The sequence below is a fragment of the Curtobacterium sp. GC_Cur_3 genome (genome assembly GCF_026544205.1).
Taxonomy (GTDB): Bacteria; Actinomycetota; Actinomycetes; order Actinomycetales; family Microbacteriaceae; genus Curtobacterium.
This window is the reverse complement of sequence record NZ_JALNUI010000003.1, coordinates 1-57,671: the sequence shown is the minus strand read 5'-3', so window position 1 is coordinate 57,671 and position 57,671 is coordinate 1. Positions and strand designations below refer to the sequence as shown.

The 57,671-nt window shown below is 72.0% G+C and carries 50 protein-coding genes (1 of these 50 running past the window's edge); 17 read left to right on the top strand and 33 right to left on the bottom strand.

The genetic code is table 11. The annotated features are described in order from the left end of the window. Both OXR63_RS02155 and OXR63_RS02150 read right to left on the bottom strand, forming a co-directional pair. Nucleotides 1-932: the beginning of an alpha/beta fold hydrolase gene (locus OXR63_RS02155; protein WP_267419737.1), read on the bottom strand. The gene continues 1,774 nt to the left of window position 1, outside the view; the window shows 932 of its 2,706 coding nt (coding positions 1-932); the start codon lies at nt 930-932; its stop codon lies beyond the left edge, outside the window. After that, nucleotides 929-2,002, bottom strand: coding sequence for a 3-oxoacyl-ACP synthase III (locus tag OXR63_RS02150; RefSeq protein ID WP_267419881.1), 1,074 nt, complete (start codon nt 2,000-2,002; stop codon nt 929-931). Before OXR63_RS02150 ends, OXR63_RS02155 begins: the two co-directional genes overlap by 4 nt. 142 nt (nt 2,003-2,144) lie before the next feature. Here OXR63_RS02150 and OXR63_RS02145 point away from each other — a divergent pair, with 142 nt between their 5' ends. Further along, nucleotides 2,145-8,393, top strand: a complete 6,249-nt coding sequence (locus tag OXR63_RS02145) for an Ig-like domain-containing protein (RefSeq protein WP_267419736.1) — start codon at nt 2,145-2,147, stop codon at nt 8,391-8,393. Nucleotides 8,394-8,571: 178 nt separating this feature from the next. Beyond that, nucleotides 8,572-9,504 carry a LysM domain-containing protein gene (locus tag OXR63_RS02140; RefSeq protein ID WP_267419735.1) on the top strand — a complete coding sequence of 311 codons (933 nt, stop codon included), beginning with the start codon at nt 8,572-8,574 and terminating at the stop codon, nt 9,502-9,504. 389 nt (nt 9,505-9,893) lie between these two features. Here OXR63_RS02140 and pgi read toward each other — a convergent pair whose 3' ends face one another. Together pgi and OXR63_RS02130 are read right to left on the bottom strand one after the other, a co-directional pair. Then, on the bottom strand, nt 9,894-11,612 hold the full coding sequence (gene pgi / locus OXR63_RS02135) for a glucose-6-phosphate isomerase (protein ID WP_267419734.1): 1,719 nt from the start codon (nt 11,610-11,612) through the stop codon (nt 9,894-9,896). A 187-nt stretch (nt 11,613-11,799) separates the two neighbouring features. After that, nucleotides 11,800-12,792, bottom strand: a complete 993-nt coding sequence (locus OXR63_RS02130) for a nitronate monooxygenase (protein ID WP_267419733.1) — start codon at nt 12,790-12,792, stop codon at nt 11,800-11,802. A 123-nt stretch (nt 12,793-12,915) separates the two neighbouring features. Between OXR63_RS02130 and OXR63_RS02125 the strand changes: the two genes are divergently transcribed. After that, entirely contained in the window at nt 12,916-13,455 is a 540-nt protein-coding gene (locus tag OXR63_RS02125; protein ID WP_267419731.1) for an RNA polymerase sigma factor, read from the top strand. Then, nucleotides 13,445-14,284, top strand: coding sequence for a hypothetical protein (locus OXR63_RS02120; RefSeq protein WP_267419729.1), 840 nt, complete (start codon nt 13,445-13,447; stop codon nt 14,282-14,284). The genes OXR63_RS02125 and OXR63_RS02120 overlap by 11 nt, the downstream gene beginning before the upstream one ends. 10 nt (nt 14,285-14,294) lie before the next feature. Here the strand turns inward: OXR63_RS02120 and rimK are convergent, their stop codons facing one another. After that, nucleotides 14,295-15,485, bottom strand: a complete 1,191-nt coding sequence (gene rimK, locus OXR63_RS02115; RefSeq protein WP_194628379.1) for a 30S ribosomal protein S6--L-glutamate ligase — start codon at nt 15,483-15,485, stop codon at nt 14,295-14,297. Between the two features lie 154 nt (nt 15,486-15,639). Here rimK and OXR63_RS02110 point away from each other — a divergent pair, with 154 nt between their 5' ends. The 3 genes from OXR63_RS02110 to OXR63_RS02100 all read left to right on the top strand — a co-directional run bounded on the left by OXR63_RS02110 (nt 15,640) and on the right by OXR63_RS02100 (nt 17,462). Continuing rightward, nucleotides 15,640-16,122 carry an ATP-dependent zinc protease family protein gene (locus OXR63_RS02110; protein ID WP_267419727.1) on the top strand — a complete coding sequence of 161 codons (483 nt, stop codon included), beginning with the start codon at nt 15,640-15,642 and terminating at the stop codon, nt 16,120-16,122. A 76-nt stretch (nt 16,123-16,198) separates the two neighbouring features. Next, nucleotides 16,199-16,705: an RNA polymerase sigma factor gene (locus tag OXR63_RS02105; protein ID WP_267419726.1), complete on the top strand. Its 507-nt coding sequence runs from the start codon at nt 16,199-16,201 to the stop codon at nt 16,703-16,705. Continuing rightward, nucleotides 16,695-17,462: a hypothetical protein gene (locus tag OXR63_RS02100; protein WP_267419725.1), complete on the top strand. Its 768-nt coding sequence runs from the start codon at nt 16,695-16,697 to the stop codon at nt 17,460-17,462. The genes OXR63_RS02105 and OXR63_RS02100 overlap by 11 nt, the downstream gene beginning before the upstream one ends. A gap of 61 nt (nt 17,463-17,523) precedes the next feature. Here OXR63_RS02100 and OXR63_RS02095 read toward each other — a convergent pair whose 3' ends face one another. From OXR63_RS02095 to OXR63_RS02085, 3 genes are all read right to left on the bottom strand, one after another. After that, nucleotides 17,524-18,591 carry a fatty acid desaturase family protein gene (locus OXR63_RS02095; protein ID WP_267419724.1) on the bottom strand — a complete coding sequence of 356 codons (1,068 nt, stop codon included), beginning with the start codon at nt 18,589-18,591 and terminating at the stop codon, nt 17,524-17,526. An 81-nt stretch (nt 18,592-18,672) separates the two neighbouring features. Then, nucleotides 18,673-19,386, bottom strand: coding sequence for a GAF and ANTAR domain-containing protein (locus tag OXR63_RS02090; RefSeq protein WP_267419722.1), 714 nt, complete (start codon nt 19,384-19,386; stop codon nt 18,673-18,675). A gap of 135 nt (nt 19,387-19,521) precedes the next feature. Continuing rightward, a complete protein-coding gene (locus OXR63_RS02085; protein WP_267419721.1) occupies nt 19,522-20,091 on the bottom strand; it encodes a TetR/AcrR family transcriptional regulator in 570 nt (189 codons plus the stop codon). 109 nt (nt 20,092-20,200) lie between these two features. On the opposite strand from OXR63_RS02085, the gene OXR63_RS02080 reads away from it, so the two are divergent. Next, complete coding sequence (locus OXR63_RS02080) at nt 20,201-21,676, top strand: MFS transporter (RefSeq protein WP_267419720.1); 1,476 nt, start codon at nt 20,201-20,203, stop codon at nt 21,674-21,676. Nucleotides 21,677-22,377: 701 nt separating this feature from the next. On the opposite strand, the gene OXR63_RS02075 is transcribed toward OXR63_RS02080, so the two are convergent. Together OXR63_RS02075 and OXR63_RS02070 are read right to left on the bottom strand one after the other, a co-directional pair. Further along, the gene (locus tag OXR63_RS02075) at nt 22,378-22,728 is read right to left on the bottom strand and encodes a hypothetical protein (protein WP_267419719.1); all 351 of its coding nucleotides are present in this window, start codon (nt 22,726-22,728) and stop codon (nt 22,378-22,380) included. A gap of 171 nt (nt 22,729-22,899) precedes the next feature. After that, nucleotides 22,900-23,616 (bottom strand): hypothetical protein, encoded by a 717-nt coding sequence (locus OXR63_RS02070; protein ID WP_267419718.1) that lies wholly within the window; start codon nt 23,614-23,616, stop codon nt 22,900-22,902. Between the two features lie 224 nt (nt 23,617-23,840). Here OXR63_RS02070 and OXR63_RS02065 point away from each other — a divergent pair, with 224 nt between their 5' ends. Both OXR63_RS02065 and OXR63_RS02060 read left to right on the top strand, forming a co-directional pair. After that, nucleotides 23,841-25,061, top strand: coding sequence for a HupE/UreJ family protein (locus OXR63_RS02065; RefSeq protein ID WP_267419717.1), 1,221 nt, complete (start codon nt 23,841-23,843; stop codon nt 25,059-25,061). Between the two features lie 118 nt (nt 25,062-25,179). Next, on the top strand, nt 25,180-27,312 hold the full coding sequence (locus OXR63_RS02060; protein WP_267419716.1) for an Ig-like domain repeat protein: 2,133 nt from the start codon (nt 25,180-25,182) through the stop codon (nt 27,310-27,312). A 126-nt stretch (nt 27,313-27,438) separates the two neighbouring features. Here the strand turns inward: OXR63_RS02060 and OXR63_RS02055 are convergent, their stop codons facing one another. Then, nucleotides 27,439-28,341, bottom strand: coding sequence for an alpha/beta hydrolase (locus OXR63_RS02055; protein WP_267419715.1), 903 nt, complete (start codon nt 28,339-28,341; stop codon nt 27,439-27,441). A 62-nt stretch (nt 28,342-28,403) separates the two neighbouring features. Between OXR63_RS02055 and OXR63_RS02050 the strand changes: the two genes are divergently transcribed. Continuing rightward, nucleotides 28,404-28,880 (top strand): MarR family winged helix-turn-helix transcriptional regulator, encoded by a 477-nt coding sequence (locus OXR63_RS02050; protein ID WP_267419714.1) that lies wholly within the window; start codon nt 28,404-28,406, stop codon nt 28,878-28,880. Nucleotides 28,881-28,914: 34 nt separating this feature from the next. On the opposite strand, the gene OXR63_RS02045 is transcribed toward OXR63_RS02050, so the two are convergent. Genes OXR63_RS02045 through OXR63_RS02030 form a run of 4 tightly spaced genes read right to left on the bottom strand, consistent with a single transcriptional unit; the run spans nt 28,915 to nt 31,406 of the window. After that, nucleotides 28,915-29,493, bottom strand: coding sequence for a hypothetical protein (locus OXR63_RS02045; protein WP_267419713.1), 579 nt, complete (start codon nt 29,491-29,493; stop codon nt 28,915-28,917). Continuing rightward, on the bottom strand, nt 29,490-30,212 hold the full coding sequence (locus tag OXR63_RS02040; protein WP_267419712.1) for a hypothetical protein: 723 nt from the start codon (nt 30,210-30,212) through the stop codon (nt 29,490-29,492). The genes OXR63_RS02045 and OXR63_RS02040 overlap by 4 nt, the downstream gene beginning before the upstream one ends. Next, nucleotides 30,209-30,559, bottom strand: coding sequence for a PadR family transcriptional regulator (locus OXR63_RS02035; protein WP_267419711.1), 351 nt, complete (start codon nt 30,557-30,559; stop codon nt 30,209-30,211). The genes OXR63_RS02040 and OXR63_RS02035 overlap by 4 nt, the downstream gene beginning before the upstream one ends. A gap of 43 nt (nt 30,560-30,602) precedes the next feature. Further along, entirely contained in the window at nt 30,603-31,406 is an 804-nt protein-coding gene (locus OXR63_RS02030; RefSeq protein WP_267419710.1) for an N-acyl homoserine lactonase family protein, read from the bottom strand. Between the two features lie 66 nt (nt 31,407-31,472). On the opposite strand from OXR63_RS02030, the gene OXR63_RS02025 reads away from it, so the two are divergent. Both OXR63_RS02025 and OXR63_RS02020 read left to right on the top strand, forming a co-directional pair. Further along, the gene (locus OXR63_RS02025) at nt 31,473-32,111 is read left to right on the top strand and encodes a cyclase family protein (RefSeq protein WP_267419709.1); all 639 of its coding nucleotides are present in this window, start codon (nt 31,473-31,475) and stop codon (nt 32,109-32,111) included. Further along, a complete protein-coding gene (locus tag OXR63_RS02020; protein ID WP_267419708.1) occupies nt 32,108-32,821 on the top strand; it encodes an alpha/beta fold hydrolase in 714 nt (237 codons plus the stop codon). Before OXR63_RS02025 ends, OXR63_RS02020 begins: the two co-directional genes overlap by 4 nt. An 18-nt stretch (nt 32,822-32,839) precedes the next feature. Here the strand turns inward: OXR63_RS02020 and OXR63_RS02015 are convergent, their stop codons facing one another. The 11 genes from OXR63_RS02015 to OXR63_RS01965 form a co-directional block, all read right to left on the bottom strand. Next, nucleotides 32,840-34,117 (bottom strand): metal-dependent hydrolase family protein, encoded by a 1,278-nt coding sequence (locus tag OXR63_RS02015; RefSeq protein ID WP_267419707.1) that lies wholly within the window; start codon nt 34,115-34,117, stop codon nt 32,840-32,842. 11 nt (nt 34,118-34,128) lie between these two features. Then, the gene (locus tag OXR63_RS02010; RefSeq protein WP_267419706.1) at nt 34,129-34,938 is read right to left on the bottom strand and encodes an ABC transporter ATP-binding protein; all 810 of its coding nucleotides are present in this window, start codon (nt 34,936-34,938) and stop codon (nt 34,129-34,131) included. After that, a complete protein-coding gene (locus OXR63_RS02005; protein ID WP_267419705.1) occupies nt 34,935-35,711 on the bottom strand; it encodes an ABC transporter ATP-binding protein in 777 nt (258 codons plus the stop codon). The genes OXR63_RS02010 and OXR63_RS02005 overlap by 4 nt, the downstream gene beginning before the upstream one ends. Then, nucleotides 35,603-36,664, bottom strand: a complete 1,062-nt coding sequence (locus OXR63_RS18300) for an ABC transporter permease (protein ID WP_267419704.1) — start codon at nt 36,662-36,664, stop codon at nt 35,603-35,605. The genes OXR63_RS02005 and OXR63_RS18300 overlap by 109 nt, the downstream gene beginning before the upstream one ends. Further along, nucleotides 36,657-37,694, bottom strand: a complete 1,038-nt coding sequence (locus OXR63_RS01995; RefSeq protein ID WP_267419703.1) for an ABC transporter permease — start codon at nt 37,692-37,694, stop codon at nt 36,657-36,659. Before OXR63_RS01995 ends, OXR63_RS18300 begins: the two co-directional genes overlap by 8 nt. 82 nt (nt 37,695-37,776) lie before the next feature. Further along, the gene (locus OXR63_RS01990) at nt 37,777-39,357 is read right to left on the bottom strand and encodes an ABC transporter substrate-binding protein (protein WP_267419702.1); all 1,581 of its coding nucleotides are present in this window, start codon (nt 39,355-39,357) and stop codon (nt 37,777-37,779) included. A 111-nt stretch (nt 39,358-39,468) separates the two neighbouring features. After that, nucleotides 39,469-40,785 carry an amidohydrolase gene (locus tag OXR63_RS01985; RefSeq protein ID WP_267419700.1) on the bottom strand — a complete coding sequence of 439 codons (1,317 nt, stop codon included), beginning with the start codon at nt 40,783-40,785 and terminating at the stop codon, nt 39,469-39,471. Nucleotides 40,786-40,825: 40 nt separating this feature from the next. Then, nucleotides 40,826-41,431 carry a cysteine hydrolase family protein gene (locus OXR63_RS01980; RefSeq protein WP_267419698.1) on the bottom strand — a complete coding sequence of 202 codons (606 nt, stop codon included), beginning with the start codon at nt 41,429-41,431 and terminating at the stop codon, nt 40,826-40,828. 114 nt (nt 41,432-41,545) lie between these two features. Further along, entirely contained in the window at nt 41,546-42,004 is a 459-nt protein-coding gene (locus OXR63_RS01975; protein WP_267419696.1) for a hypothetical protein, read from the bottom strand. Beyond that, nucleotides 42,001-42,762, bottom strand: a complete 762-nt coding sequence (locus tag OXR63_RS01970) for an amidohydrolase family protein (protein WP_267419694.1) — start codon at nt 42,760-42,762, stop codon at nt 42,001-42,003. Before OXR63_RS01970 ends, OXR63_RS01975 begins: the two co-directional genes overlap by 4 nt. 135 nt (nt 42,763-42,897) lie before the next feature. After that, a complete protein-coding gene (locus OXR63_RS01965) occupies nt 42,898-43,401 on the bottom strand; it encodes a hypothetical protein (protein WP_267419693.1) in 504 nt (167 codons plus the stop codon). Between the two features lie 104 nt (nt 43,402-43,505). On the opposite strand from OXR63_RS01965, the gene OXR63_RS01960 reads away from it, so the two are divergent. Continuing rightward, nucleotides 43,506-44,201 carry a GntR family transcriptional regulator gene (locus OXR63_RS01960; RefSeq protein WP_267419692.1) on the top strand — a complete coding sequence of 232 codons (696 nt, stop codon included), beginning with the start codon at nt 43,506-43,508 and terminating at the stop codon, nt 44,199-44,201. On the opposite strand, the gene OXR63_RS01955 is transcribed toward OXR63_RS01960, so the two are convergent. The 5 genes from OXR63_RS01955 to OXR63_RS01935 are packed head-to-tail and all read right to left on the bottom strand — an operon-like array spanning nt 44,191 to nt 51,549. Next, on the bottom strand, nt 44,191-45,609 hold the full coding sequence (locus tag OXR63_RS01955) for an amidase (RefSeq protein WP_267419690.1): 1,419 nt from the start codon (nt 45,607-45,609) through the stop codon (nt 44,191-44,193). The two genes, OXR63_RS01960 and OXR63_RS01955, sit on opposite strands and share 11 nt — an antisense overlap. Further along, nucleotides 45,609-47,636, bottom strand: coding sequence for a primary-amine oxidase (locus tag OXR63_RS01950; protein ID WP_267419688.1), 2,028 nt, complete (start codon nt 47,634-47,636; stop codon nt 45,609-45,611). Before OXR63_RS01950 ends, OXR63_RS01955 begins: the two co-directional genes overlap by 1 nt. Before the next feature lie 54 nt (nt 47,637-47,690). Further along, on the bottom strand, nt 47,691-49,220 hold the full coding sequence (locus tag OXR63_RS01945) for a gamma-glutamyltransferase (protein ID WP_267419686.1): 1,530 nt from the start codon (nt 49,218-49,220) through the stop codon (nt 47,691-47,693). Continuing rightward, on the bottom strand, nt 49,217-50,311 hold the full coding sequence (locus OXR63_RS01940) for an FAD-dependent oxidoreductase (RefSeq protein ID WP_267419684.1): 1,095 nt from the start codon (nt 50,309-50,311) through the stop codon (nt 49,217-49,219). The genes OXR63_RS01945 and OXR63_RS01940 overlap by 4 nt, the downstream gene beginning before the upstream one ends. Then, nucleotides 50,308-51,549 carry an aminotransferase class V-fold PLP-dependent enzyme gene (locus tag OXR63_RS01935; protein WP_267419682.1) on the bottom strand — a complete coding sequence of 414 codons (1,242 nt, stop codon included), beginning with the start codon at nt 51,547-51,549 and terminating at the stop codon, nt 50,308-50,310. The genes OXR63_RS01940 and OXR63_RS01935 overlap by 4 nt, the downstream gene beginning before the upstream one ends. 100 nt (nt 51,550-51,649) lie before the next feature. Between OXR63_RS01935 and OXR63_RS01930 the strand changes: the two genes are divergently transcribed. Further along, entirely contained in the window at nt 51,650-52,156 is a 507-nt protein-coding gene (locus OXR63_RS01930) for a RidA family protein (RefSeq protein WP_267419680.1), read from the top strand. Further along, a complete protein-coding gene (locus OXR63_RS01925; protein WP_267419678.1) occupies nt 52,153-53,352 on the top strand; it encodes an MFS transporter in 1,200 nt (399 codons plus the stop codon). Before OXR63_RS01930 ends, OXR63_RS01925 begins: the two co-directional genes overlap by 4 nt. Here OXR63_RS01925 and OXR63_RS01920 read toward each other — a convergent pair. Beyond that, entirely contained in the window at nt 53,339-54,793 is a 1,455-nt protein-coding gene (locus tag OXR63_RS01920; protein ID WP_267419676.1) for an aldehyde dehydrogenase family protein, read from the bottom strand. The genes OXR63_RS01925 and OXR63_RS01920 overlap by 14 nt on opposite strands. A gap of 27 nt (nt 54,794-54,820) precedes the next feature. After that, the gene (locus tag OXR63_RS01915; protein ID WP_267419675.1) at nt 54,821-55,840 is read right to left on the bottom strand and encodes a hypothetical protein; all 1,020 of its coding nucleotides are present in this window, start codon (nt 55,838-55,840) and stop codon (nt 54,821-54,823) included. 222 nt (nt 55,841-56,062) lie between these two features. On the opposite strand from OXR63_RS01915, the gene OXR63_RS01910 reads away from it, so the two are divergent. Next, nucleotides 56,063-57,671: APC family permease (locus OXR63_RS01910; RefSeq protein ID WP_267419674.1), on the top strand; the 1,609-nt coding region annotated here is incomplete at its 3' end.

The window sequence follows — 57,671 nt, the reverse complement described above, 5'->3', positions numbered from 1 at the left end:
GGCAGCAGGTGCCCGGCGCCCTCGAAGCGGTGCACGTCGGCGTGCGGGAGCCGGTCGGCCAGGTCGTCGAGGTAGCGCTCCAGGAACACCGGGTCGCGCGGCCCCCAGAGCAGCAGCGCGGGGGCGTCGAGCGCGGCCACGCCGGACGCGATCCGGTCGAGCTCGCGGGCGCTCGGGTGTGCGGCGTCGAGGGGGATGTCCGCGACGAAGCCGCCGATGCCGCCGCGACGGGCTGCGCCGCGGTACGGGGCACGGAACCCGTCGGCCACGGCCCGGTCGAGCTTCGGGTGCGCGATCGCCAGCGTCGTCTCGAGGAAGGCCGGCGTGAGCACCGTGCCGCGCCCGAGCACCTGCGGGCGGAGCGCCAGGCGCAGGGGTGCCGGCACCGGCGAGTCGTCGGGCTGGTGCACGGCGGTGTTGCACGTGGTCACACCGACCACGAGGTCCGGGTGGTCCACGGCCCAGCCGAGGGAGACGACCCCGCCCCAGTCGTGGCCGAGGGTGACCACGGGTCCGGTCAGCCCGAGCTCGTCCGTCAGCGCGCCGAGGTCCGCGACGCGCTGCGGCAGCCCCCGCAGGACCCCGGTGCGCTCCGAGAAGCCCATGTCGAGCTGGTCGACGGCGACCACGCGCCAGGCTGGACCGCCCGAGGATGCGACGTCGAGCGAGGTGCGGAGCACCGACCGCCACAGGTACGACCACGTCGGGTTGCCGTGCACGCACAGCAGCGTGCCGACCGGTTCCACGCCCAGCGCGGCCAGGGACCCGGCCGTGTCGAGGACGTGCCAGGTGCGCTCGGCGTGATCCGAGCCTCCCGAGCGGTCAGCGGGCACCGTGACCAGGCGCGACCATGCGGGGTCGAGGCCGGGGAGCGAGGGCGGCTGCGTCGCCGGAGCAGTGCTCGCGGCGACGCGGGGCAGCCCCGAAGTCACCAGCGGAGTTCCATCATCGCCGTGTTGATGCCGGAGCCGACCCCGCCGAGGAAGACGCGGTCGCCGGGGCGGATGCGTCCGCTCGCGACCTCGTCCGCCAGGGTGATCGGGATGGACGCCGGGCCGACGTTGCCGAAGCGCTCGTACGTGGTGGGGACCTTGGCGCGCGGGACCCCGATGGCCTCGACGAAGGCGTTGGTGTGGACGTCGGAGACCTGGTGCAGGACGTAGCGGTCCATGTCGGCCCAGTCGAAGTGGGCCCGGGCCTCGTTCCAGGCGGCGACGACGAGCTCCATGCCGCCCTTGAGCAGCATCTTGGCGTCCGTGAACATGCCGTCGACGCTGCCGACGCACAGGTCGTACCACTGGGTCGCCGCACGGGTGACCCCGCCGACGATCCGGTGCCCGCCCGGGTGCATGTCCGCCGGGCCGAGCACGGCGGCGGCAGCGCCGGAGCCGAGCGTCAGGCTGGCGAACTCGCTCATGAAGTCCTTGCGGTTCCGACCGCCCTGGTTCAGGCGCTCGATCGTGTTGAGCTGGACCTGGTCGGCGTCCTCACCGTCGACCACCAGCGCGTACTTGATCTGACCGGAGTCGATCATGCCCGCGGCGACGCTCATCGCGTTGACGAACCCGAGGCAGGCGTTCGCGATGTCGAAGTTGATCGCCGACGACGGCAGCCCGAGCCCGTGGTGCAGGCGCACGGCGACGGACGGCTCGAGATGGGGACGGGTCACCGACGTGTTGATGAGCAGGCCGACGTCCTCGGGCTTGATGCCCGCCTCGGCCATGGCACGGCGTCCGGCGTCGATGGCGGCGTCCTGGAAGGACTGCCCCTCACCCCAGTTGCGACGCTCCTTGACACCGGCCACGCGCTCGAGGAGACCCATCGGCAGACGCAGGCGCCGGAGCACCCCGCGGAGCTTCTCCTCGATGTCCGCCGAGGTCGTCACACGCTCGGCCACCGTGGTCGCCACCGAGAGCAGCGCGACGTTGTCGTGCCTCGCCGTCGCGTTGCCGGGCCGCTCGGTTTCAGTGGTCGTCGACTCGTCGACCGGCCGTTCCGTCATGATCGTCACCGATACATACTTCCGCATCCGGGCTGGATGTGCGATCTGGATGCGTGGAGCGATCCGCTCGTCGCGGTCATACATTGCGGATGTTATTGATATTTCGTATCCTGGTACTCGTCACCCGAGGATCGGAGATCGAATGCCCCCGCTCAACACGACCACCACCGCCGCCGCGCTCCTGCTCGCCTTCGCGCCGCTGGCCGTGCCCGACATGGCCGCTGCGACCGAGGCTGCGGCCCAGGCCAGCTCGATGGACGACGGCTCGCCGCCAGGGTCGTCGGACGACTCGTCGGAGGCATCGGACGAGCAGGTGGCGCCGCTCCCTCGACCCGTCGAGGAGTCGGCACCGGAACCGGAACCTGCGACACCGGGGGCTGAGCAGCTGCCCGAGCCCGAGGAGACCACAGCGCCCACCGTGCCCGATCGTGCCGCGGCACCGGCTGCTGCGTCCTCTCCTGCGCCTGCTCCTGCACCCGCCGCTTCGACCACTGCTTCACCCACTGCTTCACCCACTGCTTCACCCACTGCTTCGCCCACGCCGAGCGCCACGGCCGTCAACCTGGTCGCGGAAGGCGGGGGCACCGCGACCGCCCTGCCGGGACAACAGGTCGACGACAACTCGTCGCTGAACGTCAAGAACCGCGGAAGCATCGCCGTGCCGAGCCGGAAGCTCGACTTCACGTGGACGCTCACCGGCCCCGCCACCTTCCCAGCGAAGGTCCCGTGGGCGGTCTCCCTCGTCGGGACGGCCGACGTCGTCGGCTGCACCTCCAGCCCGGACCGCAAGACGAACACCTGCACCGACGCGAACCCGCACGCGCTCAACCTGGGAGGAGCGAACTTCGCCCACATCCGCGTGCCCTTCAAGGTCGACGCCGACGCGATGCCCGGCGACCAGATCACGCTCGTCGGGTCGTTCACGCCCAGCGCTGGCTCGGGCTTCGAGAACACCAGCCCGCAGACGTCGACGACGCTCGTCATCACGGTCGCCCTCACCCCCGCGGTCATCGACGAGCCGGCCACGAAAGTCGGCCCGAGACCGGTCATCCGTGGACGCGGCGTTCCCGGCGGGACCGTCGACCTGACCGTGGGTGACCAGCCGCTCGTCACTGTGCCGGTCGGGGACGACGGCACATGGAGGCACCCGGTCACCGAGGCCCTCCCTGAAGGACCGGTGACCGTGACCGCCCTCCAGCACCGCAACGGCATGACGGCGACGCCGACCGTCGCGACCCTGGACGTCGACGCGACCGCCCCCGACGCCCCGGTCGTCGACGACCCCGGCACCCTCACCGATCCCACCGGTCCCGTCACCGGGACCGCCGAACCGCACTCCACGGTGATCGTCCGCGACCGTGACGGCAACGAACTCGGCAGGGCCACGGCACAGGCCGACGGGTCCTTCTCCGTCGAGCTCGACGAGCCGCTCCCCGTCGGGACGACCGAGTTCGACGTCGTCGCCGTGGATGCCGCCGGCAACGTCTCCCCCGCCACCGCCGCGGCGGCGACCGTCCTCGACACGACCGCGCCCGACGCACCCTTCGTCGACCGTCAGGAGCTCGCGTCGCCGACCGGGCCGGTCGTCGGCACCGCCGAACCCGGCGCCCTCGTGGTCATCCGGGACCAGGACGGCAACCCGCTCGGGCAGGACCACGCCGACAGTGACGGCGCGTTCGCGGTCCGTCTCGACGCACCACTCGACGAAGGCGCCCACGACCTCGTCGTCCTCGCGCGGGACGAGGCCGGCAACGAGTCAGGACCGTCGCCGGTCACCGTCATCGCACCGGACGTCACCGCCCCCGACGCCCCCATCAGCACCACGCCCGAGTCCCTGACCGACGGCACCGGTCCCTTCACCGGCTCGGCCGAGCCCGGCGCGACCGTGATCGTCCGGAACGAGGACGGCGACGAGATCGGCAGTGGCGAGGCTGGACCCGACGGGCTGTTCGAGATCGTGCTCGACGAGCCGCTCGTCGATGGTGCGCACGGCCTCGAGCTCGTCGCACGGGACGCAGCGGGCAACGTGTCGGACCCGACGCCGATCACGGTCGACGTCGACGACGACGCTCCCGACGCGCCCGTGGTGACGAGCCCCTCCGACCTGGCCGACGGCGCCGGTCCGATCACCGGAACCGCTGAGCCCGGCGCCGTCGTAGTGATCCGCGACGAGAACGGGGACGTCATCGGACAGGACGAAGCCGACGAGAACGGCGACTGGTCGATCGAACTGAACGAGCCCCTGGAGGACGGGTCCCACGACCTCGAGGTCGTCGCCTCCGACAAGGCAGGCAACACCTCGGACGCAACAGACACCACGGTCGAAGTCGACACCAAGGCACCCGATGCGCCCGTCGTGACGAGCCCGTCCGACCTGGCCGACGGGAAGGGTCCGATCACCGGGACCGCTGAGCCGGGTGCGACCGTCATCATCCGCGACGAAGACGGCAACGAGATCGGCCGCGACACCGCGAACGAGAACGGCGACTGGTCCGTCACGCTCGACGAGCCCCTCAAGGACGGGTCCCACGACTTGGAGGTCGTCGCACGGGATGCCGCGGGCAACGTGTCGGACCCGACGGACAGCACCGTCGACGTCGACACCAAGGCACCCGACGCGCCCGTCGTGACGAGCCCGGCGGACCTCTCGGACGGAAAGGGTCCGATCACCGGAACCGCCGAGCCCGGCTCCGTCGTGGTGATCCGCGATGAGAACGGGGACGTCATCGGCCAGGACGAAGCCGACGAAAACGGCAACTGGACCGTCGAACTCGACGAGCCTCTCAAGGACGGCGAGCACGACCTCGAGATCGTCGCTTCGGACAAGGCCGGGAACATCTCCGACCCGACGGACACCACCGTCGACGTCGACACGAAGGCACCCGACGCGCCGAAGGTCACCAGCCCCGCCGACCTCTCGGACGGCAAGGGCCCCATCACCGGGACCGCCGAACCCGGCGCGACCGTCATGATCCGGGACGAGGACGGCAACGTCATCGGGCAGGACGAAGCCGACGAAAACGGCAACTGGACCGTCGAACTCGACGAGCCGCTGAAGGACGGGTCCCACGACCTTGAAGTCGTCGCCTCCGACAAGGCCGGCAACACCTCCGGCCCGACGGACACCACCGTCGACGTCGACACCAAGGCACCAACCGCGCCCGTCGTGACGAGTCCGGCGGACCTCTCGGACGGAAAGGGTCCGATCACCGGAACCGCCGAGCCCGGCGCGACCATCATCATCCGGGACGAGAACGGCAACGAGATCGGCCGCGACACCGCGAACGAGAACGGCGACTGGTCCGTCGAGCTCGACGAGCCGCTGAAGGACGGATCCCACGACCTCGAGATCATCGCGCAGGACGACGCCGGCAACGTCTCCGACCCGACCAACACCACCGTCGACATCGACACCAAGGCACCCGACGCGCCCATCGTGACGAGCCCGTCCGACCTCTCGGACGCCAAGGGCCCGATCACGGGTACCGCTGAGCCCGGCGCGACCATCATCATCCGGGACGAGAACGGCAACGAGATCGGCCGCGACACCGCGAACGAGAACGGCGACTGGTCCGTCGAGCTCGACGAGCCGCTGAAGGACGGATCCCACGACCTCGAGATCATCGCGCAGGACGACGCCGGCAACGTGTCGGACCCGACGGACAGCACCGTCGACGTCGACACCAAGGCACCCGACGCGCCGAAGGTCACCAGCCCCGCTGACCTGGCTGACGGGAAGGGCCCGATCACCGGCACCGCCGAACCGGGCGCGACCGTCATCATCCGGGACGAAGACGGCAACGAGATCGGCCGCGACACCGCGAACGAGAACGGTGACTGGTCCGTCACGCTCGACGAGCCCCTCGAAGACGGAAAACACGACCTCGAGGTCATCGCGCAGGACGACGCCGGGAACACCTCCGACCCGACCAACACCACCGTCGACGTCGACACCAAGGCACCCGACGCGCCGAAGGTCACCAGCCCCGCCGACCTCTCGGACGGCAAGGGCCCCATCACCGGGACCGCCGAACCCGGCGCGACCATCATCATCCGCGACGAGAACGGCAACGTCATCGGACACGACGAAGCCGACGCGGACGGCAACTGGTCGATCGAACTCGACGAGCCTCTCAAGGACGGCGAGCACGACCTCGAGATCGTCGCTTCGGACAAGGCCGGGAACATCTCCGACCCGACGAACACCACCGTCGACGTCGACACCAAGGCACCCACCGCGCCCATCGTGACGAGCCCGTCCGACCTCTCGGACGGCAAGGGCCCGATCACGGGTACCGCCGAGCCCGGCGCGACCGTCATCATCCGCGACGACACGGGAAAGGAGCTCGGCCGCGACACCGCGAACGAGAACGGCGACTGGTCGATCGAACTGGACGAGCCGCTGAAGGACGGGTCCCACGACCTCGACATCGTCGCGCAGGACGACGCCGGCAACGTCTCTGACCCGACCAACACCACCGTCGACGTCGACACGAAGGCACCCGATGCGCCCATCGTGACGAGCCCGTCCGACCTCACCGACGGGAAGGGCCCCATCACCGGAACCGCCGAACCCGGCGCGACCGTCGTCATCCGCGACGACATGGGAAAGGAGCTCGGCCGCGACACCGCGAACGAGAACGGCGGCTGGTCTGTCGAGTTCGACGAGCCGCTGGAGGACGGGTCCCACGACCTCGACATCGTCGCGCAGGACGACGCCGGCAACGTCTCTGACCCGACCAACACCACCGTCGACATCGACACCAAGGCTCCTGACGCGCCCATCGTGACGAGCCCGTCCGACCTCGCGGACGGCAAGGGCCCCATCACCGGGACCGCCGAACCGGGCGCGACCATCATCATCCGCGACGAGGACGGCAACGTCATCGGGCAGGGCGAAGCCGACGAAAACGGCGACTGGTCCGTCGAACTCGACGAACCCCTCGAAGACGGAAAACACGACCTCGAGGTCATCGCGCAGGACGACGCCGGGAACACCTCCGACCCGACCAACACCACCGTCGACGTCGACACCAAGGCGCCGGACGCGCCGAAGGTCACCAGCCCCGCCGACCTCTCGGACGGCAAGGGCCCGATCACGGGTACCGCTGAGCCCGGCGCGACCGTGATCATTCGCGACGAGGACGGCAACGAGATCGGCCGCGACACCGCGAACGAGAACGGCGACTGGTCCGTCGAGCTCGACGAGCCGCTGAGGGACGGGTCCCACGACCTGGAGATCATCGCGCAGGACGACGCCGGCAACACCTCCGGCCCGACGGACACCACCGTCGACATCGACACCAAGGCGCCCGACGCGCCCATCGTGACGAGCCCGTCCGACCTCTCGGACGCCAAGGGCCCGATCACGGGTACCGCTGAGCCCGGCGCGACCGTGATCATCCGCGACGAGGACGGCAACGAGATCGGCCGCGACACCGCGAACGAGAACGGCGACTGGTCCGTCGAGTTCGACGAGCCGCTGAAGGACGGATCCCACGACCTGGAGGTCGTCGCGCAGGACGACGCCGGCAACGCCTCCGACCCGACCAACACCACCGTCGACGTCGACACCAAGGCGCCGGACGCGCCGAAGGTCACGAGCCCGTCCGACCTCTCGGACGGCAAGGGCCCCATCACCGGGACCGCCGAACCCGGCGCGACCGTCATCATCCGCGACGACACGGGAAAGGAGCTCGGCCGCGACACCGCCGATGACAATGGCGACTGGTCGATCGAACTCGACGAGCCTCTCGGGGACGGATCCCACGACCTCGGGATCATCGCCCAGGACACGGCAGGGAACACCTCCGGCCCGACGGACACCACCGTCGACGTCGACACCACTGCCCCCGCAGCCCCGAAGCTGGAGCACTTCGACGACATCGTCGACGGCACGGGCATCGTCCGAGGCACCGCCGAGCCGGGCTCGACCGTCATCGTCAGCGACGAGGACGGGCGTGAGATCGGCCGCGGCGTGGCCGACCAGGACGGTGAGTTCGCGTTCCGCACGACGCTCCCGCTCGACCCCGGGGCACACCTGCTCACCGTGGTCGCCGTCGACGAGACGGGCAACACCTCGGATGGCAGCAGCATGCTCGTGACCCTGGTCCCCGAGAGCGCCGCCGAGGACGGAGACCACTCGGGCGGGACGGGTGTTGGCTCGCAGACGCTCCCGGGTTCTACCCCGTCAACCGGCCCGCTTCACGGGGCCGCCACGGACGACTCCCCCGCGACGGACGCACCCCGGATCGGCAGCGAGACCCGTGAGCTCGCGTTCACGGGCGCTGAGCTCGGTGGGTGGCTGTCCGCCGCACTCGCTGCGCTCGGGCTCGGCTTCGTCCTGCGGCTGCTCGGCCGCCGTCGAGGCGACCGCGTCAGCGAGCGCTGAGGCGAACACCCGACCGGGAGGCCCGGCTCGCGTTCCCCACGTCGGGTCGCGAGCCGGGCCTCCCGTCCTTCCCGCGTTCCGGCGTTCCGGAACGACCCGATGTGTCCTCCGATGCAGTGTCCGGATCGCCCGCCGGCGCCACCTCGAGGTCCGCTACGATCCCGGACGAGGGGGGAACGTGCACACCAGGACCACCAGGATCGCGGCCGTCGCGGCGGCACTCGCACTCACCACGATCGTGGGTGGGTGCTCGCTGCTGCGGGGCGGTCAGGACGCGCTGCCGGCTCCGTCGCGGTCATCCAGCGCAACGCCGACACCCTCACCGACACCGAGTGCGACCGCCGACACCGACGCGGCCGGACAGACCGAAGCCGACCTGCTCCGGGAGTCCGCATCGCCTCGACCACCGACGGCTGCCCCGACCGAGGCACCGCGCCCAGCACCGACCATGTCGTCGATCCCGCCCGGCACCGTCGTCAGCGAGGGGGACGTCGCGTCGCCGAAGGGCAGCGTGCACTTCCACTTCCGGGTGGTGGCCGACCAGGACGACCGGTTCGCCGTGCAGTACTCGGGCTTCACCTCGACGCTGCCTGTCCCGGTGTCGGCGTCCTTCCTCCGCGTCACACCGGCGGTCGGCGACGGCATGAGCCACACCGGTGACGGCGACCACCTGCTCGGCGGGGGGACGACCACCCCCGGTCCGACCGTCTCCGTGCCGATGGCGCAGGCGGGACACGACCCGTCGTTCCTCGGCGCGCTGGTGACGTACTCGTCCGCGACCTCCGACGCCGCGGTGCCGATCGAGATCGGGCCGGGCAAGGTGCTCGCCGTGACGCCGCTGTCCTGGTCGGTCCCGGCCAGGACGACCAACGTCCACCCGTCGGACCACGGCGCCGCGGCCAACGCCACGGGCACGGTGCCGTCGACGACCGCCAGCGGGGCACCGGCGTCCTACGTCGTCGCTCCGGACGACCTCGTCGGTGACGTGGCCGCGCGGTTCGGGCTGTCCGTGGAGGACCTCGTCTGGCTGAACCCGTCGCTGACGGTGTTCGGCGACCAGCAGTACCTGTACGAAGGCACGACGATGAACCTCGACCCGCTCCGCCGCTGACCTCGGGCGCTCCCGTCCCGGACCCGCACCCGGTGAGATCGCACTTCGTGTCGCCTCCGCGCCTCGGGACGCGACACGAAGTGCGATCTCAGCGCGTTCGGTCGGGCGCCGCGCGCACGACGGGGCGCGACCACTCGACGCACCGCAGGCGGTGTGTCGTGACCACTCGCGGACGGGAGGCTCGGTGCCGGACCCGCCCCGAGCCTCCCGTCCGGCCGGAGCCGGCCACGGGACCCCGTGAGATCGCAGTTCGTGTCGCCTCCGCGCGCCGGGACCCGACACGGAGTGCGATCTCAGCCCCGACCGCACGCGCCCGCGGCCGCCGCGCACCCCTGGACACGACGACACCCCGCCGCCCGAGGGCGACGGGGTGTCGGGTGCACCGGGTGCTACTTGCGGAGCTCCAGGTACTTGGCGATGAGCGCCTTGGTCGAGGAGTCCTGGGTCTCGAGGACCGACTGGTCGCCGTCGACCGCGGGGGCGATCTGGAGCGCCAGCTGCTTGCCGAGCTCCACACCCCACTGGTCGAAGGAGTCGATGCCCCAGATGGTGCCCTCGGTGAAGACGATGTGCTCGTACAGGGCGATGAGCTGACCGACGACGCTCGGGGTGAGGGCCGGCGCCAGGATCGACGTCGACGGCTTGTTCCCGGTGAAGGTGCGGGCGGCGATGATCGACTCGTCGGTGGTGCCCTCGGCACGGACCTCGTCGGCCGTCTTGCCGAACGCCAGCGCCTTGGTCTGCGCGAAGAAGTTCGCGAGGAACAGGTTGTGGACGTCCTGGCCGGGCTCGACCGCCTTGCCGTCGCCGGTCTCGTCCTTGAGCGGACGGGCCGGGTTGGCGACGGCGATGAAGTCGGCCGGGATCAGGCGCGTGCCCTGGTGGATGAGCTGGTAGAACGCGTGCTGGCCGTTCGTGCCGGGCTCGCCCCAGAAGACCTCTCCGGTGTCCGTCGTGACGGGGGTGCCGTCCCAGCGGACGCGCTTGCCGTTCGACTCCATCGTGAGCTGCTGCAGGTACGCGGCGAAGCGGTGCAGGTACTGCGTGTACGGCAGGACCGCGTGGCTCTGGGCGCCGAGGAAGTTCGAGTACCAGACGTTGAGCAGGCCCATGAGGACGGGGACGTTCGACGCGAGCGGGGTGGTGCGCATGTGCTCGTCGATGGTGTGGAACCCGGCGAGGAAGTCCTGCCAGTTCTCCTTGCCGATGGCGACGATCACCGAGGTGCCGATGGCCGAGTCGACGGAGTAGCGGCCGCCCACCCAGTCCCAGAAGCCGAACGCGTTCTCGGGGTCGATGCCGAACGCGGCGACCTTGTCGAGCGCGGTGGAGACGGCGACGAAGTGCTTGGCCACCGCGGCGGTCTTGTCGTCGTCCGACGCGTCCGTCAGCTCGAGCCGCTCCCACAGCCACTGGCGTGCCAGGCGGGCGTTCGTCAGGGTCTCGAGGGTGCCGAAGGTCTTCGACGCGACGATGAACAGCGTGGTCTCGGGGTCGAGGTCCGCCGTCTTCTCGTAGATGTCGGTCGGGTCGATGTTCGACACGAAACGGGCTTCGATGCCGGCCTGCACGTAGGGCTTGAGGGCTTCGTACACCATGACCGGGCCGAGGTCCGAGCCACCGATGCCGATGTTCACGACGGTCTCGATGCGCTTGCCGGTGACGCCCTTCCACGCGCCCGAGCGGACCTGCTCGGCGAACGCGTAGACCTTGTCGAGCGTGGCGTGGACGTCGGCGTCGACGTCCTGGCCGTCGACGACGAACGGCTTCGCGGGGACGAGCTCACCCGTCGCGGGACGGCGCAGCGCGGTGTGCAGGACGGCGCGGTCCTCGGTCACGTTGATGTGCTCGCCGGAGATCATCGCCTGGTAGCGCTCGGCGACGCCGGTGTCCTCGGCGAGCTGCAGGAGCGCGTCGAGGATCTCCTTCGTCACGAGGCCCTTCGACAGGTCGACGGTGAGGTCACCGGCCTGGAAGGTGTACGACTCGGCACGGCCGGGGTCGGTGTCGAACCACCCTCGCAGGTCCGGGGAGAAGCCGTCGGCGATGCCGGCGAGCGTCTTCCAGCCTTCGGTCGTCGTGGGGTCCACGGGTGTGGATTCGGTCACGGGGTCCTCCTGAACGCCAGAACTGAGTGGTCCGCGGACCACCGCAACGCTGCGACGCGGGCCGCATCCGAGCGTAGTGCGCCGGGCACGGGCGCGCGCACAGCCCGGCTGCCCTGTGGACAACGGCTCGCCGGTCCACAGGGACGGGGCGACGGACGGGAGGCTCGGAGCAGGTGACCGGCGCGGGTCACGTGAGCAGGGCCTCCAGGGTGTCCGCCAACGGACCGTCCGACGCGGCCCGCCAGGACCGGCCGGCCCACAGGTGCAGCGCGTGCGCGTCGCCCTCGGCGGCGGCGGCCGTGCGGATGGGCCGGGTCAGGTGGTGCAGCGCCGGGTAGCCGAGCGGTGCGTCCTCGTGCTCGCGGACGAAGCGGTTGACGAGTGCGCGTGCCGGTCGTCCGGTGAAGGCGCGGGTGAGCGCGGTGCGGTCGAAGACGGGGTCGACGAGGGCCTCGCGGTGGGTGGCTCCGGTGCCCGCCTCGTCGGTGCGGAGGACGAGCGTGCCGACCATCGCGGCGGACGCACCAGCGAGGCGGACGGCCTCGACGTCGTCAGCGCCGCCGATGCCACCGGCGGCGACCACGGGCAGGTCGACCCGTGCCAGGACGGCGCGCACCAGGTCGGGCAGGGGTTCCCACACGGGCGACTGCTCGGGGTCGAGGACCGCGGAGTGTCCGCCGGCTGCCTCGCCCTGCACGACCAGCACGTCGATCCCCCGCTCGGCTGCGGCAGCGGCGTCGACCGGGTTGGTGACCGACTGGACCGTCACCGTGCCCCGCCTGCGGAGGTCCGCGACGGTCTGGGCCGACGGCAGCCCGAACGTGAAGGAGACGACGGGCACCGGGTCGTCGAGGAGCAGCGCGAGCTTGTCCGCCCAGGCGTCGTCGTCCTCGCGCTTGTCGGGCAAATCGGGGGCGCCGAGGGACGCGCGGTACCGGTCGTAGTCGGCGTCGCTGATCGGGACCGGGTTCGGCGCGAACACGTTGACGCCGAAGCGGTCGGTGCGCGTGCGGACCTCGGCGATCTCGGCCGCGAGCTCCTCAACGGTGCGGTACCCGCCGGCCAGGGAGGCGAACTGGCCGGACCGGGCCGCGGCGATCACGAGCGCCGGCGTCGACGGCCCGCCCGCCATCGGTGCGACGTGCAGGGGTGACCGGAGGACCTCGGGGAGTTGGTTCACCCCTTGATCCTGCACTGGGGCACCGTGCTCCTGCACTGGCGCACCCGTGCGACACGCCGAGGGGTGTGACGGCTCGTCAGGATCGGGCCGTGTCCGACACTTCTTGAGTGAGAGGGGGCAACCGTGGATGACGACACCCAAGCCGACGCAACACTGACGCGTCGACTCGCGGACGGGGACCGCACAGCACTCGCCGACGCGTTCGACCGCTTCGCACCCACCCTGACCCGCTACGCATGGGCACAGGCAGAACGCCGACAAGACGTCGAAGAACTCGTGCAGGACACCTTCCTCACGCTCTGGCAGAAAGCCGCCACCATCGACCTCGCCACCAGCGCACTCCTGCCCTGGCTCCTCGTCGTCTGCCGCAACCACGCCCGCAACCAGACCCGACGCCTCGCCAAGAACACCGGCGACGAACTGCCGTCCGAGCTGCCAGCCCGTGCAGACGCCGACGAGGCCCGCGAACGCCTCCGCTGGGTCCGCGACGAGATCGCAGCCCTGGCACCCATCGACCGACGCATCTGCGAACTCTGCCTCCTCGAAGGCCACTCCTACGCCGAAGCCGCACAGATCCTCGGCCTCAGCATCGGCGCCGTCACCCAACGCGTCTCCCGATCCCGAGCCCGACTGAAGAAGGCGGTGATGCACGATGAACACTGAGCCCCCCACCGGAGACGACCTGCACCGCATGCTCGTCACGATGAAACAGTCCGTGCTCGACCGCGCCGAGGACCGAACGCCGGCACCCCGGCGCCGTGGCCGGCGCACCGGGATCGTCATCGGCGTCATCGCACTCCTCGGCCTCGGCGCCACCAGCGGCGGCGTTGCCCTCGGCATGATCCCGCAGCCCTTCACCGCAGCACCCGCACCCGCCACCTCCCCCAGCCCCACCGAGCCGGCAGCACCCAGCACCCCCGCGGCCGCACCCGTCGAGGAGACACCCGACCCGACGCCATCGGCCTCGGCGACCCCGACGAAGGGCGCCTTCACGCTCGACGACCCGTCGACGTGGACCATCTCCGGCACCGAGATGGGTCCGGTGGCGATCGGCGGGCCGACGGCAGGCGAGACGGACGACCTCGAGACGGCCTGGCGCCGTGACGCTGATGCTGACGTCTGCTCCGACGAGTTCGGGAGTGGCTGGGCACGAGACGGCGCCCCGGGCCTGCTCGTCTGGTCGCAGGGCGGCAAGGTCATCGGCGTGGACCTGAGCGTCCCGCGCGCGGACCCGGCCCTGGAGCGGATCGGTCCGACCACCAGCAAGGGGATCGGCGTCGGATCGACGCTCGACGAACTGCGTGCCGCCTACCCTGGCGCCACCGAGGACACAGCCCGTAGCAACTACTACGAGACCCCCCAGGCGCAGAACGCGGGGACGTCGTGGCAGATCGACACCGGATCCGGTCCGGCGTGGTTGAAGCTGAGTGCCGACGGAGTGCACGTGGAGTCCGTCGAGATCGGGGCGAACGCGCAGGTGTCGTGCGACTGAGACCCTCGGGTCAGCTCTCCGGCAGGTGCTCCTTCGGGAGCTTGCGGAGCTTCGCGCGGCGCTTGCGGCGCTCGGGGATCATCGAGCGCATCTCCTCGAGCTTGCCGAAGCAGAGCAGCCGGTCGCCCGGTTCGAGGGTGACCGTGCCACGGGGGTTCGGGATAACCGTCGAGCCACGGTGGAGCGTGAGCACGGTGATGTCGCGGTCACCGAGGCCCGACTCGTGGATCGTCTTGCCGACCAGGTCCGCGTTCGTGTGCACGAGGAGCTCTGCGACGCCGTAGCCGGTCGAGACCGACAGGCGCTGACGGACGTCGATCTCCGGGAACGCGACCTGGTTCGCGATGAAGTCGATGACGGCCCCGGCGATGTCGAGGCCGGTGGCGCGCTCGATGCCCTCCAGCCCCGGTGACGAGTTGACCTCCATCACCAGGGGGCCGTCGTTGCCCTCGAGCATGTCCACGCCGGCGACGCGGAGCCCCATGATCTGCGCGGAGCGGACCGCTGCCTCTTCGTACTCCGGCGTCAGGGTGACCTGCTCCACGGTGCCGCCGCGGTGCACGTTCGAGCGGAACTCGTCGCCGCTCGCGCTCCGGCGCATGGCGGCCACGACCCGGTCGCCGACGACGAGTGCGCGGATGTCCTTCCCGCGGCTCTCCGCGATGAAGCGCTGGATCAGCACGTTCTGCTTCGTCGAGTGCAGCGTCTCGACGATCGACTCGGCGACCTTCGCCTCGGGCGCCAGGATCACGCCGATGCCCTGGGTGCCCTCGAGGAGCTTGATGACGACGGGTGCTCCCCCGACCCGCTCGATCGCCCCGCGGACGTCGGCCCGACCGGCGACGAACGTCGTCGCGGGCATGCCGATGTCGTGCCGCGACAGGATCTGGTTCGCCCGGAGCTTGTCCCGCGAGTTCGTGATGCCGTTGGCGGTGTTCGGCGTGTAGACGTCCATCTGCTCGAACTGTCGGACCACCGCCGTGCCGTAGTACGTGATCGAGTTGCCGATGCGCGGCAGGACGGCGTCGTAGTCGGACAGCAGCTTGCCGCGGTACTGCAGGTCGGGCGCGTCCCCGGTCAGGTCGATCGCGAAGCGCAGGGTGTTCAGCACCTTGACCTCGTGGCCGCGGTCCAGTGCCGCCGCGCGGAGTCGCTGCGTCGAGTACGCCTGCGGGGCGCGCGAGAGGATGGCGAGTTTCATCGGGAGGCTCCGCGGGTTCGGGGGTGGCGACGGCGACGCTCCATGCTGGCAGACGAACCGCCTCGCGCGCGTGCCGTCGGCCACGATCGAGGCGGCGGGCGTGCCGTCGGCCACGAGAGCCGCACAGCGGGTGCCGCCCTGACAGGATGGGCGCATGGCCGACGACCCGAAGCCCACGCGGCGCACGCCGATCGTGTCGGGCTGGCGCGAGTGGGCCGCCCTGCCGGACCTCGACATCCCGTGGATCAAGGTGAAGCTCGACACGGGCGCACGGACATCGGCGCTGCACGCGTTCGACCTCGAGGAGCTGCCGGGCGACCGCGTGCGGTTCTCGGTGCACCCGTGGCAGGACTCCGACGCGGACCAGGCGACCGTCGAGTGCGACGTCCACGACCGCCGCGTCGTCCGGAGCTCGTCCGGTCACGCACAGGAGCGCATCGTCGTCCTGACCGCGATCGAGCTCGCCGGCCGCACGGTGGAGGCCGAGGTCACGCTGAGCAACCGCGACCAGATGGGCTTCCGGATGCTCATCGGCCGCGAGGCACTGCGGCAGGGCTTCGTCGTCGACCCCGCGCGGTCGTTCCAGGCCGGCCGGGCTCCGAAGGAGATCCGCCGCCGCAACCGCGGACGCGTCTGACCCTCCGCGCACGAATCTGACAGGTGGTGTCAGGATCGCATCGCTCTCGACACTTCTGTAGTGAGAGGGGGCAACCGTGGATGACGACACCAGCACCGACGCAGCACTGATGCGTCGGCTCGCGAGCGGGGACCGCGCGGCACTGGCCGACGCGTTCGACCGCTTCGCGCCGACCCTGACCCGCTCCGCATGGGCACAGGCCGACAGCCCAGACCACGTCGAAGCCCTGGTGCAGGACACGTTCCTCACCCTGTGGCAGCAAGCCCCCACGACCGGCCTGGTCACCAGCGCACTGCTGCCGTGGCTGCTGGCCGTGTGCCGAGACCATGCCAGGAGCCAGGCACCCCGGTCCGCCGAACACGAGGGCCAGCCGTCGTCACCGTCGGACGCCGACGGCCTGCGCTGGGTGCGCGACGAGATCGCGGCCCTGGCACCGATCGACCAGCGGCTCGTGGAACTGTGCCTGGTCGACGGGCACTCCTACGCCGAAGCCGCCCGGCTGCTCGGCCTGCGCGCACAGCCGGTCACCAAACGGACGTCCCGACCCCGACAGGAGAAGGCGGTGATGCACGATGAACACTGAGCCCCCCACCGGAGACGACCTGCAGCGCATGCTCGTCACGATGAAGCAGAGCGTGCTCGACCGCGCGGAGGAACGCCGCCCGGCGCCCCGCCGACGTGGCCGTCGTGCCGGGATCGTCATCGGCGTGATCGCGCTCCTCGGCCTCGGTGCGACCGGTGGTGGTGTCGCCCTCGGGATGATCCCGCAGCCGTTCGCCGCCGCACCAGCACCGGCCTCCACGCCCAGCCCGACGGAACCGGCAGCGCCGAGCACCCCCGCCGCGGCACCGGTCGAGGACACACCCGACCCCACCCCGACACGGACACCCACCGCGACGCCGACTCCGGTCGTGGCCACGATCCCGTCGGACTGCACGGGGCTCGTCGCCCCGTCGGAGGCGGCACGGCTCTTCGGAGGGACCCCGCTCCAGGACCCCTCCGGCACGGCACACCTGCGCGCCGGCCCTGCTCCGCTCACGACGAGCCTGTCGTGCGTGTGGCGCGATCCCCGGGCCGACGTGTCCGGCCTGTCGATCGACGTCGGCACGGGGACGGCGGAGCAGGTCAGCGCCTACGAGGCCACCCTCGTCGGACAGGGCTACGCGTGCACCGACCGCGGTGCAGCGCGTGTCTGCACGCAGACGCGGCCAGCGGACCCGTACCCGGTCGACACCACGGCCACGTGGTACCTCCGCGGCACGACGTGGTTCGAGATCGGCCAGACGAACTTCCCCACGACCAACCTGCTCGGCGCCGTCGAGCAGCAGATCTGGGGATAGCGGGCGACGGGCGGGAAGCGGCCATTGGGGGGCGCTTCCCGCCCGTCGACGATGCGAGCGCTCAGCGCAGCCGCTCGACCATCGGGCACGCGAACGGGTCCGCCGCCGCCAGCCCGACCTCGTTGAGGTAGCGCACGACGATCGCGTACGACTGCACGAGCGTCGTCTCGGTGAACGGCACGCCCTGCGTCCCGCAGTAGTCGCGCACGATGACCCGCGCGGCCCGCAGGTTCGGTCGGGCCATGTTCGGGAACAGGTGGTGCTCGACCTGGTGGTTGAGGCCGCCCATGAAGTACTCGACCCAGCGCCCGCCGGTGATGTCGCGGGAGGTCAGCACCTGGCGCGAGAAGAAGTCCACGCGGCGACCGGGCTCGATGATCGGCATGCCCTTGTGGTTCGGCGCGAAGGCGATGCCCATGCAGAAGCCGAACACGGCGAGCTGCACGCCGAGGAACGCGAACGCCATGCCGAGCGGCAGGAACCAGAAGACGACGCCGAGGTAGAGCGCGAAGCGGACCGCGAACACCGAGGCCTCGGACCATCGGCCCTTGACCGGACCGCGGCTCGTGTAGGTGCGGATCGACTGCCAGTGCAGGTTGACGCCCTCGATGAGCAACATCGGGAAGAACGCCCAGCCCTGCACCCGGACGAGCACGCGCAGGAAGCCGGTGCGGCTGGCGGCGTCCTCGGGGCGGAAGGAGATCGCGTCGAAGGAGATGTCCGGGTCCTTGCCGACCGTGTTCGGGTTGGCGTGGTGCCGGGTGTGCTTGCCGGTCCACCAGGCGTAGCTGATCCCGGTCAGGAGCGTGCCGCCGTAGCGGGCGGCGCGGTCGTTCCAGGTGTGCGAGGCGAACACCTGGCGGTGCGCGGCCTCGTGGGCCAGGAAGGCGAACTGGGTGAACAGCAGACCGAGCACGCCGGCGATGACGAGCTGCCACCACGAGTCGCCGAGCACGGCGAACGCGGCTCCGGCGAGCGCGAGCAGGGCGACGAGGACGACGATGAGTCCCCAGTACCAGCCGGTGCGGCGACCGAGCAGGCCCTCGTCCTTGATCCTGGCGAGCAACGCCGTGTAGCTGGACGTGCCGCTGGTGCCGGGACGTGGTCCGGTCGTGATGATCTCGCTCATGAGGGTCCTCCGGTCGGGCGGTACCGCAGCCGGGGTCCGGGGCCACTGCTCCAGATCGTAGTGGAGCGGGAGCCCCGTCCGTCAGGACAGCGTCAAGCGGCGTTCCGTGACCGCGCGGGCGACGTCGACGAGCGGTTCGCGGTTGGCCCGCGCGTACTGCCGGAGCATCGCGAACGCCGTCTGCATGTCGACGTGGTGGGTGTGGGCGACGAAGCCCTTGGCCTGCTCGATGACGACGCGGCTGTCGAGGGCGCGCTGCAGCTGCGCCTGGGCGATGCTCGCGTGCTCGAGTGTCCGCTGCTGCAGGATGCTGATCGTCGCGACGTCGGTGAGGGCCTGGGCGGCGAGGGCGTCGTCGGGGCTGAGCGCTCCCTCGTCCTCGCGGAACAGGTTGAGGGACCCGAGCACGGTGTCACGCAGCCGCATCGGGATCGCGTGCACGGAGGAGAAGCCGGCCTCGGCAGACGCTGCGGCGAACACCGGCCAGCGGCGGCGCATCTCGACCGGGTCCTCGGCAGACACGGGTTCGCCGGTCGTGAAGCACTCGATGCAGGGGCCGTCGCCGGCGTTGAGCTGGAGCAGGCCGACGAAGCTCGACCGTTCGCTGGTCGAGGCGAGCACCTCGAGTTCGCGGTCCTGGTTCAACAGCAGGATCCCCGCGGCCGAGGCGTCGAAGATCTCGACGGCGCGGTCGACGAGGGTCTGCAGCAGGTCGACGACGTCGTAGTCGTCGACGAGGGTGTCCGTCAGGGCGACGAACGTGTCGACGAGGCGGTGCTCGCGGGTGGTTGCCACGATGCGTGCTCCCTGGCGGTCGGCGTCGGACGGTCCATGCTGGACGGTACTCGGTCCCGGTGGGCCGGACCGACAGCGAGTGCGGTGCTGACCACCGGACGGGAGGCTCGTGTGGGCCCCGCCACGGGCCTCCCGTCAGGCAGTGGGTCCGGTCAGGAGCGCGCGCAGCGCGTCGTCCAGCGGTCCGGCGACGGCGTCCTCCGAGGCGGAGGCGAGCGGCTCGACCCGCGTCGCGGCCCGCAGCATCGTCATGCCGAGCACGACCGAGAGCGCGATCTCGGCGCGGATGAGCAGGTCCTCGGTGACCTGGTCCCCGACCGCTCCGGCCAGGCGCTCGGCGTAGCGACGGAGGGTCTCGCGGCGGATCGTGTCGACGCCCTCGTCGCCCGAGGTCCGCAGGAGCAGCATGAGCTGCATCGAGTCCTCGTTGGTGGGCGAGCGGAGCACGTGTCCGATGAGCCCGCGGAGGGCTCGGTCCAGGTGCCCGGTGGCGTCCTCCCCCGGGTCGAGGTCCCGCACGGCACGGTCGAGGCAGGCGCGGAACAGCCCCTCCTTCGACATGAAGTAGCGGTTGATCAGCGCGACGTTGACCCCGGCGTCCGCGGCGATGTCGCGCACGGTCGTGGCGCGGTAGCCGTCGAACGCGAACCGGCGCCGGGCGGCCTGCACGAGGAGCAGCCGGGTGGCCGTGGCGTCCTTGCTCATGGTCGAAGCGTAGCGGTCGGAGCGAGGATGTAAGCAGTTGTTGACATCGGCGTGGATCCGCGTACCCTCATCGAGTCAGCAACTGTTTACATCGACCAGACGGAGCACGATGACCGAGACCATGGCGAGCCCCCGAACCGGCTCGCACCCGACCACGGACGGCCGTCGTCCGAACAGCACGGCGATCATCGTCTACCTGTCGCTCGGCGGCCTGTCGTTCGCGGTCCTGCAGTCCCTCGTCGCTCCGGCGCTGTCGACGATCGGCAAGGACCTCGGCGCCTCCACGAGCGCCACGAGCTGGGTGCTCACGGCGTACCTGCTGTCGGCGTCGGTGCTCACGCCGATCCTCGGTCGTCTCGGGGACATGATCGGCAAGCGCAAGGTGCTCATCGTGGTGCTGACGATCCTGCTCGTCGGGGCCGTGCTCGCCGCACTCGCACCGAACCTCGGCACCCTCATCGTCGGCCGTGCCCTGCAGGGTGCAGCCGGAGCCGTGATGCCGCTCTCGATCGGCATCGTCCGCGACGAGCTCCCGAAGGAGAAGGTCAGCGTCACCATCGGCCTGCTCTCCGCGATCTTCGGCATCGGCGCCGGCGTCGGCATCGTCGCCGCGGGCCCGATCGTCGAGCACCTGTCGTGGCACTGGCTGTTCTGGCTGCCCGCCGTGCTCGTCGTGATCGCGCTGCTCGGCGCCGTGTTCGGCATGCCGGAGTCCCCGGTCCGCAAGCCCGGCCGCCTGGACATGCTCGGCACGGGCGTGCTCGCGGTGTCCCTGGTGTCGATCCTGCTCGCCGTCAGCGAGGGCGAGACCTGGGGCTGGGGCGACGCCAAGACCGTCGGGCTGCTGGCCCTCGGTGCCGTGGCACTCGTCGCGTTCGTGCTCGTCGAGCTCCGCGTCGCCGAGCCGCTCATCGACGTCCGGCTCTTCGCCGTGCGCGGTGTGTGGACCGCACACCTCGTCGCCCTGGTGTTCGGCTTCGCGATGTTCGGCACGTTCGTGCTCGTCCCGACCCTGCTGCAGCTGCCGAGCGCGCTGGGCTACGGCTTCGGCAAGGACGTCACCCAGGCCGGGCTGTTCCTGCTGCCGACCGTCGTCATGATGGTCATCGCCGGACCGATCGCCGGCATCCTGGTGCGTCGCATCGGGCCGAAGCCGCCGATGCTGCTCGGCGGGATCTCGATCGTCATCGCGTTCCTGCTGCCCGCGATCGCGCACGGTGAGCTCTGGCAGGTCGTCGTCTCCGGCGTCTTCACCGGCATCGGCATCGGCCTGGCCCTGGCCGCGTGCTCGAACGCCATCATCGAGAGCGTCCCCGCGAACCAGACCGGCGAGGCCATCAGCGCCAACACCGTCGTCCGGACGATCGGCTCGAGCGTCGGCACCGCCGTCATCGCCGCGCTGATCACCTCGCACAGCACCGCGCAGGGGCTCCCCACCGACGACGCCTTCACGATCGGCTTCTGGGCGTGCACCGGGGTGGCCGTGCTGGCGGTCCTCGCGGCCGTCGCGGCGCCGTCGATGCGCGCGCGCCGCGCCGCGGCGCTTGCCGCCGGGGTCGACGACCTCGACGGCGTCACGCGGTAGGCGCAGGCGCGGGCGCGCGTCGCGCTGGCGCGCTGGCGCGGTCGCGGTCGCGCGTCGCGCGTCGCGCTGGCGCGGTCGCGCGTCCCGGTGCGAAGTTGGCCACTCGGTGCGAGGTTGATCCGGCGCACGGGGTGGTCAACCTCGCACCAGCCGCGGGACCGCGCACGGTGCGAGGCGCGCGAGGCGCACGCGACAGCCAGTGACCGCTCGGCGGACGCGAGCGGGGCGTTGTGACCGCTCGGCGCACGAGGACGGGAGGCTCGTGGCGGGGCCGGCCCGAGCCTCCCGTCCGGCGCTGCGAACGGGGACGCAGTCGCGCGTCATGGTGCGAGGTTGGCCACTCGGTGCGAGGTTGATCCGGCGCACCGGGTGGTCAACCTCGCACCGGCCGCGGGACCGCGCCCGGTACGGGGGGCGGGGCGCTCAGGAGCACGCGCGACAGGCGGCGGGCGTCCGCTCGGGGCGATGACGGATCCGGTCGGGGGGAACGCGGGGCGAGCCGACCAGATCCGTCAGCGCGCGGATCGGGAACCGGTCTGCCGAGCGGAGCCGAGACGAGGCGGGGCAACCGGGACGGCGCGATGACGGATCCGGTCGGGGGAACGCGGGGCGAGCCGACCAGATCCGTCACGGCGCGGATCGGGAACCGGTCTGCCGAGCGGAGCCGAGACGGGCTGCCGCGGGCGACCGGACCGGGGCGGTCAGGCGCTGCGGCGGTCCCGGCCGAACACGATCGCGAGCGCCGTCGTCAGCGCGGCGACGAACCCGCCGGACCCCTGGGCACGAGCCGGACGGGTCGGCGCCTGGAACGCGACGTCGTGCAGGTTGTTGCGCTTGGAGCCGTCCCAGTTCGCGAAGAGGTAGGCACCGCCCAGCACGGAGAGGCTGCGGACGGGGGCACGGCGCCACTCGCCCGCGCGGACGACGTAGCCGGAGTGCCCTGAACTGATGTTGTGGATCACGGTGTCCACGTCGATGACGCCGGTCGTGGTGATGACGGCGGTGATGCCCGTTCGGTCACGGGCGACGTACTCGATGATGTGTTCTGTCATGTCGCTCGGGTCAGGAGGTTGCGTCTCGCGCCCGGACACGTCGGTTCGGACCGTGCGAGGCTCGGCCGGAATCGTCGTTGCTTCCGTCGTCAGGATACGTCCGGTGCACCGCAGCCCGTCCGCGAGTGTCCGCAGAACGGTGGTCGCTGTCCACGGAACGGTGGTGGGGGCTCACGCGACCCAGACGACGGTGCCGTTGAAGCCGTGCAGCACGGCGGCGACTCCCGCGCGGAGTGCCCGTCCGGCGCGCTCCTCGGTGAAGGTCGCGGGGTCGTGGTGGCTCGCGGTGCCGAGTCCCTCACCGCGGTAGCCGGCGCCGGTCCAGTCGGCAGCGGTGACGTTCGACGTGGGCTCGGCGATCTCGGCCCCGAGCACCAGGAACTGCTGGTGCAGCGCACTCGGGGACATCGCGGCGATCGGGTCGACCATGTCGTTCCCGACGCTGATGACCAGGTCCGGGTGCTTCCCGACCGCGGTGGCGACGGCGTCGAGCACGTTCTGGCTCCCCCGGGGCTGGACCCGGGTGAGGGTGACGCCCTCGGTGTCGGCCCAGGCGTCGACGGCTCCGATCAGCGCCTGCGTCGGGACGGACGAGGCGGTCTCGCCGTCGCCGTCGGCGTCGACGTCCCCCGCGGACAGGAGGACGACGCGGTACCCCGCGGGCGGGTGCACGCCGTTCCACGAACCGGGCGACGGGCTGACGGTGGACTCGGGCGCCGGCGGGTGGCTCGCGTCCCAGAACCCGGCGTCGAGCGTGCCCGCGGTGGCGGTCGCGTGGGGCTCCGTGCCCTCGGACGCGGACGAGCACCCGGCGAGGAGCAGGGCCCCGGCACCGAGCACCGCGACGGCCGCCAGCAGGGACGTCGTGCGGGAGACGAGGCTGGTCACGGAGGGCTCCAAGGGCGTTCGGCGGGCGGATCGCGACCATGGAACCACGGCCCGGGCGCCGCATCGTCCGTCATGGGCACCTGTCCGAACGCTGTCCAGCTGCTGGTCACCTGCTGTTTCCCTGCCGGTCGCCAGGGGTGGAGATCGTCTGGCCGGTGATCCCCGGAACCCCCCGTACGGCGTCCCCTCGCCGCTCCCCCCACACCACCGCAGTCCTGGGCCGCGTGGCCGCCACGGTGCTCGCCGCGCTCGTCCTGCTCAGCACCGTCCTGGTCGCGCTGGTCGGCGGTGCCGCACCCGCGTCCGCGCACGGCTTCAGCTCGGTCGTGTACGCCCACGTGACCTCGAAGGGCTCCGGGGTCGTGCAGGCACGGCTGGGGCTGGAGTACGACCTGATGCTCGTCTCCGTCGGCACGAGTGAGCACGCGGACGCGTTCTACCGGCAGGGCCAGGCAGCGTGGGACGACGGTGACTTCCCCGCCATGACCCGGGTCGCCGAGCAGCACCGGGACACCATGGCCGACTACGTCCTCGACCGGTTCTCCGTGACCTCCGGGGGCCGCGAGTGCCGGGGCACCCTGCAGCAGCCGATGCACGTCGACATGCAGGACGAGGTGCCGTACGCCGAGGTCGTCGCCGACTTCCGCTGCCCCACGTCCGCCGCGCACACGGTCGCCGGGCACGTCGTCACCTCGAAGCTGTTCCCGGACTCCGAGACGTTCGTCAAGGACACCAAGACGATCGTCACCTACGCCGTGGACTCACAGGAGGGCTCCGCGACGCTCGACGCCGACCGGCCCTCGTTCTCGACCGAGCAGTCCGCCGGCGCCCGGTTCTGGGAGTTCTTCCAGCTCGGCGCCGAGCACCTGCTGACCGGGATCGACCACATCCTGTTCCTCGTCGCGCTCATCGCGGGGTCACGCCGCCTGCGCGAGGTCGTGTTCACCGCGTCGGCGTTCACGATCGCCCACTCGATCACGTTCATCCTGGCGGCGCTCGGGGTCGTCAGCCCGCCGTCGATCGTGGTGGAGCCGCTCATCGCCCTGTCGATCGCGGCCGTCGCCGGCTGGTACCTCTGGCGGCTGTTCCGGCGGCGGTCCCACGCGGACGAGCTGATCGTGCCCGACGGTGGCCGGTTCGCCCTGGACCGCGCCGGGTGGACGCGGCTGGCGGTCGTGTTCGCGTTCGGGCTCATCCACGGGCTCGGGTTCGCCGGGGCACTCGGCATCCACGAGGCGTTCTCCTGGCAGCTGCTCGTGTCGTTGCTCATCTTCAACGTCGGCATCGAGGCCGTGCAGCTCGCGATCATCGTCATCGTGTTCCCGCCGCTGTCGCTGCTGCGCCGGAAGGCCCACCGGGCGTCGCTCTGGGTCACCGGGATCGTGACCGCCGGGGTGTTCGTGATGGGGATGATCTGGTTCGTGGAGCGCCTCGCAGCGGGCTGACCTGCTGAACACCTTCCAACCCGGAACGGATGGACACACAGCGTTCACCAAGGCGTTGCCAGGCGAATGCAGAGTCTTCCGTGCACGTCACACCCCTGTCCACGAGAACGGACCCTCCATGAGTCTCCTGTCTGGCGCCAGCACCCGGCGCAGATCCACCACCCTCCGCGTCGGCGGCGCAGTCCTCGGGGCCGCGCTCCTCGCGGGTGCCTCCTTCATGGGCACCAGCTCGGCCACCGCAGCCGCGATCACGCCGACCACGAACATCTCCACCGGCACCCCGATCCACATCCTGCTCGGCGTCGGCGCGACCGAGAGCCAGCGCATCGCGTCCTGGTACTTCCCGACCAACGTCGCCCAGTCGGTCGAGATCCAGAAGACCGACTCGATGACCGGCGGCGTCTTCACCGACGCGAAGACGACCATCCCTGCCTCGGCGACCGCGAACACGGCGGCCGACAGCAGCACCGTCGACAGCAGCACGAAGACGATCCCGGGCATCGCCAACGAGGCCGGCTACGTCAACGCGCACGCGGTCATCGACGGCCTCGAGCCGGACACGACGTACACGTACCACGTCGGTGCCGCGGACGGTTCCGCCTGGTCCACCCCGTACACGTTCTCCACGAAGAGCTTCAGCGGCGACTTCGACTTCCTGTTCTTCGGTGACCCGCAGATCGGGTCGTCGGGCTTCGTCGACGACGACGGTGCCGGCTGGGCCGACACCCTGAAGTACGCCACGACCAAGGAGAAGAACGCCGAGCTCCTCGTCTCCGGCGGCGACCAGGTCGAGAACGCCAACAACGAGTACCAGTGGGGCGCGTTCGCCGACAGCAGCGACGTGCTGAAGCGCTACCCGTGGGCCTCCACCATCGGCAACCACGACGTCGGCGGCAAGTCGTACGAGCAGCACAACCAGCTGCCGAACTCGCTCAAGGTGCCGGACTTCTACCCGGCCGGCAACACCACCACGAACTCGGGCGGCGACTACTGGTACATGTACAAGGGCGTCCTGTTCATCGACATCAACTCGAACGCCTACGCGGGCGGCTCGGACGCAGCGCACGTGAACTACGTCCGCGACGTGATCACCCGCCACGGTGACGACGCCAAGTGGACCGCGCTGGTCTACCACCACTCGATCTACTCGCCGGCCGACCACGCGAACGACAAGGACAACCAGCAGCGCCGGTTCGACTTCACGCGTGCGTTCTCCGACATGGGCGTCGACATCGTCCTGCAGGGCCACGACCACTCGTACTCGCGCAGCTACGCGATCAAGAACGGCAAGAAGGCCAACCCGGCCGAGCAGCCGGGCGCTGACGAGGTCTTCGCCGGCCCCGGTGGCGTCATCTACCTGACCGCGAACTCGGCGTCGGGCTCGAAGTACTACGACCTGACCACCCCGGACTCCACCCAGGGCGGCTACGGAGCGGACCCGCTCGACCCGACCGGCAAGCGCCACTTCGCCAACTCGGTCGAGAACCAGGAGCACGTCCGCACCTACGTCAAGGTCGGCGTCACGGACGACAACCTCGCCGTCACCACGGTCCGCGCCAGCGACTGCACCACGCTCAACTCGGCCGTCCAGCACGGCAAGGTCGACGACTGCGGCGTCACGCTGAAGCCGACCGCCTCGGCTGACCCGGCACCCATCGGCTCGAACGTGGACCAGTTCACGCTCAAGGCGACCCTGCCGGCGACCACCACCACGCTCGCGCTCTCCGCCCCGAAGCAGGCGTACGGCACGACCAAGCCGGTCACCGTCACCGCGACGATCGGCGGCGGCGTCGGCGACAAGAGCGGCACCGTCACCTTCTCGGAGGCCGGCAAGGCGCTCGGCACCGCTCCGGTGGCCAAGAGCACGGCGACGTTCGCGCTGCCGAAGACGCTCAAGGTCGGCACGCACAGCATCACGGCGTCGTTCACGAGCGACTCGACCTACTCGGGCGGGAACTCGGCGACGACCCGTCCGGCCACCGTCACGGTCGACAAGGCCGCGTCGGCGACGGCGCTCACCTACTCCGGCACCCGGGCGGACGTGCGGGTCACCTCGCGCGGCATCGTGGTGAACGGTGAGGTGCGGATCTACGACGGCACCAAGCACATCAAGACCGTGCAGGTCAGCCGCAACGTGGCCGCGACCCGGTTCACGCTGAAGAAGGGCTCGCACGACCTGCGCGCCGTCTTCAGCGGGAACACGATCATCGCCGGCAGCACCAGCCCGACCCTCACCACGACGGTCAAGTGAGCTGACTCGCTGACAAGAAGGCCCCGCGACCTCGGTCGCGGGGCCTTCCGCCGTTCCGGGACGCGACCACGTGACGGACGGGAGGCTCGGTGCCCGCCCGCACCGCGCCTCCCGTCCGCTCCGTGCTCACCGTCTCCTGAGGCGTTGCGTGATGAACAACGCAGCCCGCTCGATCGCCTCGTCGGCCTCGTCGAGCAGCCCGACGAACGCGGGGAACACGTGCGGCACGTCGGCGACGACGTCGAGGACGACGTCCACGCCGGCCTCGCGTGCACGGTCGGCCAACCGCACGGAGTCGTCGAGCAGGAGTTCGTTCGTCCCGACCTGCAGCAGCATCGGAGGGAACCCGGTCAGGTCGGCCAGCACGGCAGGGGCCAGCAGCGGCTGCTCCGGGTCCTGTCCTGCGAGGTAGAAGTCGCCGGTGCGGCGCAGTCCCGACGGCGAGAACAACGGGTCGATGCCGTCCTTGGTGTGGATCGACGCTCCGGAGCGGGTGTGGTCGAGGCCCGCGGAGAACGCGACGATCGCGGCGGGCATCGGCAGGCCGGCGTCCCGAGCAGCGAGCGTGGTCGTGACCGTGAGCCCGCCCCCTGCCGAGTCCCCGGCGAACACGACCTGGTCGGCAGGGAGACCGCCGTCGAGCAGCTCCCGGTACGCGGCGACGCAGTCCTCGATCGCCGCGGGGAACGGGTGCTCTGGCGCCAGCCGGTAGTCCAGCGAGACGGCTCGGACCCCGGTGCGTTCGACGAGGTGTGCCGTCAACGCCATCGCGGTCTCCGGTGAACCGAGGGAAAAGGACCCACCGTGGAAGTACAGGATGGTGCCGGGTCGGGGGTCGGCATCCGGGTCGACCTCGACCGCCGGACGTCCTCCGAGTCGTGCCGTGGACCGTGTCACACCGTCGGGCACGGCGAAGGTGCCCATGAAGTGCGCGAACCCGGCTCGCATCTGCTCGACCGGGACCGGCCCGTCGGGCTGCGGTGCGTGACCCAGCTGTGCGTCGAGCGCTCGACGCTGTTCCTTGCTCATGTGGTCTCCCTGGCGATCGTCGCAACTCGATGCCGCGGCATGTAGTGGGTAGACTACATGCCGTGGCAACCAACGGGGCACCCAGCGACAGCGACCTGAGCCAGTTCTTCGACGACCTGGTGCGGGTCGAGACCCGCCTCTACAACGCGGTGAACGAACGCCTCCGCGACCGACACGGCGTCGTCACCACCCAGTTCGAGTTCCTCCGGTACTTCCGCAGGAACCCGGGCTCCCGCGTCGCGGACACGGCGAACTACTTCGCAGCCGGGGTCGGTGCGATCAGCAAGGGGATCGACCGGCTCGAGCGCAACGGCTGGGTCCGTCGCCACCCGAACCCGGCAGACGGGCGTTCGTCGCTCGTGAGTCTCACGCCGTCCGGCCTGCGACTCGTCGAGGAAGCGGAGGCCACGTTCGCGGACTCCCTCGACGACCTCGTCCGCGCAGCGGTGCCGTCGGGCGAGTTCGACGTGGCACGCGCAGCACTGGCAGCCCTGCGCTCCTCGTTGGAACGTGACCGCATCGGTCTGCCCGTCGGCTGAGGCCGCGGCCCGACTGCCAGCCTCGCGTCTGGCGCTACCCGGCAGACGGCCGCACGTCGTCGACGGCAGCCGTCGAGACGCGGTGCTCCGCTCCGTCCCGGGTCGCGTACCGGATGGTCGCCTCCGTCGGCAGCTCGTCGACCCGGCGGACGGTCCAGACCGCCGCCCACTGGCCGTCCCGGAGCACAGCTGCGGTCCGGTGCCCGTCCGCGACGACGGACACCGCCGTGACGTCGGTCCCGGCCTGCCCGACGAGCACCCCGTAGGCGTGGTGCGTGTCCTCGGCCTCGCCGCCCGACACCCCTCCCGACGTGAGCACCCGGTCCGCGCGGAGCCCGGCGTGCCGACGATCACCTCCGACGGTCTGCAGCTCGCCGTCGTCGTGGACCTGCGTGAGGACCCGCGGGCCGTCGACCGTCAGCTCGACGTCGATCGGCCCGGCGGACGCGGTGAGCAGCGCCGGACCCGTGGGGAGCGCGAACGACGACGGCCGGGCAGGCATCTCGGTGGCGTCGACCGCGCCGCCGAGGAAGCCCCCGACCACGCAGACGGCGGCGGTCAGGACGATCGCGCCCGTGCCGATCGCGGTGATGTACACGGTGCGGTTCTTCATGCGACGGCGGCTTCCTGACGAGGCGAGCTGAGGACGAGGAGGGTGCCGACGACGAGCGCCAGCAGCGCGGGGAGGTGGTCCACGAACGGCAGCCACGTGACGGTGATCCGGCCGGCGAACTGGTGCGTCACCACTGACAGCAGCGTCGGCAGGGCGAGCGCTGCCCAGCGGACACCGGGACCGGCGGTGCAGAGCAGGAAACCGGCGAGGCCGGCGGTCGGCAGGATCCAGTCCCCGGGGACGAGCGTCGGACCGAGCCACACCGGTGCCGTGCCGACGACGACCGCTGTGAGCACCAAGAGCGCTGTGACCGGGGTCGTGACGGCCGGTCGACGGGTGCCACGGACGACCAGCACCGCCGCGACGGCGAGCGCCGGCAGGACGGAGCCGAGCAGGGCGTCGACCGTCATGAACCCGTACCAGCCCCACTCGCCGGACCCGAAGTGCCCGCCGAGGCGCATGTCGAACGCGACGGCGACCAGGACGGAGACGACGGCCGCGGCCACGACGAGGACCGGTGCGACCGGTCCGTCACCCGGGCGGCGCGCGGTGCGGCGCACGATGGTGGTGCGCAGGGCACCACGGGCGACCTGCCCGGGGCGGAGGCCGAGCTCGTGGGCGTCCCGCACGTCAGCGGCCCACTGCTCGCGGCGGGTGGTGCGCTGGTCGGCCGGTGACCAGGCCACGGCGAGCGCGATGACGTGCTCGTGGAGGCTCACGGCGTCACCACCGTGCCGATGCGGGTGGCACGGGCGGTGCCGGTGGCCCCGGCGGCACGGGACGGCCGCTCGGTGCGGACCCACGACCGGCGGAGGTCCTGCGCTGCGGCGCGGCCGTCCGGGGTGAAGGCGTAGAGACGGCGTCGGGGGCCGCGGTGGTCGGGGTCGTCGTCCCACGAGGACTCGACCCACCCGCGTTCCTCGAGTCGTTCCAGGATCGGGTAGACGGTGCCGGTCGGGCGTTCCGTCTGCTTGACGACGAGCAGGCCCCACACGGGGCCGTCGTTGTCGAGCAGGGCCGTGAGGACGTCGACCGTCGGGGCGGTGATGCGGTTCAGGGGTTCCACGCCGCTGACTCTACGTATGTAGGACAGGCAGGTCAAGTCGCGGTCAGGTGCGCGGACGGACCCACGGACCCCAGGCCGGGTCGTGTCCCGGCCAGACCTCGACGCCGGGCTCGAGGTCGAGGTCGGCGAGCCGGTCGATCGCCCGCTCCGCAACCACGGCGTCCTCGGGCCGGGCGACCCAGCCGCACGGGCGACGCTCGGTGACGTTCCGCCGCAGGTCAGCGGCGTCGCACGCCAACACGACGGAGCGGTCGGGCAGGTCCACGCGGAAGGACTGGTGCCCCGGGGTGTGCCCGCGGGTGTCGAGCGCGGTCAGGCCCGGCGCCAGCTCGGTGTCGCCGTCCAGCAGCAGCACGCGCACGTCGGCGTCGAGGACGTCGGCCGGCACGACCGTCTCGCGGCGGCCGACCCCGCTCCCGAGCCAGTCCCACTCCCGGCGCTGCAGCGCCACGGGTGTGCCGGGCGGTGCCAGACGCAGTCCCCCGGTGTGGTCGAGGTGGACGTGCGAGATCGCACACAGCGCCAGGTCCGACCAGCGGAGCCCGGCGGCCGCGATGCCCTCGGCGAGCGCGTCCCCCGGGGGCACGACGGCGGTGTAGCTCTGGTGGTCGTAGTGGGCTGCACGGGCGACGGGGTCGCGCACGCGGTCGAGGTGGAACCCACCGTCGAGGAGCACCCACCCGTCCGCGAACACGACCGCCGCGCCCGTCACGGGTTCGAGCAGGAAGTGCGCCGGGTCGCCGCCGCGCAGCGACAGGGACTCCGGGATCGGCTCCCACCCGAGGACGAGCGGCACGAGCGCCGTGGGCGGCCCGGTCAGGTCCGGACGCTCGGAGGTCTCCGTCATCGCTTGCACCTCTCCTCGGGATGGATACAATCTAGCTCACATCGAATCCACTCTGCCGGAGGGTCCATGACCGACGCGATCGACCTCACCATCCCGATCCACACGGAGATGCTGCACTGGGGCAGGCGGCCCACCTTCGAGATGGTCGAGGAGATCGCCGACGGCTTCCCGTCCGACGTGTCCCGGTGGCTGATCGGCGCCCACACGGGCACCCACGTCGACGCCCCGGCGCACTTCGTCCCCGGTGGTGCGACGGTCGACGAGATCCCCCTGGCAAGCGTCGTCGGTCGGGTCCGCGTCCTCGACCTCCGGCACGTCGTCGAGGAGATCACGGCCGACGACTTGGTCGCCGCGGGTGCCGACGGCGCCGAGCGCGTGCTGTTCCGCACCCGCAACTCGACCGACGCCCTGACCAGGAACGTCCGCTCGGACACCTGGGTGGGACTCGGCCCGAGCGGCGCCGCGTGGCTCGTCGACCACGGCGTGCGCTTCGCCGGGATCGACTACATGACGATGGAGGCGCCGGCACACACCGAGACCTGGCCGACCCACGTCGCGCTCTGCACCGCTGGCGTCGTCATCCTCGAGAACGCCGACCTGGCCGGGGTCACCCCGGGGGACCACCTCATGGTGTGCCGCCCCGTGCCCTTCGCCGGCCGCGAGGCCGCCCCCGCCCCGACCGTGCTCCTCCCGCTCGACGCATGACCGGCTCGGACGCTCCGGTGCACGTCGTCCTGGTCCACGGCGCCGGCGGCTCCTCCGTCACGTGGTCCCTCGTCGCGCCCGTCCTGCGCGAGCACGGGCACCCCGTCACCGCGGTCGACAACGACATGCGGTCGCTCCGCGCCGACGCCGCCGCCGTGCGCGAGGTCGTCGAGGGCATCGTGGGACCCGTCCTGCTCGTCGGTCACTCCTACGGCGGAGCCGTCATCACCGACGCCGGCCTGCACGAGCGCGTCGTCGGACTCGTGTACGTCGCGGCCTTCGCACCCGACGCCGGCGAGTCCGTGTCGGGCATCGTGAGCGCGTACGAGCCCGCCCTCGTCGCCGAGTACATGACCCGCGGCCCGGACGGCGAGTGGATCTCGCGGGACGACGCGGACGACGAGGCCTGGCGCGCACTCGCCTGGGACGTCCCAGCCGAGGTCCGTGCGGCATCCGAGGCTGCGGGGCGGGACACCGCCGACGCGGCGTTCCAGCAGACGATCACCGACCCGGCGTGGCGGACGCGGCCGAGCTGGTACCTGGTCGCGACGAGCGACCGGCACCTCCTCCCCGAGATCCAGCGGGCGTTCGTCGCGCGGATGGGCGCCACGGCGGACGAGGTCGACACCAGCCACGCGATCCCGCACGCGGCACCGTCCCGCGTCGTCGCGCTGATCGAGCGCGCGGTCGCCGCGGTGACGGCGGGCTGACACCCCTGGTGGCCCCGGTCAGGAGGCCGTGGTCACCAGGCCGTCCAGGTCCTTCACCACGCGACCCGCCTGCAGGACCGCGCGCACGGTCCGCGCGTCGGCCAGCGAGCCGACGTCGACGAGCGGATCACGGCTCGCGACGACCAGGTCGCCCAGCTTGCCCTGCTCGACGGAGCCGAGCCGGTCCTCCAGTCCGAGCAGGCGGGCACCACCCAGGGTGCCGGCCGAGACGGCGGCCAGCGGGGTGAGGCCGGCCTGGACGAGCCGGCCGAGCTCCGCGAGGTTCCGCCCGTGCGGGTGCACGCCGGCGTCGGTGCCGAGCGCGACCGCGACACCCGCTGCGACCGCGCGACGGACACTGTCGACGCCCCGATCCTGGAGCGCCGTGCGCTCGCGGAGCCGCTCGGGCGTGGTGGTGCTCGGGTCGAGCGTGCGGAGCAGCGTGCTGAGCGTCGGGACCAGGACGGTACCGCGGTCGACCATGAGCGCGATGGTGTCGTCGCGCAGGTCGTAGCCGTGCTCGATGCTCGCGGCACCGCCCAGGACGGCCGCCCGGACGGCCGCGTCGGTCAGGGCGTGTGCGGTGATCGGTCGTCCACCACGCTCGGCCACGAGCCGACCGATCAGGCGGACCTGGTCCTCGGTGACGCCGACGTCGTCCGGGTCGTCCGTCGGCGACCCGACGCCCCCGGACGTGGAGACCTTGACGACGTCGGCGCCGGTCCGCAGCAGGCGTCGCACCGTGCGGACGACGTCCTCGTCCGTGTCCACGACGCCGCTCTCGGGCATCCCGGGACGGACGGCCCAGGCGGGCAGGGAGCCGTTCGGTCGCACCGGGTCGGCGTGTCCGCCGGTCGGGGACAGCATCGCGACGGCGAGGTGCAGCCGTGGTCCGCTCACGGTGCCGCGCGCGATCGCCTGCCGGTACCCGGGCGTCAGCCCGTCGAGGTCCCTGGCCGTCGTCACGCCGGCGTGGAGGGTGGTGCGGAGGACCTCGGCGACCTCGAGCACGTGCTCCTCGGGGAACCGGCCACGCTGTTCCTCCGGGGGTGCCGGCACCATGCTCAGGTGCACGTGCGCGTCGACGAACCCGGGCAGGAGGAACGTGCCGGACAGGTCGGCGGTGGGTGCCGGGGTCCCCTCGGGACGACGCGGTCCGACGTACGCGACGACCCCGTCCCGGAGCTCGACCTCGGCGTCCGGGAGCGGCGGCGCGCCGGTGCCGTCCACCAGCGTCGCGCCGACCAGCCGGAGCACACCCTCGGCGTGCGGGGTGAGCGGGAGCCGTGCCACCATCGGCGTGCCCGTCAGCCGGCCAGGCTGAACCCGGCGGAACCGGGGTCGGCGTCGAGCAACCGTCGGGTGTACCAGTGCTGCGGGTCGGCGTAGATCTGCTCGACCGGGCCGGACTCGACGACCTCGCCCTGGTACAGCACGACGACCTCGTCGCTGACGCGCTGCACGACCGCGAGGTTGTGCGAGATGAACATCATCGTGAGTCCGAGCGACTCCTTGACGTCCGCGAGCAGGTCGAGGACCTGCGCCTGCACCGAGACGTCGAGCGCCGACGTGATCTCGTCCGCGATGACGAGGTGCGGGTCGACGACCAGGCCCCTGGCGATCGCGATGCGCTGCCGCTGCCCACCGGAGAACTCGTGGGGGTACCGGTGCATCATGTCGGGCTGGAGACCGACCCGTTCGAGCCAGGCGCCGATCCGGTCCTGGTGGGCCGCGACCCTGGGCCGGACCGGGTCGATCGCCTCGGCCAGGGTCTGCGCGACGGTGCGCCGCGGTGACAGCGACGAGTACGGGTCCTGCGGGATCATCTGGATGCGACGTCGGTACGTGCGCAACGTCCGGCGGTCCGCATCGGTGAGGTCCACGCCGTCGACCACCGCGGTGCCCGACGCCGGCTTGACCGTGCCGACGAGCACCTTGGCGAGCGTCGACTTGCCGGAGCCGGACTCCCCCACGACACCCACGGTGCGACCCCGCCCGAGGCGGAGGTCGACGCCGTGCAGGACCGTGGTCTGTCCGAAGGTGACGTCGAGGCCACGCACGTCGATCATGGCGTCGGTCGCCGTGCCGGTCGTGGTCTCGGTCATGGTGTCGGTCATGCGCGTGCCTCCGGGGTCCGTGCCGGGACGGTCACCACGGGGGTGGCCGCGAGGAGCTGCTTCGTGTACGGGTGCTCGACGGTGTCCGGGGACAGGCCGGCGACGTCGTCGATGCGCTCGACGATCGCGCCGTCGCGCATCACGAGCACGCGGTCGCACAGCGCTCGGACCACACCCAGGTCGTGCGAGATGAAGAGCACGGCGGTGCCGGAGTCCTCGTTCATGCGCTTGAGCACCGTGAGCACCTCGCGCTGGACGGTCACGTCGAGCGCGGTCGTCGGTTCGTCCGCGATGAGCAGGTCGGGCTTGGCGCTCATCGCGGAGGCGATCATCGCGCGCTGCTTCATGCCGCCGGAGAGCTGGTGCGGGTACTGGCGCAGCCGCCCCTCGGGGTCCGTCAGCATCACGGCGCGGAAGCCGCGGGCGAGCAGCTGCATCGCGTCACGGCGGCTGTGGCGCAGGCGCATCCGCAGCACGTCGGTGAGCTGGCTCCCGAGCACCATCGCCGGGTTCAGCGCTGTCCCCGGGTCCTGGTAGACCAGGCCGATGCGGGACGCGAGCACCCGGTCCGGCACCCGACCGAGCAGGTCGACCCCGCCGAGCTCGAGCTTCCTGGCCGACGCCTCGAGGCCCTCCCCGAGCAGCTTCCCGACGACCGAGGCCGTCAGCGACTTGCCCGAGCCGGACTCGCCGACGATGCCGAGCACCTCGCCCCGGCGGACCGTGAACGAGACGTCGGAGACGAGTGCCCGGCCGGTGGCAGCGTGGCGCACGGAGATGCCGTCGGCCACGAGCACCGCGTCCTCCTCCACGTCCAGCGTCGGGGCGCCGGACGCGCGCGGGTCATGCGGGCTCGCGTCGAGTTCGACCGCGGGTTGGCGGCGGCGGCCAGCCCGTCCCCGACGAGCAGGGCGGCGAGCGAGGCGAAGGTCAGCGCCACGGCGGGCCCGACGATGACGACGGGGTTGACGACGATCCGGTCGAGGCCGTCGTTGAGCAGCGTCCCCCAGTCGAACGCGGGGGTCTGCGCGCCGAGGCCGATGAACGACAGACCGGAGATCTCGACGAGGGCGCCGGAGAACGCACCGGCGATCAGGATCAACGTCGGTTCTGCCATGTTCGGCAACACGTGCCGCACGGCCACGCGGTGCGCGGGCACACCCATGAGCCGCGCCGTGGTGACGTACTCGCTGGTCGAGATCTTCGCGGCGAGGTTGGCCGTGAGCCGGGCGAACCCGGCGATGTTCGCGACGGCGATGGCCACGACGACCTGCACCATCCCCTGCCCGAGGATCGCGGCGACGATGATGGCGACCAGCATCGTCGGGTAGCTGACGGCGAACTCGATCGCGCGCAGACCGAGCTCGCGGACCCGTCGCGGCGCGAGCCAGACGCCGATGCCGAGCGCGATGCCCAGCACGGCGGAGATGGCCGTCGCGGCGAGCGCCATCAGCACGGTGGCGCGGGTGGCGACCAGGGTCCTGGCGAGCATGTCGCGGCCGAGGGTGTCGGTGCCGAGCGGGTGCGCCGACGTCGAGCCGAGGCCGGCGGTGCCACCGATTCCCGTGGCCTGCCCGCTGAGCACGAACGGGGCGACGACCGCGACGACGAGGATGAGCCCGAACATCACGAGCCCGACGACGAGTCCGGCGTTCCAGGCGAAGGAGCGAGGCCGGGAGGGGCCGTCAGCGGTGGCGGTGCGGACCGCGGTGATGGTGTCAGCCACGTTTCTCTCCGAGGGTGCGCGGGTCGATGAGACCCAGGATGACGTCGATGACGAGGGTGATCACGAGGGAGATGAGACCGATGACGAAGACCGCGGCCCGGATCACCGGGTAGTCCTTGTCGACGGCGATCGCCTGCACGATGACCCCGCCGAGTCCCGGCCAGGCGAAGACCGCCTCGGTGATCAGGGCGGACCCGAGCAGCGCGGTCATGATGATGCCGGAGAGCGTCAACGCCGTCGTGAGCAGGTTCGGCAGCATGTGCTTGGCGTAGATCGAGAGCGTCGGCAACCGCCAGCCGCGGGCGGTGCGCATGTAGTCCTGCTCGAGGATCACCGCCGTCTCCCGCCGGACGATGCGGGCGACCGAGCAGGTCCCACCGACGGTGAGGGCAGCGATGGGCAGGACCGCCGCGGACCCGAACGAGTACGCGGGTGAGTAGGCGGGCGGCAGCACCCGGAGGAGCACCGCGAACACGACGACGAACCCGGTGGCGAGCACGTAGGTGGGGATCGAGGAGACGAGTCCGGTGACGGCGGTGAAGGTCACGTCGAGCCAGCGGTGACGGTCGCCCCGGGTCAGGACGCCGACGGTCATGCCGAGGGCGAGTCCGAGGACGAGCAGCAGCAGCACCGCCGCGATGGTGATCGTCAGCGTGTACGGCACGGCGGTCATCACGATGTCCATCGCGGGGGCGCGGTACTTGTAGGAGTCCCCGAAGTCCCCCCGCACGACGCCGGCGACGTAGTCCCACAGCTGCACCGGGAGCGGCTGGTCGAGTCCGAGCTGGTGGCGGACGAGCTCGACCTGGGCGAGCGTCGCGGTGTCGCCGGCGATGGCCGTGGCCGGGTCCCCGGGGATGAGCTGCACGATCAGGAAGGTCACGAGGACCAGGACGGCCAGGTTCACGACGAGGCCGATGACGCGTCGGAGCAGGAAGCGCCGCCAGGCACCGCCGAGCGTGGCGGCCCGTGGTGCCGGTGCAGGGCCCGGACCGGGCACGGGGGGATGGTCGATGGTGGTGGTGCTCATCGTGGATGCTCCTGCCGTGCTCGGGTCCGGGCGCTGCTGTGCGGTGGTGCGGTGGTGCGGTGGTGCGGTGGTGCGGTGGTGGTTACTTGACGATCCGCATCGCCGAGACGTCCCAGTAGCCGGAGAAGACGTGCGTCTCGAATCCCTTGCGGGCGACGTACCGGTGGGTGTCGGTGATGAGCGGGGACATGTCGACGCGCTCGAGGATCGTCTTCTGCGCGGTCTCGAAGTCGGTGCACTGCTTCGCCGGGTCCGACGTGGCCATCGCGGCCTGGTAGGCGGCCAGCCCCTCGGGGTTGTCGCTCGACGTCACGTTCGTGCCGCCGTCGGCGTAGGTCGGGCCGAGGTACCGCGCGATCGAGGTGTTGATGAGGCCCGTCTGTGCGTCCTCGGCGGCGAGCGCGAGGTCCCAGGTCTCGGGCTTCGTCCGCATCTGCGTCGTCCAGTCCGCCGGGTCCGGTGCCGTCACCTTCACCGTGGCACCGGCGTTCCGCAGCGACTCCGCGAGGAAGTCGGCGGCGGGGTCCCAGTTGGACACGATGAGGAGCCGGATCGTCTTGCCCTTGAGCTCCTTCGCGGCCGCGGCGGCGTCGTGTCCCTGGACGAGCGCGCTGTCGTCGACGGCGCAGCGGTAGCTCGCCGCGTTGACCGTGTGCTGGGCGACGCCGAGGCCGTCGAGCCCGGCGTTGTTGAACCCCTTCGTGTCGACGGCGGCCGCGGTCGCGGCACGGAGCGCCTGGTCCCCGGCGAACACGGACCCCGAGCCCTCGGCCTCGTTGAACACGAGGTTGTAGGCGGAGCTGGCGAACTTCACGGTCGAGTAGTCGCCGCCGGTGAAGCGCTCGGCGTTCGAGTCGTAGAAGCGAGCGACGTCGACGCCACCCGACTGCAGCAGGTTGGCGCTCGTGTTCGAGTCGCCCTGCACGGTCATGTTGATCGTCTTCGCCGGCTTGCCCGTGACGGTCTTCCAGGCGGGCCATGCGTCGTAGTCATCGCGGAGCGAGTACGCGACGCTCTTGCCGGCCGCGGACTTCGTCAGGGTGTACGGGCCGGACCATGCGCCCTTGACCGTGCCGGCCGCGAGGCCCTTCGGGTCCTTGATCCCGGCCGGGCAGATGATCCCGGTGCCGGGACGGGTCATCCCGCCGAGGAGCTGCGAGTACGGCGCACTGAGGTCGACGGTGAGCGTCTTCGCGGAGTCGTCGGCCGTGAAGGTCGGGACTCCCGAGCCGAACGCCTGGTTCTTCCAGGTCTGCGCGCCGGAGTCGTCGAGCCCGACGAGGTACTTGAACGAGTCCGCCACCACGGTCGGCGTGATGGCGGTCCCGTCGGAGCAGGTGGCGCCGTCCCGGATGGTGAAGACGTACTTCGACGCGGACTCGGCGTCCCACTTCGACGCGAGGCCGCCGATGTACTGGCCGCTCTCGCCCTCGCCCTGCCGGAGCAGGGTGTCGAAGCCGAGGCGGGCGACCTCGACGTCCGAGCTGCCCGTGGCCTTCGCCGGGTCGAACGTCGCCGGGGCGTACCAGAGCTCTGCGTTGATCGTGTCGGTGGTCGACGTGTCGCCGCCACCGGTGGCGGAACCGGACGCGGTGCAGGCGCTCAGCGAGAGGCCGAGTGCGGCTGCCAGCGCGGCGCCGACGAGGATGCGCTTCCTCACCATGGTGCTGTCCTCCAATGGGATTCGGGATGATGCCAGGGGGTCAGTCCCAGGGGTCGGGTCTAACTTGGATACAATCTAGGACAATCCGCATCCAACTGTGTTTCGTGTGGATTACATCTCCGCGCGGAAGACCGTGCAGCCGCCGACCTCCGTGCGGAGGACCAGCGCTCGAGCGAATTCCTCCGCCGAGCACCGGTCCGGGTCCACGTCGAGGAGCACCCAGTCCGCCAGCGCCCCTGGACGGAGGACGCCCCGGCGCCCGTCCGCGTAGGACGCGTGTGCGGCACCGCGGGTGTAGGCGTCGACGGCTTCGAGGACCGAGATCCCCTGCGCCGGGCCCTCCGGTTCCTCCACGTCCCGCATCCGTCTGGTCACCGCGACCGGGACGACCTCACGCGGGTCGAACGGGAAGTACGGGGCGTCCGAGCCCATGGCCACGACGACGCCGGCGTCCAGCCACGACCGCATCGGGTTCACCTCGGTGACACGGTCGCCGAGTCGAGCGCGCAGGCCAGCGGCGTTCTTCCACGCGATCGACGGCTGCAGCGAGGCGACGACCCCGAGGCGGGCAGCCCGCTCCATGCTCGCGGCACTCGGCTCCAGGTAGGCGTGGACGAGCTGGCACCGCAGCGCCGCGACGACCTCGGCCGGGGCAGCCGCCTCGAGACCGTCGAGCACCTCGGCGACCGCACGGCTGCCGACGGCGTGGACGCCGAGGCCCCACCCCCGCTCGACACAGCCGGCGGCCAACCGCGCGAACTCCCCCGCCGAGATGCGTCGCACACCGTGGTCGTCCCCCGACCACGGACGCTCGAGCAGCGCCTCCCCCTTCATGCCCTCGCCGTCGTGGTAGACCTTCACCGGCCCGAGGCGCAACCAGTCGTCGCCGGCGCCGGTCGACCCGCTGATGCCGTCGAGGACGGCGAGCGCCGCGTCGACGTCGGGGACAGCGGGGGTGCCGAGCTCCGGCCAGGGCATGGCGACCACCCGGAGCGTCAGTGCTCCGCGTCGGTGGGCCTCGCGCCAGCCCTCGAGTTCGGGCAGCGACACGGCCGGGTCGACCACACCGGTGAAGCCCATCGCGTGCAGGAGCGGCTGGACACGACGGATCGCGGCGACCCGGTCCTCGAGCGCGGGCGGTTCGTCACCGAGCCAGTCCGGGGCGTCGGGGTCGGCGTCCCCGTCGGCGAGCATGGCGGCGGAGAAGGCCCGGGCGTCGGCGTCGGGGCCGACCAGCTGCAGCGCCTTGAGCCCGGCGCGCTGCGCGTGCGCGTGGGCGTCGATGAAGCCGGGCAGCACGGTCCCGTCGACGTGGTCCTCGGGCGTCCCAGGAGCAGCGACGGCACGGACCTCGGCGACCGACCCGACGACCGCGACGGTGTCGCCCACGACGAGCATCGCCTCAGCGTGGGGCCGGTCGGGGTCCATGGTCCGGATCCGTCCGACGACCACCAGGGCGGGAGCCGGCTCAGACACCGACCGGCTCCCGCTCGTCCAGCCAGTCGTGCACGTCGGCCGCGGTCACGAGCGCGTCACGCTGCAGGTACCCGATCGCCTCGAGTGCCGCGTCGTGCGCGCGCTCGCTCGACCCGGCGACGCAGTCGGTGAGGACCCGGACCGCGTAGTCGTGCTGGTGCGCGTCCGCCGCCGTGTAGTGGATGCAGACGTCGGTGAGCCCACCGACCAGGAGCACGGTCTCCGCGCGGTAGGCCTTCAGCACGATCTCGAGCTCCGTGCCGAAGAAGGCCGAGTAGCGGCGCTTCCGGATCACGAACTCCGACGGCCTGGGCTCGAGCCACGCCGCGAGCTCGGTCTGGTCCTCCCCCTCGATGCAGTGCGGCCCCTCGGCACCGTCGAGCTCCCGGCCGATGTCGACGAGGTCGGGCTTGTGGACCTCCTGGATGAACACGACCGGCACGCCGGACGTCCGGCAGTGCTCGATGAGCTCGCGCACCCGCGGGGCGCGTTCGGCCCGACCCGGCATCACCGGGATGCCGGGTGTCGGCAGGGTCGAGGTCGCACCACCCTGGATGTCGACGACGATCAGGACGGGGTTGCCGGTGACGGCGAGCATGCGGTGGTTCCTTCCACGACGGTTCGTGCACGGGTCCGGACGCGGGCCGTCGCCGTCATTCTGGGACGGCCGCGCACCACGGAGGGGTCGACGGTGTTTCGCGGGCGTTAAACCTCAGCTGTCGCCCATCGGGCGCGCGGACCGCCGCCGCCGGAACGGCAGGAGGTCGGCGACCGGCACCGCGCCGGACCCGTCACCGACCGCCACCCAGACCCGCGCGTCCGGGGCGTGGTCGACGAGGAGTTCGGCGCAGACACCGCACGGCTCGACGAGGTGCAGGGTGCCGCCGGGTCGACGGAGCACGCCGACGACGGCGACGACCGGCGACCCGGCGACGACGGCGGCGCTCAGTGCAGCCGACTCGGCGCACACCGACGCCCGCCCCGCGGACGCCTCGACGTGCAGACCGGTGACGACCATGCCGTCGGCGAGCCGGAGGGCGGCGGCGACCTCGTGCACGCCGGTGCGGTAGCGGCGGTCGAGCACAGCGGTGGCGACCTCGAGCAGCTCTCGGTCACCTGACCCCATGCCCGGCGGCGGGCCGTCGAGCACCGGTCGATCGGAGGCGGTCACGACCAGCCCATGATCCTGGCCATGTTGCTGCCCTCGATGAGCGCGCGGTCGGCCTCGTCGGGCACGGCCTTGGCGATCTTCATGCGTTCGAGGTCGAAGTCGCTGCCGGGCCACTCGGAACCGAGCAGGATCTTCTCGGCGCCGAGCCTGGCGTACGCGCGCTTCACGTCGGACATCAGGGTCGCCGACGTCTCGAGGTAGACGTGCGGGTTCCGTTCGGCGACGATGATCGCCTCGGGCACGTTCCACACCGCGCCCATGTGCGCGATGATCGTCGGGACGGTCGGGAAGCCCTTCGCGATCTCCTCGATGGCGAACGGCGCGCAGAACGCGTCGTCGAGCGCGTTGATGAGGACCGGCAGTCCCAGCTCGGCGCACACGGCGAAGAGCGGGTCGAGCAGACCGTGGTCGGCGACGTGGTAGCCGTGCAGGCTGGGGTGCAGCTTCAGGCCGACCAGCCCGCCGTCGGCGAAGCGGCGGATCTCGTCCGTGGCGTTCTCCCACTGGGGCATGACCTGGCCGAAGCCGAAGAGCCGGTCGGGGTGCGCGGCCACCAGGTCCATCAGGAAGTCGTTCTCGATCCCCTGCGCGAGCGAACAGACCATCGCGCGGTCGACCCCTGCTGCGTCCATCCGGTCGAGGATCCGGGTGGCGTCGAACGGGGTGTACGACGGCGGTTCCTCACCGGGTCGGACCCCACTGAGGTAGTCGCTGCGCCCGCGGCGGTCCTGCGTCGTGTTGTAGGCGTCGATGATCATCGTGGCGTCTCCTCGTCGGCGGCGGACGGTCGGTGGACCGGCCGTATGTGATCCGATACTGCCAGAATTGGATCCAATCTGGAAGTGGGGGCACGGTTGCGTGCGGGGACCCGGGGAGCCGAGCCGAGCCTCCCGTCAGTGGATCGCGACCATCGCACCCATCGCGAGCACGCTCGCGAGGGACGCCAGGCGGCGCACCGACTCGACCCGTGGCGCGCGACCACCGCAGACGCTCCACACGACCGCAGCGGCGTGCACGACGACGGCGACCACCACGGGCAGCAGCAGCACGACGCCGTGCTCGTGTCCGGCGCCGCGGTGGGCGTCTCCGCTCCCGAGCACGACGAAGACCGCCGCGAGCAGCATCCCGAGGGCATGCAGGTGGTCGACGCCCGGACGCCGCCCGGACCCGCGCACCCGCTCGACCAACGCCGTGCCCATCGCGCAGCAACCCAGCAGGAGCGCCCAGAACGGCGCGGGGACGATCCCGAGACCGGGCAGGTGGCCGTCGAGCATGGCGACGAGCATCACGACCTCGGCGACCAGTGGCGCCGTCGCCACCCCGCGGCGACCGACGACACCGAGCACCAGCGCCCCGACGGCGCTGGCGACCATCACGAGGAACAGGAGGACCACCATTGGATCCAATCATGTGCGAGTCGGATACGGCAATGGGATCCAACTCCTGCGAAGATCGGAACCGCAGCGGTGATGCTGCGACGACCGACCGAGGGAGACCCCGCGTGACCACCACCGACGGCAACGCACTCGTCGACGATCTGGCGGCCCGCATCCGCGCGAAGATCATGACCGGCGAGATCCCGATCGGCGCCCCGCTGCGCCAGGCGGACCTCGCCACGCAGTTCGGCATCAGCCGGACCCCGGTGCGCGAGGCCCTCCGCCAGCTGCAGACGGGCGGCCTGATCGAGGTCGTGCCGAACCGCGGCGCCGTGGTCCGTGTCCCCGTGCCGTGGGAGGTCCGCGAGGCCTACGAGGTCCGGGCCGAACTCGAGTCCCTCGCCGCGCGCCGCGCCGTCGACCGACTCGACGACGCCACCGTCGACCAGCTCCGGTCGGTGAACCAGGCGATGTACGAACGGTCCCTCGCGGCTGCGGCCGGCGAACAGCCGAAGCAGCGGGAGGGCAGCGACAACGACCAGTTCCACGGGCTCATCTACGAGGCGTCCGGGAACACGCGCCTGACCCGGATGCTCGTCGAGATCAACGACGCGTTCCCGCGCAACGTCTCGGGCCTGGTGCTCCGGGAGAACTCCCGACACCGCGAGGAGAACTTCCGCGAGCACGAGGAGCTCATCGAGGCCTTCGTCGCCGGCGACCGCATCCGTGCCGCTGACCTGATGCGGGAGCACGTCCTCCGCGCCGGAGAGCACCTGGCGCACTGGTACGAGCGCCGGTCCTCGACGGTGTTCACCGGCTGAACCGCGGCGCCCGCCCGATCCACCCGGTGGCCTCCTCGATCGCCCGCGTGACGGCGAGCAGCTGCGCCTCGCGTCCGTGGCGTCCGACGACCTGGACACCCACGGGCAGTCCGTCCGGCGTGAAGCCGGCCGAGGTCACCACGACGGGGTGTGCGGTCAGGGTGAGCCGGTTCGCCAGCATCTGCCAGGTGAAGTAGCGCTCGAACCGGTGTCCGTCGACCTCGTCGACCCACTCGACCTCGGCGGGCGGTGCGACGACCGGCGTCGCCGGCAGCACGAGCACGTCGTGCCGCTCGAGCACCGCCGCCGTGTCCCGGTACATCCGGGTCCGCCGCTCGTACGCGTCGGCGAGCTGCGCCGCGGTCGTCGCACGCCCCTGCTCGACGTTCCGGACGTAGTCGGGGCGGAACCCGGTCGCCCCGGCGTCGACGGCGTGACGGCCGCCGAGGAAGAACTCGAACGTCTCGATCGTCTCCCACGCCTCGTCCGCACCGGTGAAGTCGGGCTCATCGTGCTCGACCACCGCGCCGAGCCCGGACAGCTGCTCGGCGAAGGCACGGTGCACGGCACGCACCGCCGGGTCGATCGGCAGACCACCCGCGTCGTCGCTCCACGCGACCCGCAGGCCGTCGACCGACACGGGCCGCGCGCGGTGCTGCGCCATGCCGGACATCGGCCAGACGGAGCGTTCCACGGCCAGCGCGCCGAGGAACAGCGCCGCGTCGGCGGAGTCCCGCGCCATCGGACCCGTGACGCCGTGCGGGGTCCAGGCGTTGCCGGTGCGGCCGCTCGGCACCCGACCCGGGCTCGGCCGCACCCCGACGACGTTGCAGAACGCCGCCGGGTACCGGAGGCTGCCGCCGCTGTCCGAGCCGTCGGCGATCGGGAGCATCCGACCGGCGAGTGCCGCGGCCGCACCCCCGCTCGAGCCACCGGCGTGCCTGGTCGTGTCCCAGGGGTTGACGGTGGTGCCGAACACCGGGTTGAAGGTCAGGACGCCCTGCCCCATCTCCGGGGTGTTCGTCTTGCCGATGACGAGCGCACCGGCTTCGCGCAGCAGGCCGGCGAGCACGCTGTCGCGCTCGGCCGGACGGGCGCCGGCGAAGGCCGCCGACCCGTTGGTGGTGGGCATGCCGGCGACGTCCATCAGGTCCTTCACCGCGGTCGGCAGGCCGTGCAGGGGCGGCAGCACGTCACCGGTGCTGCGCGCCGCGGCGGTCAGTCGGTCCGCGTCCCGTGCCGCGGCGAGCGACGTCGAGTCCGGTTGCTGGGACACGACGGCCCGGAGGACCGGGTTGCGCTCCTCGATGCGGTCCAGGTGGGCGCGCATCACCTCGACGGCGGAGACCTCGCCGGTGGCGACGGCATCGGCGAGCCGGACGGCGGACCAGTCGGCCAGGTGTTCCATCAGCGGCCGCCCTCGTGGTCGTGCTGCTGTTGGGCGGCGACGTGGCCGTCGTGCACGGCTTCGACCGCGTGGTCGTGGCCGACGTGGCCCTGACCAGCGTGGTCGTGGCCCGCGTGGTCGTGGCTGCCGCCCGGTGCGCAGTGGTCGGTCGCCGACGGCGGGACGTCGAGCGACGGGTTGCGGTCGAAGAACCCGTCGGGCTCGAGCCGGAAGCCGATCCGGTCGACGGGCATCACCGGCCACTGCTCCGGACGGGGGAAGTGGTGCACGCCGAGCACCGGCCAGAGCACCAGCCGCTCGTCGTCCAGCGACCGGTCGGCCTGCTGCCAGACGTGCACGCCGTCGTCGCCGAGCTCGCCCTGGTTCGGGTACTCCCCCGCGATGAAGCGCTGCTCGGGGTCGAAGGCGCTGGCCCAGAGGTGCTGTCCGACGAAGGGCGCCTTCCGCTCGACGACGCTCCCGGGCCGGACGTGCAGCTGCGCGGTGTCCCGGATCGCCAGGCGGTAGGCGGTGCGCTCGCCGTACCGGTTCTGCGCGGACTCGCTCTCGATGCGCCAGTGCCGCGCGCGGGCCGGGTCGGTGCGCATGGCGCCGGCGGCCTCGGACAGGATCGGGGTCTCGACGGCGATGCAGGCGTTGCCGTACGGGTTCAGTGCCTCGTCCGGCTCGACCTCGGCGTGCACCTCGACGAGCCGGTTCCGCGGCCCGTCGACGGCGGTGTCGAGCCGCACCGCGAAGTAGTGCTGGTGGATGGGGGCCTGCACGTTCGGCGCCACCAGGCGGCCGGACCGCGGGGTCGCACCGTCCGCGATCCCGGACACCGACATCAGCCCGGTGAGCTTCACCTCGAGCTCCACCGAGCCGTCCTGGTACAGGGACCAGTAGAAGCCGTAGTCGTAGTTGGCGACCGTGGCGAAGCTGGAGATGACGAGGCGGCGGCTGCGACGGACCTCGGAGCTGCCGGTCCGGGTGTTGACGTGCTTCCAGAGGATCGAGTCGTCCTCCTCGTGCAGGCAGATGCCGTTCACGACGGTCTGCGGTTCCCCGTGCCCGTCGAGGTACTGCACGTCGAAGTACCGGATCTCGCCGAGGCAGTCGCACCCGAGCTCGAGGCTCGCGGTGAGCGGTCCGGCGCCGTACTCGCCCCAGTCGAAGAAGTTCTTCCGGTACGCGGTCGGGTCGCTGTCGAGGTACGGCACGTACATCTCGTTCACGGCGGCACGGTGCAGCACCGGACGCTCGACCTCGCCGTCGCGGTACCGGAGGTCGTGCAGCACCAGGCCCTCACGGTGCGAGAACCCGACGCGGAACGTCCAGTTCTGCCAGGTCACCTGGTGCCCGCGGACGTCGAAGCCCGGTCCGTCCTGCTGCACGACGTCGAGCGGGGCGACCTGTCGGTCTGGGCCCCACGTGCCCGACGTGTAGACACCCGTCTCGCTCGCCATCGGGACCACGCCGTGGTCCTCGATGCGGATCACCTCGAGCGTGTCGAGGTCGAGGATCGGGACCAGCCCGGCGACGGGTCGGGCGTAGCCGTTGTCCTCGGGGAACTCGCGGTACCAGACGGTGCCCCAGCTGAGCCGTCGGTCGGCGAGGTCCTCCGGCACGAAGCCCGTGATCGACTCGGGGTCGACCCAGACGAGCGAGGTGTCGGTGATGCCGCGCTTCGCCAGGGCCTCGACGAGCAGGGGGGACTTCCGTGCCGCCTGCGCGATGAGGCGGGCCTCGTCGCTCGACACCCCGGGCCGTCGGTGGTCGACGTCCGTCCACAGCTCGACGATCGCCGGCGAGTCCGGACCGGCCGTCCACCCGCGCACCTCCCACGCGGCGTGGGCGTCCGGGTCCATCACGACGAGCCGGACCGGTCGCGCTCCCCCGGCGGCGGTCCCCCTGGCCTTCTCCTCGTCGAGCGCGATGCCCCAGAAGCGCGGACGCGCGCCGATCCGGTCGGCCGACCGCACCGCGGCGACGAACGAGGCGATCTCCGCCGAGGTCAGCGGGTCGAGGACGTGGGTGGTGCTGCTCATGGACTTCCTCCGGGAAGCGGGTCGGGTGGGGTGGCCGGGATCAGGCGGATCGGGTCATGGCGTGCTGAGGACGACGGCGCGTCCGTCGGCTCGGGGGTCGCTCGCGGCGTCCAGGCGGCCGTCGGCGTGCAGCCGCACGGTCTGCACGTGCCCGGCGTCGTCGACGGCGCCGTCGGTGCGGACGACGGGCAGCCCGAGGACACCCGCGGCCTCCACCGCGTCGTCGGTGCCCGGTTCGGCGACGACCGTCATGACCTCGTGGCCCAGGTCGCGGGCGCCGACGACGAAGCGCGGACGCCCGAGCACCGCCGCGGGGTCGCTGTCCGGCGCCAGGAGGTCTCGTGCGACCTGGGCGAGGATCCACGGCTGCGCGCTGCCGCCCTGGCACCCGAGGGCGAGCACCAGGTCGTCGGACTCGGCGATGACCGGCAGCAGGGTGTGCGGCGGTCGGAGCCCGGGGCCGACGTGCGCGGGGTGCGCCGGGTCGGTGCTGGAGGCGGAGCCGCGGTTGTGCAGCACGACACCGGTGCCCGGGTCGAGGATGCCCGAACCGAACAGCTGGTAGACGCTCTGGATGAGCGAGACGACGGTGCCGTCGGAGTCGGCGGCGGTCACCGCCACGGTGTCCCCGAGCGCGCGTCCGGCGCGGGGCAGCGCTCCCACCCGCCGGTGCCCTCGGGGGTCCGTCATCGCGTCGACGTCGATCACACCGCCGCGGGGGTCGCCGAGTTCCGCCTGGCGCACGAGCGCGGCGCGGTGGACGGCGTCGACGAGGCCGGTGGTGTCGGTGTCGAGGGCCTCCGGCAGGATCCCGAGCAGGACGACGCCCTGCGTGGGCGGCGGGGCGACCCACCAGCGCACCCCGCCCGTGGTCGACGTCTCGGGCTCGGGCGACTCGGCCCGGTGCGCCGCGAAGTCGTCCTCGGTGTGGGTGCCGCCGAGTTCGCGGAGCCGACCGCTGATCGACGCGGCGATGCGGCCGCGGTACATCGCCGACGGGTCCTCGGCGAGCTCGGCCAGGGTGGCGGCCAGGGCTGGTTGCACCAGCGCGTCCCCCTCGCCGAGGAGCCCGCCGGCGCCGTCGCCGAAGACACCGGTCATCCCGGCGTCGGCGCGCAGCTCGGCGGCCCTGGCGGTGATCGCCCGCGCGAGCCCGGCCGAGACCGGGGCACCGTCCGCGGCGAGCCGTGCGGCGCGTCGGAGCGGTGCCGCGAGCCCGAGCCGACCGCCGAGCCGGTCGAGGGCCTGCCACCCGGCGACGACACCGGGGACCGTGACGGTCTGGGCTCCCTGGCGCGGCATCCGGTCGAGCTGCGCGAGTGCACCGACGTCGATCCCGGCGGGTGCGGCGCCCGCGGAGACGACCGTGGACACGGAGCCGTCCGGACGCCGCACCAGGGCGACGAGGTCACCGCCGATGCTGCACTGGTGCGGGTAGACGACGGTGAGGGCAGCCGCGGCGGCGAGGGCAGCGTCCACCGCGTCACCGCCGGCGGCGACCGCCTCGGTGGCCGCGTCGAGCGCGGCCGGGTGCGGTGCCGCGACGGCGACGCGGAGGGGGGACGCGGTGGCGGGGGCGGTCATGCGGTGGTCACCATCCTGGTGGGGCTGAGGAAGTCGAGGTCGGGTCGGTCGTGGCCCTGGACCAGGTCGGCGACGGCCTCCCCGATCGCCGGGCCGAACTTGAAGCCGTGCCCGGAACAGGCCGCGGCGACGACGACCTCGGGTTGGTCGGGCAGGGGGCCGACGACGAAGCGCTTGTCGGGCGTCATCGTGTACAGGCACGCGACGGCGTCGCCACCGTCGGTGTCGAGCCCGGGGACGAAGCGCCGGAACAGCTCGCCGAGGTGCTCCGTCTCCGCCGTCGTCGGCGGCGCGACCGGCACCTCGGGGTCCCACACCGGTCCGGCGTCGATCCCGATCTTCGCGCCGGACCCGCCGGCCTCCGGGAGGCCGAACACGAGTCCGTCCGGCAGGTCCACCGAGAAGCACCCGAGCGCCGGCGGCTGCGCCACCGCCTGTCCTGGGCGGACCGTCAGCGTGACGATCCGCCACACCTCGAAGAACGACGCGCCACCGGGCACGAGCCGTGCAGCCCACGCGCCACCGGCGAGCACGAGCCGCCGCGCACGGAGCGTCCCGGCGTCGGTCCGGACGCTGACGACGCCGCCGTCGACCGACCAGTCGACGACGGTCTCGCCGAAGCGGAGCTCGGCACCAGCACGCGCGGCGGAGGACTGCGCGAAGGCGAGCGCCCCGGCTGCGTCGAGGACGCCGGCGTCCGGGTCGTGGACCGCCCCGTAGGACGCCGGGAGGCGCAGCGACGGTGCGAGTGTCGGCCAGGTGTCGGGTGCGGCCGGGAGGCTCGACCCGCCCTGCATCGTCGGCTCGCCCCGGTGGGCGTACAGCCCGCCGGTCGGGTGCAGGAACGGCGCGCCGGCGGCGGCTCCCCAGCGGTCCCAGCCGCGGAAGGCGCGGTCGACGAGGTCGTTCCACACCGGGTTCGGGTAGGCGCGGCGGATCATCCGGGTCGCGCCGTGCGAGGAACCGCGGCGGTGCCCCGGCTCGAACCGTTCGACCCCGACGACGTCGAGCCCGCGCTCGGCGAGTTCGAGGGTCGTCGCCGAGCCGTGGATCCCGAGTCCGAGGACGACGACGTCGTGCAGGACGCTCACGCGCGTGCCTCGGCGACCTCGGCGACGACGCCGGCGAGCAGGACGCGGACGTCCTCCTCGTCGTTGTACACGTGCGGGGACACCCGCACGACGCTCGGCAGCCCACGGGCGCCGAGGTCCCACTGGGCGTGGCTGGCCGGCACGGCGATCGAGTCGACGCCGCGTCGTCGGAGTCCGGCGGACACGGTCTTCCCCGGCGCGCCGTCGACGGTGAACGTCACGATGGCGGACGGCGATGCGGGCGGGTCGGTCACCGTGACGCCGTCGATGTCCCCGAGGTCCGCGCGGAGTCGCTGTCCGAGTGCGACGAGGTGGCGCTCGGTCGCGACCGGTCCGCGCTCGAGGGCCTCGCGGAGGGCCACACCGAGTCCGAGCCGACCCGCGACGGAGCACTCCCAGGTCTCGAGCTGCCGCGCGCTGCCGTCCATCGTCCACTCATCCTCGCCGGTCCAGACGGATCCGCGGACATCGGGTGCCCACGATCCGATGCCGTCGAGCGTGCCCCGTCGCAGGTACGCCAGCCCGGTGCCCCGTGGCCCCCGGAGGAACTTGCGGCCGGTCGTGACCAGCGCGTCGCAGCCGATCGCGTGCGCGTCGATCTCGAGCTGTCCGACCGACTGGGTGGCGTCGACGACCGTCACGGCGCCGTGCCGTCGGGCGGACGCCGTCACCGCCGCGATCGGTTCGACGAGCCCGGACGACGTCGGGACGTGCACGGCACTGACGACGACCCGGCCGGTCGCTGACGCGAGCGCGCGGTCGAGCTCCTCCAGGTCCATCGCACCCGAGGCGTCACTCGGCACGACGACCAGCTGGACGCCGTCGTGGCGCTGCAGCGCGAGGAGCCGGAGCGCCTGGCTGACGTAGCTCGAGCGCGGTGCGACGACGGTGTCGCCCGGACCGAGCCGCAGGGCGTCGAAGACCCCGCGGAGGCCGCTGGTCGCGCTGTCGAAGCAGGCGATCTCGTCGGCGTCGGCTCCGAGGAGGGCGGCGGCCGACGTGTAGACGTCGGCGAGGGCGTCGGTGGCCTGGGTGGCGGCTTCGTACCCACCCACCCGCTGTTCGAGGTGCAGGTGCGCGACCACGGCCTCCAGGACGCCGTCGCTGACCAGACCGGCGCCCGCCGCGTTGAAGTAGTGCCGTCCTGCCGTGCCCGCCGTGCGGGCGCGTTCCGCGGCGACGTCGATGCCCGTCGCCGTCCCGACAGCGCGCGTGCCGTCCTCCAGACCGATCGTCATGGCGGGTCCTCCCTCGTGCGCATCGCCCCCGGGGACGCTGAATGGATCCCATCATAAACAGGTTGTATCCATTACCGCCACCGCCGGATACGCTGTCGCCATGACGTACTCCGCTGAGGCCCGCGCGCGCGAACTCGGACTCGTGGTCCCCGACTACGCGGACCCGCCGTACGGGGGCCGCTACGGCAGCTCGCTGCGGGCGTTCCACCGCACGGGCGACCTCCTCGAGCTCAGCGGCATGACCCCGGAGTCGCGGGACGGGACGATGCTGCACCCGGGCGCCGTCGGCGTCGACGTCACGCTCGAGCAGGCCCAGGAAGCCGCCAGGTACACCGCGGTGAACGCCCTCGGGATAATCCGGTACGCACTCGGTTCGCTCGACGAGGTCGTCGCCCTGTCCCGAGGACTCTGCTTCGTGCTCTGCCCTCCGGGGTTCGACCAGCTCAACCTGGTGTCGAACGGCGCGAGCGACCTGCTCTTCGACGTGTTCGGGCCCGACGTCGGGCGGATGGGCCGCGCGTCCGTCGGAGCAACGGCCCTGTCCAGGAACGCCTGCTTCGAGCTGTGGCTCAGCCTGGAGTGCCGCCCCCGTCGGTCGGCGGAGTGAGGCCGCTCGCCGAGACCGGCACCAGGGGTGCGGCGTTCTGGATGCTCGTCCTGGCGTCGACGGCCGGCTACGTCGTCAACGGTGCGACCACCCCCGTCGTCCCACGACTCGCGACCGAGCACCTCGGCGCCGACCCGGCGCTCGGCGGGCTGCTGGTCTCGCTCGCCGCCTTCGTGTCGATCGGGGCGATGCCGCTCGCCGGGCTGCTGAGCGACCGGGTCGGCCCGCGCCGGGTCCTCCTGTGCTCAGGCCTGCTCGCAGCCGCGGGCCTCGGCGTCGTCCTCGTCGCCCTGAGCATCCCGAGCCTCGCGGTCAGCCGCGTCGTCTTCGGGGCCGGCAACGCCGCGACCGCCACCGCCCTCACCGCCTGGGTCGTCGCCGAGGCCCCGGTCGCGCAGCGGAGCCGGGCGCTCGGGCTCTTCGGGCTGGCCGTCTGGATCGGACTCGCACTCGGTCCGGTGCTCGGCGAGTCCCTCTTCCGCTCCGTCGGCCACCAGGCGGTGTGGGTCGTCACCATCGGGATCCAGCTCGTCGGCCTCGCCGTGGCGCTGCTCGTCCGCGGCGGTCGCGCGCCCGTGCACACCACCGAGGTGCGGCGGGCGGGAGCCGGCGTCGCGAGCGTCCTGCGCGCCGTGGTGCGCCCGGGGACTGCGGGACTCGTCGCCTGGGCGGCCGAGGGGTTCATGATCGCGTTCCTCATCCAGCACCTCGTCGACCAGGGCGTCGACGCGCAGGGCGTCCTCGGCGCCGCCGACGTGTTCGCGGTCTTCGCCGGGAGCGTGGTGGGCGTCCGGCTGCTGCTCGGCGGGCTGCCCGACCGGCTCGGACCCGTCCGCACCGCTCGTGCTGCGCTGGTGGTGCTCGCCGCCGGACTCGTGGTGCTCGCGGTGGCGCACGACTTCCCGACGGCCGCGGCCGGAGCCGTCCTGGTCGGAGCCGGGTACTCACCGCTCTTCCCCACGCTCACGGTCCTCGTCACCCGGCGGCTCGACGACCGGACCCGGGCCACCGGGGTCGGGGTCTTCTCCGCCGTCACCAGCGCGGGCTACGCGGTCGGGTCCCTCGTGGGCGGCCTGCTCGTGTCGACGGTCGGCTCCGGGTGGGCACTCGCCGTGCTGGCGGCGCTCCAGCTGGCGGCCGTGCCGGCACTCGGCCGGCACGACCCCGCGCGCCCACGCGACCTCAGAGCGCGATGACCACGCTCTTGAGCTCGCAGAAGGCGCGCAGCGCCTCCTCGCCCAGGTCGCGGCCGAGCCCGGACTCCCCCACCCCGCCGAACGACAGCGCGGGGTCGAACAGGTTGTAGGTGTTCACCCACACCGTGCCGGCGTGCAGGCGCTGCCCCATCCGGTGCGCGCGGCTCAGGTCCCGGGTCCAGACGCCGGCGGCGAGGCCGTAGGTCTGGTCGTTCGCGATCGCGATCGCCTCGTCCTCGTCCTCGAACGGGATGACGCCGACCACCGGGCCGAAGATCTCCTCGCGGGCGATCGTCATCGTGTTCGTGACGTCGGTGAACAGCGTGGGCTCGACGTAGTAGCCGGGTCGGTCGGGGACCCCGCCCCCGACCGCCACGGTGGCACCCTCGGCCTTGCCCTGCTCGATGTACCCGAGGACCTGCTGCCGCTGCTCCTCGGACACGAGCGGCCCGACGGTCACACCGCCGGCGAGACCGTCGCCGAGGGACACCTTCCGCACCGCCGCGACCAACCGCTCGGTCACGTCGGCCAGGACCGACCGCTGGACGAGCAGGCGGCTGCCGGCGGTGCACATCTGCCCGGAGTGCCCGAAGGACGCGCGCATCGCGGTGAGCACCACCGCGTCCAGGTCGGCGTCCTCGAACACGATGTTCGGGCTCTTGCCGCCGAGCTCCAGCGTCAGCCGCTTGAAGTCCGCGCTCGCGGCGCGCATCACCGTGCGGCCGACCTCGGTGCTGCCCGTGAACGACACCTTGTCCACACCCGGGTGGGCGGTCAGCGCCGCCCCGACACGACCGTCGCCGGTCAGGACGTTGACGACACCGGCGGGGACTCCGGCCTCCTCGCAGATCGCGGCCACGCGGAGCATCGTCAGCGGCGTCTGCTCGGCGGGCTTGACGACCACGGTGCACCCGGCGGCGAGCGCCGGGGCGAGCTTGAAGGCCCCGGTCATGATGGGGAAGTTCCACGGCAGGATCAGCGCCGCGACGCCCACGGGTTCGAGGGTCGTGTAGACGTGGTGCTGGCCGCCGTCGACCGGCACCACCGTCCCGGTCAGGCGCGACGGGGCACCGGCGTAGTACCGGAACACCCGTGCGGACGTCGCCGTGTCGGCGCGCGAGCGCTCGATCGGCTTGCCGTTGTCGCGCGTCTCGAGCACCGCGAGCTCCTCGAGCCGCTCCTCGATCAGGTCGGCGACGCGGTGCAGGACGCGGCTGCGGTCGTGCGGGCTCATCCCGCTCCACCGCCGGTCCTCGTGTGCCCGCCGTGCTGCCGCGACCGCGGCGTCGACCTGGTCGGGCCCGGCCTGCGGCACCCGGGTGAGGAGCGCCTCGGTCGCGGGGTCCACCACGTCGATGAGCTCGGCGTCGTCGGGTGCGGTCCAGGTGCCGTCGACCAGGAAGGGCTCGAGCGGCGCGAGGGGGGCGAGGGTGTCTCTCATGGCGGTTCCTCCGGTGCGGGGTGCTGGTCAGGGACGGTCGAGCAGGCGGACCGGCTCGTCGACCGTGATGCGGGTCAGGACGTCGTCCGGCACGCCGAGCTCCCGGAGCCCGGGCACGACACGCGCCGTGAGGTGGTCGAGGCCGTGGCCGCCGTGGCGACGCAGCTGCCCCTTCGTCCAGGTGGCGTGTCCGAACACCCACCGGATGTCGGGGTCGGTGTCGGCGAGCGCGAGGAAGGCGTCGACGCGCTGGGGGTCGCTCGCGTTCCGGATCCGGCCCACGTGCGAGGCCTCGTTCCCGAAGCACAGCTCGAGGACGGCGCCGGCCTGGCCGAGGTCGCGCAGGTAGGGCAGGTCGAGGAACTCGTCGACGGTGGAGAACACCACACGGTCCGGCGCGACACCCTCGGCGACGACGTGGTCGAGGACGGCGAGGCCGTTGCGGGCGTCGGCGGCCAGGCGGACCACGATCGCCGCTCCGGTCGTCGCCGCCGCCCGGGCCGCCGCGGTGAGGCTGGTCCGTTCCTGAAGGCCCGCCGCCGTGGTGAAGGCGGCCGTCGTCCCCATCAGGCCGAGCAGACCGGCGCGGTACGTCGTCCCGGGGACGGCGTCGGTCAGGGCGCCCTCGAACAGGCGCTCGCGTGCGTCGACGTCGAGCGCGAGGTACTCCTCGGACAGCAGCCGCGGCAGGTAGGCGCCGTACCCGGCCACGACGGCGATGCCGGCGGCGCGAGCGAGTTCGGGCAGGCGTGCGTGGTCCGGGCCGAACCCGAGCGAGCTCAGGTCCACGACGGTCCGGAGGCCCTGCGCGACCGCGATGCGGAGCTCGTCAGCGAGCAGGTCGAGGTCGTCGAGCCGCAGGTTGTCCGCGAGCGCGAGCTGGCTCCACCGCAGGGCGGCCGCGAGGTCGGCGGTGACGGCGAGGCTCGGTTCGAGCCGTTCGACCCCGGGCCGCTGCAGTGCGCTGGCATCCGTGAGGAGGTGCTCGTGCATCGACACCGGCCCCACGCCGGAGGTCTCGATCGGGCCGAGGACGGTCTGGATCACGGGGTGCCTTCCGGGTTCGGACTTGACGGATCCAATCTACATCGGTTTGGATCCCTCTTGTCCACCACGGTACCGAGGGACCTTGCCGACGCGAGAAGTTCACACGCGGGCCGTCCGTGTCACGTGCCCGAAACAGCCGGGCAACGGCGACGACACAGCCCAGCACGACACTTGGTCGCACTACCTGTCACCCGACAGGTACTCCGCGAAAGGTCTGAAGCCATGCGCTCTCCAGAAGCTCCGCTCCACGCACCGCGCGCCACCACGTCGACCGGTCCCGCCGCCGCTGCCGACACCCAGGGCACCGCCCGACTCGGCTACGAGCAGGAACTCCACCGCGGGGTCGGCTCGTTCTCCTCCTTCGCCGCTGGCTTCTCCTTCGTGTCCATCCTGACCACCGTGTTCCAGCTCTTCGGACTCGGCTTCGGACTCGGCGGTGCCGCGTTCTTCTGGGCGTGGCCGCTCGTCTTCGGCGGCCAGCTGCTGGTCGCGCTGAACTTCGCGCAGCTGGCCGCCCGCTGGCCGATCTCCGGGGCGATCTTCCAGTGGTCGAGCCGCCTGGCCGGTTCCCGGTTCGGCTGGTTCACCGGCTGGACGATGATCATCGGCCAGACCCTCACCGTCGCGGTCGCCGCCATCGCCGTGCAGGCCGTGCTGCCCGCGATCTGGAGCGGCTTCCAGATCGTCGGCGGGGCGGGTGCCGACCCCTCGCTCGCGTCCGCCACGGGTGCCGCGAACGCCGTGGTGCTCGGCCTGGTGATGCTCGCCGTGACGACCGTGGTCAACATCACCAGCGTCCGGCTGATGGCCCGCGTGACGAGCTTCGGCGTGCTCATCGAGATCATCGGCGTCGTCGTGCTCATCGGGGCGCTGTTCCTGCTCCCCCACCGCAGCGCGAGCGTCGTGTTCACCAGCGTCGGGTCCTCGAGCACCGAGCCGTACGTCTTCGCGTTCCTGGCGTCCTCGCTGATGGCCGCGTACGTGATGGTCGGTTTCGACTCCGCGGGCGAACTGGCCGAGGAGACCCACAACCCGCGCCGGACGACCCCGAAGACGATCGTCCGTGCGCTGACGGTGTCCGGGCTCGGCGGTGGGCTGCTCATCATCGGCGCACTCGTCGCCGCCCCGAGCCTGACCAACGGCAAGCTCGCGACGCAGGGGCTCGCGTGGGTGATCACGTCGACGCTCGGCGAGGTGGCCGGTCGGCTCCTGCTCTGCACCGTCGCGGTCGCCGTGTTCGCGTGCACCCTGGCCGTGCAGACCGCCGGTGCCCGGATGGTCTTCTCGATGGCCCGCGAGGGAGCGCTGCCCTTCCACCGGACGCTCGCGAAGGTCTCGCCGCGCACCGGCACCCCGATCGCGGCCTCGATCGTCGTCGGGGTCGGCGCCGGCCTGGCCCTCGCGGTCAACATCGGGCAGTCCGCGATCTTCACCGCCCTGTCGAGCCTGTGCATCGCGATGCTCTACCTGGCCTACCTCGGGGTGACCGGGCCGCTCCTCCTGGAGCGCCTCCGGATGCGCCGGACCGGCCTGCCCACCGGGGTCGACGAGGACGGGAAGCCGCTCTTCACGCTCGGTCGGTGGGGCATCCCGCTGAACGCCCTGGCCGTCGCGTTCCAGATCGGCATGGCGGTCAACCTCATCTGGCCCCGCCCGGAGATCTACGACCTGACCGGCAACTCCTGGTGGCTGCAGTACAGCGCGCTGCTGTTCATCGGCGGCGTCCTGGTCGTCGGCTGGGCCTGGTCATCGTGGCGGCACCGCGCACACGGACCGCTCACGCTCGCGCACGTCCCGACCACGGCGGCCGTGCCGACCGCCGTCGCCGCCA

Excerpts from the sequence above, each read along its gene's own strand:
- OXR63_RS02010 (WP_267419706.1), bottom strand. The coding sequence starts at position 34,938 with ATGACCGACACCATGACCGAGACCACGACCGGCACGGCGACCGACGCC.
- OXR63_RS01995 (WP_267419703.1), bottom strand. The coding sequence starts at position 37,694 with ATGAGCACCACCACCATCGACCATCCCCCCGTGCCCGGTCCGGGCCCT.
- OXR63_RS02145 (WP_267419736.1), top strand. The coding sequence starts at position 2,145 with ATGCCCCCGCTCAACACGACCACCACCGCCGCCGCGCTCCTGCTCGCC.
- rimK (WP_194628379.1), bottom strand. The coding sequence starts at position 15,485 with ATGAAACTCGCCATCCTCTCGCGCGCCCCGCAGGCGTACTCGACGCAG.
- OXR63_RS02080 (WP_267419720.1), top strand. The coding sequence starts at position 20,201 with ATGACCGAGACCATGGCGAGCCCCCGAACCGGCTCGCACCCGACCACG.
- OXR63_RS02120 (WP_267419729.1), top strand. The coding sequence starts at position 13,445 with ATGAACACTGAGCCCCCCACCGGAGACGACCTGCACCGCATGCTCGTC.
- OXR63_RS02025 (WP_267419709.1), top strand. The coding sequence starts at position 31,473 with ATGACCGACGCGATCGACCTCACCATCCCGATCCACACGGAGATGCTG.
- OXR63_RS01980 (WP_267419698.1), bottom strand. The coding sequence starts at position 41,431 with ATGCTCGCCGTCACCGGCAACCCCGTCCTGATCGTCGTCGACATCCAG.
- OXR63_RS02060 (WP_267419716.1), top strand. The coding sequence starts at position 25,180 with ATGAGTCTCCTGTCTGGCGCCAGCACCCGGCGCAGATCCACCACCCTC.
- OXR63_RS01950 (WP_267419688.1), bottom strand. The coding sequence starts at position 47,636 with ATGAGCAGCACCACCCACGTCCTCGACCCGCTGACCTCGGCGGAGATC.
- OXR63_RS01990 (WP_267419702.1), bottom strand. The coding sequence starts at position 39,357 with ATGGTGAGGAAGCGCATCCTCGTCGGCGCCGCGCTGGCAGCCGCACTC.
- OXR63_RS02055 (WP_267419715.1), bottom strand. The coding sequence starts at position 28,341 with ATGAGCAAGGAACAGCGTCGAGCGCTCGACGCACAGCTGGGTCACGCA.
- OXR63_RS01970 (WP_267419694.1), bottom strand. The coding sequence starts at position 42,762 with ATGATCATCGACGCCTACAACACGACGCAGGACCGCCGCGGGCGCAGC.
- OXR63_RS02045 (WP_267419713.1), bottom strand. The coding sequence starts at position 29,493 with ATGAAGAACCGCACCGTGTACATCACCGCGATCGGCACGGGCGCGATC.
- OXR63_RS01965 (WP_267419693.1), bottom strand. The coding sequence starts at position 43,401 with ATGGTGGTCCTCCTGTTCCTCGTGATGGTCGCCAGCGCCGTCGGGGCG.
- OXR63_RS02075 (WP_267419719.1), bottom strand. The coding sequence starts at position 22,728 with ATGACAGAACACATCATCGAGTACGTCGCCCGTGACCGAACGGGCATC.
- OXR63_RS02015 (WP_267419707.1), bottom strand. The coding sequence starts at position 34,117 with ATGGTGGCACGGCTCCCGCTCACCCCGCACGCCGAGGGTGTGCTCCGG.
- OXR63_RS01935 (WP_267419682.1), bottom strand. The coding sequence starts at position 51,549 with ATGACGATCGGTCTGGAGGACGGCACGCGCGCTGTCGGGACGGCGACG.
- OXR63_RS01955 (WP_267419690.1), bottom strand. The coding sequence starts at position 45,609 with ATGGAACACCTGGCCGACTGGTCCGCCGTCCGGCTCGCCGATGCCGTC.
- OXR63_RS02110 (WP_267419727.1), top strand. The coding sequence starts at position 15,640 with ATGGCCGACGACCCGAAGCCCACGCGGCGCACGCCGATCGTGTCGGGC.
- OXR63_RS02020 (WP_267419708.1), top strand. The coding sequence starts at position 32,108 with ATGACCGGCTCGGACGCTCCGGTGCACGTCGTCCTGGTCCACGGCGCC.
- OXR63_RS02085 (WP_267419721.1), bottom strand. The coding sequence starts at position 20,091 with ATGAGCAAGGACGCCACGGCCACCCGGCTGCTCCTCGTGCAGGCCGCC.
- OXR63_RS02150 (WP_267419881.1), bottom strand. The coding sequence starts at position 2,002 with ATGACGGAACGGCCGGTCGACGAGTCGACGACCACTGAAACCGAGCGG.
- OXR63_RS01945 (WP_267419686.1), bottom strand. The coding sequence starts at position 49,220 with ATGACCGCCCCCGCCACCGCGTCCCCCCTCCGCGTCGCCGTCGCGGCA.
- OXR63_RS01920 (WP_267419676.1), bottom strand. The coding sequence starts at position 54,793 with ATGAGAGACACCCTCGCCCCCCTCGCGCCGCTCGAGCCCTTCCTGGTC.
- OXR63_RS02100 (WP_267419725.1), top strand. The coding sequence starts at position 16,695 with ATGAACACTGAGCCCCCCACCGGAGACGACCTGCAGCGCATGCTCGTC.
- OXR63_RS02095 (WP_267419724.1), bottom strand. The coding sequence starts at position 18,591 with ATGAGCGAGATCATCACGACCGGACCACGTCCCGGCACCAGCGGCACG.
- OXR63_RS01985 (WP_267419700.1), bottom strand. The coding sequence starts at position 40,785 with ATGGACCCCGACCGGCCCCACGCTGAGGCGATGCTCGTCGTGGGCGAC.
- OXR63_RS01930 (WP_267419680.1), top strand. The coding sequence starts at position 51,650 with ATGACGTACTCCGCTGAGGCCCGCGCGCGCGAACTCGGACTCGTGGTC.
- OXR63_RS02030 (WP_267419710.1), bottom strand. The coding sequence starts at position 31,406 with ATGACGGAGACCTCCGAGCGTCCGGACCTGACCGGGCCGCCCACGGCG.